Annotated in this window: 52 protein-coding genes (2 of these 52 cut by a window edge); 6 read left to right on the forward strand and 46 right to left on the reverse strand. The window is 40.9% G+C overall.

Annotated elements, in window-relative coordinates:
* The 13 genes from fliW to degS all read right to left on the reverse strand — a co-directional run.
* Positions 1–209: the start of a flagellar assembly protein FliW gene (gene fliW / locus C6Y02_RS02130; RefSeq protein WP_034660142.1), read on the reverse strand. The gene continues 226 nt to the left of window position 1, outside the view; only the first 209 of its 435 coding nucleotides appear in the window; it begins with the start codon at positions 207–209; its stop codon lies beyond the left edge, outside the window.
* Positions 210–237: 28 nt separating this feature from the next.
* Positions 238–816, reverse strand: coding sequence for a DUF6470 family protein (locus tag C6Y02_RS02135; RefSeq protein WP_034660143.1), 579 nt, complete (start codon positions 814–816; stop codon positions 238–240).
* Between the two features lie 48 nt (positions 817–864).
* A complete protein-coding gene (gene flgL, locus C6Y02_RS02140) occupies positions 865–1776 on the reverse strand; it encodes a flagellar hook-associated protein FlgL (RefSeq protein ID WP_066031682.1) in 912 nt (303 codons plus the stop codon).
* A 9-nt stretch (positions 1777–1785) separates the two neighbouring features.
* A complete protein-coding gene (gene flgK, locus C6Y02_RS02145) occupies positions 1786–3306 on the reverse strand; it encodes a flagellar hook-associated protein FlgK (RefSeq protein ID WP_060597394.1) in 1521 nt (506 codons plus the stop codon).
* 15 nt (positions 3307–3321) lie between these two features.
* Positions 3322–3804 (reverse strand): flagellar protein FlgN, encoded by a 483-nt coding sequence (locus C6Y02_RS02150; protein ID WP_034660146.1) that lies wholly within the window; start codon positions 3802–3804, stop codon positions 3322–3324.
* An 18-nt stretch (positions 3805–3822) separates the two neighbouring features.
* A complete protein-coding gene (gene flgM, locus C6Y02_RS02155; RefSeq protein ID WP_003213252.1) occupies positions 3823–4086 on the reverse strand; it encodes a flagellar biosynthesis anti-sigma factor FlgM in 264 nt (87 codons plus the stop codon).
* A 79-nt stretch (positions 4087–4165) separates the two neighbouring features.
* Positions 4166–4585, reverse strand: a complete 420-nt coding sequence (locus C6Y02_RS02160) for a TIGR03826 family flagellar region protein (RefSeq protein WP_060597396.1) — start codon at positions 4583–4585, stop codon at positions 4166–4168.
* 56 nt (positions 4586–4641) lie between these two features.
* Positions 4642–5328, reverse strand: a complete 687-nt coding sequence (locus tag C6Y02_RS19240) for a ComFC family protein (protein ID WP_189288297.1) — start codon at positions 5326–5328, stop codon at positions 4642–4644.
* Positions 5325–5618, reverse strand: coding sequence for a late competence protein ComFB (gene comFB, locus C6Y02_RS02170; RefSeq protein ID WP_060597398.1), 294 nt, complete (start codon positions 5616–5618; stop codon positions 5325–5327). Before comFB ends, C6Y02_RS19240 begins: the two co-directional genes overlap by 4 nt.
* A 66-nt stretch (positions 5619–5684) precedes the next feature.
* Positions 5685–7064 (reverse strand): ATP-dependent helicase ComFA, encoded by a 1380-nt coding sequence (locus C6Y02_RS02175; protein ID WP_142393300.1) that lies wholly within the window; start codon positions 7062–7064, stop codon positions 5685–5687.
* Positions 7065–7184: 120 nt separating this feature from the next.
* The gene (locus tag C6Y02_RS02180; RefSeq protein WP_034660152.1) at positions 7185–8027 is read right to left on the reverse strand and encodes a DegV family protein; all 843 of its coding nucleotides are present in this window, start codon (positions 8025–8027) and stop codon (positions 7185–7187) included.
* 217 nt (positions 8028–8244) lie between these two features.
* The gene (gene degU / locus C6Y02_RS02185) at positions 8245–8934 is read right to left on the reverse strand and encodes a two-component system response regulator DegU (RefSeq protein WP_008348273.1); all 690 of its coding nucleotides are present in this window, start codon (positions 8932–8934) and stop codon (positions 8245–8247) included.
* Between the two features lie 64 nt (positions 8935–8998).
* Positions 8999–10174 (reverse strand): two-component sensor histidine kinase DegS, encoded by a 1176-nt coding sequence (degS, locus tag C6Y02_RS02190; protein WP_003213166.1) that lies wholly within the window; start codon positions 10172–10174, stop codon positions 8999–9001.
* Positions 10175–10395: 221 nt separating this feature from the next.
* Here degS and C6Y02_RS02195 point away from each other — a divergent pair, with 221 nt between their 5' ends.
* Positions 10396–11064, forward strand: a complete 669-nt coding sequence (locus tag C6Y02_RS02195; protein ID WP_012011434.1) for a YigZ family protein — start codon at positions 10396–10398, stop codon at positions 11062–11064.
* Complete coding sequence (locus tag C6Y02_RS02200; protein ID WP_060597401.1) at positions 11049–12140, forward strand: LCP family protein; 1092 nt, start codon at positions 11049–11051, stop codon at positions 12138–12140. Before C6Y02_RS02195 ends, C6Y02_RS02200 begins: the two co-directional genes overlap by 16 nt.
* 35 nt (positions 12141–12175) lie before the next feature.
* On the opposite strand, the gene C6Y02_RS02205 is transcribed toward C6Y02_RS02200, so the two are convergent.
* From C6Y02_RS02205 to C6Y02_RS02270, 14 genes are all read right to left on the reverse strand, one after another.
* Entirely contained in the window at positions 12176–13243 is a 1068-nt protein-coding gene (locus C6Y02_RS02205; protein ID WP_034660156.1) for a glycosyltransferase family 4 protein, read from the reverse strand.
* 134 nt (positions 13244–13377) lie between these two features.
* Positions 13378–14574, reverse strand: coding sequence for a teichuronic acid biosynthesis protein TuaH (gene tuaH / locus C6Y02_RS02210; RefSeq protein ID WP_066031804.1), 1197 nt, complete (start codon positions 14572–14574; stop codon positions 13378–13380).
* 19 nt (positions 14575–14593) lie between these two features.
* Positions 14594–15349 (reverse strand): teichuronic acid biosynthesis protein TuaG, encoded by a 756-nt coding sequence (gene tuaG / locus C6Y02_RS02215; RefSeq protein WP_106030564.1) that lies wholly within the window; start codon positions 15347–15349, stop codon positions 14594–14596.
* 24 nt (positions 15350–15373) lie between these two features.
* The gene (gene tuaF / locus C6Y02_RS02220; RefSeq protein ID WP_106030565.1) at positions 15374–16051 is read right to left on the reverse strand and encodes a teichuronic acid biosynthesis protein TuaF; all 678 of its coding nucleotides are present in this window, start codon (positions 16049–16051) and stop codon (positions 15374–15376) included.
* Positions 16052–16109: 58 nt separating this feature from the next.
* Complete coding sequence (gene tuaE / locus C6Y02_RS02225; protein ID WP_106030566.1) at positions 16110–17567, reverse strand: teichuronic acid biosynthesis protein TuaE; 1458 nt, start codon at positions 17565–17567, stop codon at positions 16110–16112.
* Between the two features lie 39 nt (positions 17568–17606).
* Positions 17607–18536, reverse strand: a complete 930-nt coding sequence (locus C6Y02_RS02230) for an NAD-dependent epimerase/dehydratase family protein (protein ID WP_106030567.1) — start codon at positions 18534–18536, stop codon at positions 17607–17609.
* A 14-nt stretch (positions 18537–18550) separates the two neighbouring features.
* A complete protein-coding gene (tuaD, locus tag C6Y02_RS02235) occupies positions 18551–19888 on the reverse strand; it encodes a UDP-glucose 6-dehydrogenase TuaD (RefSeq protein WP_060597407.1) in 1338 nt (445 codons plus the stop codon).
* 79 nt (positions 19889–19967) lie between these two features.
* A complete protein-coding gene (gene tuaC, locus C6Y02_RS02240; RefSeq protein ID WP_034660165.1) occupies positions 19968–21152 on the reverse strand; it encodes a teichuronic acid biosynthesis protein TuaC in 1185 nt (394 codons plus the stop codon).
* A complete protein-coding gene (gene tuaB, locus C6Y02_RS02245) occupies positions 21149–22600 on the reverse strand; it encodes a teichuronic acid biosynthesis protein TuaB (protein ID WP_106030568.1) in 1452 nt (483 codons plus the stop codon). The genes tuaC and tuaB overlap by 4 nt, the downstream gene beginning before the upstream one ends.
* An 18-nt stretch (positions 22601–22618) precedes the next feature.
* Positions 22619–23278 carry a sugar transferase gene (locus tag C6Y02_RS02250; RefSeq protein ID WP_066031673.1) on the reverse strand — a complete coding sequence of 220 codons (660 nt, stop codon included), beginning with the start codon at positions 23276–23278 and terminating at the stop codon, positions 22619–22621.
* 198 nt (positions 23279–23476) lie between these two features.
* On the reverse strand, positions 23477–24049 hold the full coding sequence (locus tag C6Y02_RS02255) for a prolipoprotein diacylglyceryl transferase (RefSeq protein WP_066031672.1): 573 nt from the start codon (positions 24047–24049) through the stop codon (positions 23477–23479).
* Between the two features lie 233 nt (positions 24050–24282).
* Complete coding sequence (locus C6Y02_RS02260; protein ID WP_106030731.1) at positions 24283–25773, reverse strand: N-acetylmuramoyl-L-alanine amidase; 1491 nt, start codon at positions 25771–25773, stop codon at positions 24283–24285.
* Positions 25774–25796: 23 nt separating this feature from the next.
* Positions 25797–27905 carry a SpoIID/LytB domain-containing protein gene (locus tag C6Y02_RS02265; RefSeq protein ID WP_106030569.1) on the reverse strand — a complete coding sequence of 703 codons (2109 nt, stop codon included), beginning with the start codon at positions 27903–27905 and terminating at the stop codon, positions 25797–25799.
* A gap of 24 nt (positions 27906–27929) precedes the next feature.
* Positions 27930–28253: a hypothetical protein gene (locus C6Y02_RS02270; protein WP_024423640.1), complete on the reverse strand. Its 324-nt coding sequence runs from the start codon at positions 28251–28253 to the stop codon at positions 27930–27932.
* 182 nt (positions 28254–28435) lie between these two features.
* Here C6Y02_RS02270 and tagU point away from each other — a divergent pair, with 182 nt between their 5' ends.
* A complete protein-coding gene (gene tagU / locus C6Y02_RS02275) occupies positions 28436–29356 on the forward strand; it encodes a polyisoprenyl-teichoic acid--peptidoglycan teichoic acid transferase TagU (protein ID WP_034660171.1) in 921 nt (306 codons plus the stop codon).
* Between the two features lie 222 nt (positions 29357–29578).
* Here the strand turns inward: tagU and wecB are convergent, their stop codons facing one another.
* The gene (gene wecB / locus C6Y02_RS02280; protein WP_106030570.1) at positions 29579–30718 is read right to left on the reverse strand and encodes a non-hydrolyzing UDP-N-acetylglucosamine 2-epimerase; all 1140 of its coding nucleotides are present in this window, start codon (positions 30716–30718) and stop codon (positions 29579–29581) included.
* Between the two features lie 269 nt (positions 30719–30987).
* Between wecB and galU the strand changes: the two genes are divergently transcribed.
* Positions 30988–31869 carry a UTP--glucose-1-phosphate uridylyltransferase GalU gene (gene galU, locus C6Y02_RS02285; RefSeq protein ID WP_034660174.1) on the forward strand — a complete coding sequence of 294 codons (882 nt, stop codon included), beginning with the start codon at positions 30988–30990 and terminating at the stop codon, positions 31867–31869.
* A gap of 26 nt (positions 31870–31895) precedes the next feature.
* Here the strand turns inward: galU and tagH are convergent, their stop codons facing one another.
* The 6 genes from tagH to tagD all read right to left on the reverse strand — a co-directional run bounded on the left by tagH (position 31896) and on the right by tagD (position 41332).
* Positions 31896–33500 (reverse strand): teichoic acids export ABC transporter ATP-binding subunit TagH, encoded by a 1605-nt coding sequence (gene tagH / locus C6Y02_RS02290; RefSeq protein ID WP_106030571.1) that lies wholly within the window; start codon positions 33498–33500, stop codon positions 31896–31898.
* Between the two features lie 19 nt (positions 33501–33519).
* Positions 33520–34347 carry an ABC transporter permease gene (locus tag C6Y02_RS02295; RefSeq protein WP_060597419.1) on the reverse strand — a complete coding sequence of 276 codons (828 nt, stop codon included), beginning with the start codon at positions 34345–34347 and terminating at the stop codon, positions 33520–33522.
* A 172-nt stretch (positions 34348–34519) separates the two neighbouring features.
* Positions 34520–36886, reverse strand: a complete 2367-nt coding sequence (locus C6Y02_RS02300; RefSeq protein ID WP_106030572.1) for a CDP-glycerol glycerophosphotransferase family protein — start codon at positions 36884–36886, stop codon at positions 34520–34522.
* Positions 36887–37068: 182 nt separating this feature from the next.
* Positions 37069–39330 (reverse strand): CDP-glycerol glycerophosphotransferase family protein, encoded by a 2262-nt coding sequence (locus tag C6Y02_RS02305; protein ID WP_106030573.1) that lies wholly within the window; start codon positions 39328–39330, stop codon positions 37069–37071.
* Between the two features lie 48 nt (positions 39331–39378).
* On the reverse strand, positions 39379–40845 hold the full coding sequence (locus tag C6Y02_RS02310) for an alpha-glucosyltransferase N-terminal domain-containing protein (protein WP_106030574.1): 1467 nt from the start codon (positions 40843–40845) through the stop codon (positions 39379–39381).
* Positions 40846–40942: 97 nt separating this feature from the next.
* Positions 40943–41332 (reverse strand): glycerol-3-phosphate cytidylyltransferase, encoded by a 390-nt coding sequence (tagD, locus tag C6Y02_RS02315; protein ID WP_008343212.1) that lies wholly within the window; start codon positions 41330–41332, stop codon positions 40943–40945.
* A 371-nt stretch (positions 41333–41703) separates the two neighbouring features.
* Here tagD and C6Y02_RS02320 point away from each other — a divergent pair, with 371 nt between their 5' ends.
* Positions 41704–42474, forward strand: a complete 771-nt coding sequence (locus C6Y02_RS02320; RefSeq protein WP_044140062.1) for a WecB/TagA/CpsF family glycosyltransferase — start codon at positions 41704–41706, stop codon at positions 42472–42474.
* An 11-nt stretch (positions 42475–42485) separates the two neighbouring features.
* Positions 42486–43673 (forward strand): CDP-glycerol glycerophosphotransferase family protein, encoded by a 1188-nt coding sequence (locus tag C6Y02_RS02325; RefSeq protein ID WP_106030575.1) that lies wholly within the window; start codon positions 42486–42488, stop codon positions 43671–43673.
* Positions 43674–43690: 17 nt separating this feature from the next.
* On the opposite strand, the gene C6Y02_RS02330 is transcribed toward C6Y02_RS02325, so the two are convergent.
* The 12 genes from C6Y02_RS02330 to C6Y02_RS02385 all read right to left on the reverse strand — a co-directional run.
* Positions 43691–46321: a glucosaminidase domain-containing protein gene (locus tag C6Y02_RS02330; RefSeq protein ID WP_106030576.1), complete on the reverse strand. Its 2631-nt coding sequence runs from the start codon at positions 46319–46321 to the stop codon at positions 43691–43693.
* Between the two features lie 125 nt (positions 46322–46446).
* Positions 46447–47397, reverse strand: coding sequence for a mannose-6-phosphate isomerase, class I (gene manA, locus C6Y02_RS02335; protein ID WP_066031653.1), 951 nt, complete (start codon positions 47395–47397; stop codon positions 46447–46449).
* Between the two features lie 146 nt (positions 47398–47543).
* Complete coding sequence (locus C6Y02_RS02340) at positions 47544–48365, reverse strand: carbohydrate ABC transporter permease (RefSeq protein WP_050944374.1); 822 nt, start codon at positions 48363–48365, stop codon at positions 47544–47546.
* Positions 48362–49333 (reverse strand): carbohydrate ABC transporter permease, encoded by a 972-nt coding sequence (locus tag C6Y02_RS02345; protein WP_189293834.1) that lies wholly within the window; start codon positions 49331–49333, stop codon positions 48362–48364. Before C6Y02_RS02345 ends, C6Y02_RS02340 begins: the two co-directional genes overlap by 4 nt.
* 55 nt (positions 49334–49388) lie before the next feature.
* Positions 49389–50654, reverse strand: a complete 1266-nt coding sequence (locus tag C6Y02_RS02350; RefSeq protein WP_106030577.1) for an ABC transporter substrate-binding protein — start codon at positions 50652–50654, stop codon at positions 49389–49391.
* Between the two features lie 101 nt (positions 50655–50755).
* Positions 50756–52174 (reverse strand): response regulator, encoded by a 1419-nt coding sequence (locus C6Y02_RS02355; protein ID WP_106030578.1) that lies wholly within the window; start codon positions 52172–52174, stop codon positions 50756–50758.
* On the reverse strand, positions 52168–53610 hold the full coding sequence (locus tag C6Y02_RS02360) for a sensor histidine kinase (protein WP_106030579.1): 1443 nt from the start codon (positions 53608–53610) through the stop codon (positions 52168–52170). Before C6Y02_RS02360 ends, C6Y02_RS02355 begins: the two co-directional genes overlap by 7 nt.
* Positions 53607–54608 (reverse strand): sugar-binding protein, encoded by a 1002-nt coding sequence (locus tag C6Y02_RS02365; RefSeq protein ID WP_106030580.1) that lies wholly within the window; start codon positions 54606–54608, stop codon positions 53607–53609. The genes C6Y02_RS02360 and C6Y02_RS02365 overlap by 4 nt, the downstream gene beginning before the upstream one ends.
* A gap of 67 nt (positions 54609–54675) precedes the next feature.
* Positions 54676–55131, reverse strand: coding sequence for a GNAT family N-acetyltransferase (locus C6Y02_RS02370; protein WP_106030581.1), 456 nt, complete (start codon positions 55129–55131; stop codon positions 54676–54678).
* 118 nt (positions 55132–55249) lie between these two features.
* On the reverse strand, positions 55250–55849 hold the full coding sequence (locus tag C6Y02_RS02375; protein ID WP_034660192.1) for a bifunctional 4-hydroxy-2-oxoglutarate aldolase/2-dehydro-3-deoxy-phosphogluconate aldolase: 600 nt from the start codon (positions 55847–55849) through the stop codon (positions 55250–55252).
* The gene (locus C6Y02_RS02380; RefSeq protein WP_106030582.1) at positions 55821–56840 is read right to left on the reverse strand and encodes a sugar kinase; all 1020 of its coding nucleotides are present in this window, start codon (positions 56838–56840) and stop codon (positions 55821–55823) included. Before C6Y02_RS02380 ends, C6Y02_RS02375 begins: the two co-directional genes overlap by 29 nt.
* A gap of 86 nt (positions 56841–56926) precedes the next feature.
* Positions 56927–57671 carry the 3' portion of a LacI family DNA-binding transcriptional regulator gene (locus tag C6Y02_RS02385; protein ID WP_106030583.1) on the reverse strand. 266 nt of this gene lie beyond the right edge of the window, so only the last 745 of its 1011 coding nucleotides appear in the window; its start codon lies beyond the right edge, outside the window; its stop codon occupies positions 56927–56929.

Genomic DNA, 57671 nt, shown 5'->3' on the forward strand with positions numbered 1-57671 from the left:
TATTGATTGAAGAATAAAAACGGACTGCTGACAATAAAGCCTAACTCTGCGTTTTTCAATGATTGAAGAACTAAAAATGGAGACTCTTCTGATAAAGGTAAAATGACAAACTGTTGTTGATCTAGAAATCCTGGTATTCCATTAGAGAAGTTGATGATTTGCTCCTCTTTGATTGTCATTTCACCATGGTATTTTGTTTGAATGATCATAATTCACGACCTTTTTCATTTTTCTTAACTATACCTTATCACCATTTTGGCCCGTTTCGTCAACTTCTATTTTTAAATCTGGGTATTGTAACATATCAATATTGACCTTACCTGGCTGGTAGTTAACGATTGGTTTATGAGGCGTTGCCTCTATAATAGCTTTTTGAGGCTCCACATCAATTTGAAGCTCAGATGGCTGATAGTGAATTTTGACACTAAAGAATGAAGGGATCACACCAATGGTGAATTGTTTGGCTGGAGGGGTGCCATTGATTTTGGCAAACTCGGCAATTGCATTCCCACCATTCTCGATCTTGATGAGTTCACTGCCTTCTTCCGCTCTTCGGCCCATTCCCTCTCCAACAGCACGTTTCCCCTCAGCTGCCCATTCCTCAGATCGTCTAAAAATCGACTTGATATCCATATCGGCAAATGCTTCGGTTTGATCTATTGTTAATTTTGACGGTGTCCTTGTCATATTCATGACGGCTCTGGGCTGCTGAATCTCAAGGTCTGCTCTTGGCTGCTCTACTTCTTGCCGAGAAGGAGTTGTCGACATTTGCAGCTTTGCATAGGTTTGTTGCATTAACAATCTAGGGATTTGCATATAGGTACACCTCCATGATGCAAAAAAGCACCCAACGGATGCTTTTTATTATCTTAAGAAATCGACAAGGGATGGCTGAATAACTTTAGCCGTCGTTGCTAAAGCAGCTCTATTCACAACCTCTTGTTGAAGAAGATCAATAATTGCTTTTTCACTTTCTACATCTTCATTATCTGATTTGGCATTTTTCAGTACTTCGAATTGTGAAGTCAAGCGGCTGCCTACTAAGTCAACACGATTTGAACGGGCTCCTAGGTCCGAGCGCTCAGCACTCATCACTTCTTTAAACTGATCGATACTTCCTAACGCATCATCAGAATTTGCGAACGTTCCATTTTTCAATGAGTTTTCTAAATCCGTCAGCATTTCAATGACATTTTGACCGCTGGCAGACTGTCCACCAAACGCTGAAATTGGATTTGAGTTCACATTTAAAGTGATACCATCAGAAATGTTCGACTTAACGGCATTTGCATCTGTATAGTTTTCAAAGTTAAACGTAAACGTACCATCTGCGTTCTCGACAACTGGTTTGACATTTGTATTCGTTCCATTAAATACGAATTTACCTAACATCTGAGTGTTCATTGCGTCAATGATTTGTTTCTTCATCTGGCCAATTTCCACTCCGATAGCTGCTAAATCTTCTGGCTGCTTTGTTCCGTTAGCCGCATCAAGCACTTTATCTCGTACATTTGACATAATATCAATGATTTCAGTGACACTTGTTTCAGATGTATCAATCCAGTTTTGTGCTTCATTTAAGTTTTTTTGATATTGTTCATTTCGAAACATTGCTGTGCTATATTGAAGGCTTTTTACTGCTGCAACGGGATCATCAGACGTTTTTGTGAAACGTCTCCCTGTTTGTGCTTGCTCATTTATTTTAGAAAGTTTTTCATAACTTTTACTAATATTACGAAGTGAGTTTTGAGAAATCATACCTTGTGTGACTCGCATCAGCTATACCTACCTTCCTACGACACCCATGCCGTTTATTACTTTATCCAATATTTCATCTTGTAATGTCACAACTCTCGCAGCTGCATTATATGCATGCTGAAATTGGATCATATTCGTCATTTCTTCATCAATGGAAACAGCACTCGTCGACATTCTACGTTCATTGGCTGAATTGACAAGAGCGGCTGAACTGCTTTCTAGCGTCATGTTCTTTTTCCCTTGAATCCCCATCTCAGCAATGACATTTTGGTAGTAATCCTGGATCGTCGTTGTATTGCCGCCGATTGGTAACTTTAAGTCTTGTATATTTGCTAATTTTGTAGCATTCGAACCGTCACCTTTTGTTTGATTGAGAGATGCTGCAATATTATCTGTTGATGCTAAAATGACATCACTCACTTTGATACGAGCTGCTAAGCCTTTATTCAATTCATTGTTATTCTCAATATCAAAGAAGTCTTGTCCACTTGTGCCATTTAACGTGTACCCCTGCTTATGCACATCGTTAAATGTATCCATAAATACTTGTGCTACTTCATCCAGCTCTGCAAGCATATCCGGATACATGCCTTTTTCAGCACCATTTGACATGTAACCATAAGCCTCAACAAGTGCTTTTACTTTACCATTCACTTGAAGCTGATCTGCTGCAATGGTTGTTGTTCCGAATTGAAGTGAGTTAACAAGTCCCGTTGTGTTATCGTAGGAGATTTGCAGTTCAGATTTTTCGCTCGTAATGCCATTCAAAATCGTTCCAGCAGATTGTCCATTTGCACCGATAATGTCGATGTTGACAGTTCCTTCAGCAATTTTGAGTGCATTACCGCCAGATGGATTGTAGCTCACTTTAATATCAACAAGTGAGGATAATTGATCTACCAAAGCATCACGCGTATCATAAAGATCATTTGGAAGATATCCGTTTGGCTCAACTGCTGCAATCTGTTTATTCACTTCATCTATTTGAGATAAAATAGTGTTCACATTTTTAGCTGTTGAATCGAGTTCTGTTTTTAAATTCTTTTGTATCGTTGTTAAAGAAGAATTAAGTAAACGGAATTGATCTACTAAAGCCTGTGCACTTGTTTTAACAACTGTACGCGCAGAAGCTGTATCGGCATTTTTTGTTTCGGATAGGACCTGTAGTGATTTCCAAAGGTTATCAAAAGCTCTGTTTAAGCCTTCATCCGTCAAATCATTCATAACCCCCTCCATTTGCGAAAGGGCATCAGATTTTGTTGAGTAGTAAGACAAGTTATTGTTATGATCTCTGAATTGCAGATCTAAAAAGCTGTCTCGAATTCTTTCCACGGTTCCAACTTGAACACCTGTCCCCATTTGGCCATAAGTCTTGCCGTCATAAACAGAAATGACTGGATAAGGATTATCTGCTTTAAAGGTAACTCTTTGTCTTGAGTAGCCATCCGTATTTGCATTGGACACGTTGTTTGATGTGACATAAAGCCCTGCACGCTGGGCTGTGATTCCTCTTTTTGCCGTTTCTAGACCCATGAATGTAGAACCCATTGGTATCCTCCTTGTTTACGCCTTTGAATCAAACAAAGCCCTCTGCTGTTTAGGCTTTGAACTCTCAAGACCATTTTGTCCGTAATTCATATTTTCTTTATTAGGGTTAACGAGATCGAATGTCAGTGAAATAAATTGAAGCGACTGCTGAATGAGCTGTTTGTTCAGTTCATTTACATCTTTCAGTTCCACCATGATGTCATTTAATTTGTCATATAACGAAATGAGCTCTTCTTGATCCGAACCTTCAGCCTTTTCGATACACGCGGTGATGGTTGGCGGTTCATCACTTTGTAAAAATTGAACTGTGGCTTCAATTCGTTTTTCTTCTAATTGAGAAATGGCTTGAATATATTTTTGCTCTAAATTCAGAACCTCTGAAAGAGCATCAATCTCATTGCTTTTCAGCATTTCTGTTTTATCCTTCGACAGCTTCAAAAGCTGTTCATGCAATCCATAGAGACGATGCAGCTCTTCAATGATTATTTTAACTGACATTCACGCTACTCCCTTTTGTTATTGTTGTTTATAAAAATTCAGCATTTTATCAGCAATGCCTTTTGTATCTACTTGATATGTTCCGGCTTCAATGCTTTTTTTAATTTGGTCTATTTTATCTTGGCGTTCTTTCATGATATTCGGCACCTTTTGCATTTCGATTGCCTTTTTAGAAATTTCGACTTTATCAGTTGATTTTGCTTGATTTGATTGCAACGTTTGTTTCTCATATGTTTTCTTGTAAGGATTTACTGGTTGTGTTCCATATCGATTAATTTTCACGGGATTCCTCTCGCTTTCCGTTACAGTCTGTCTTGATTCTATCCATTTTATCGACCAAACTGCAACTTAGTTTAGGGAATCAATCGTTTTTAGGATTAATGGCATAATAGGTGTCTTTTTTCCTAGATTCAATCTCCCTTTTACGCTCTTCTTCTTGATTCATTTGACTCATTTGCGAATGAATATCCTGTTCACATTGGCTGCACAGCTTGTTTTTTCTGATCGGTTGGCCACATCTTTCACAAGGATAGTTGATATTCGGAAATTGACTAATTTGAAGTCTTTTCAAACGGATAAATTTCAAGATTAATTCTTCAGCAACTTCTGTTGCATCTACTATTTCAGCAATGGTTGATTGTCTATTACTTTGCTTTCGCAAGAATTTATAAACGATATCAAAAGAACGTTCTTCTTCTTCGAAGCATTTGTTACAAACCGTTTGGATGGTGGTTTTTAAAAATAGCTGATTACATTGTGGACAGTTTGCCAATTGATTCATAACCAAAACCCCTTACGTTATTTTCTCTTCTTATTATCGGTTAATTATCCTGAATTTTAACTACGGATCAACGTAAAAGAGGAAACACTTTTGGCACCTGCTTCTTTTAAAATTCTTGCCGCATCATAAATGGTGGCCCCCGTTGTATAGATGTCGTCAATTAAGATAACATCCCTTTGAACGATCGCATCTGTCTGCTTGATTTGAAACATTCTTTTTTGATCTAAACGTTCATTTTTCTTTTTCTTAGACTGCTTGCTTTGATGTATTTTCACAAGCGGCTGCAGGATCGGCTGACCAATCAAGGAAGCAAGTATGACTGACTGATTAAACCCTCTTTCCTTTAGCCTTTCTTTACTTAAAGGAATCGGGATCAGCACAGGTTCTTTAATTGAAAAGGAGCGCTTAAATACTGCTTGGACATCTTGTTTAAAAAGCTCAGCTAAAGCTGTATCACCTCGAAATTTAAAGCGGGAAAGGACATCTTTCATCAAATCGTTGTAAGCATAAACAGACCTATTTTTCACAAGTACTGTAGTAGAATCAGGGCGTTCTTTCCACCTGGAACAGTCTTGACATAATTGATCATTCGACTGTGCTCTCCCACAAGCTGGACAAATCGGGCGTTGAATTTTTTCTAGGTGATGCTTACATGCTATACATAGATGATCATCATTTAATAGAAGTAATGATTTCCATGTAAAAGCAGCGACAAAATGCCCCTCACAAATTAGGCAGATCAATTGTTATCCTTATTTATCGGCAGACGATTTTCGCATCTTGGAAATGTGGTGACCTTTGAAGCAGCTTCTGTCAGAATGACCAGCATGGCCGTATTCTTCTGTTTATCCACCATCTCGGATTTACTGTAAGATATTTTATCGATATCTGTTATATACTGAGGCTTCACTTGATTTAGTGAAATCGCTAATACATCTTCTATACACTTTTCACAGTGACAAATCATGTTTAATTGGTTGAGATATTGATAGAGGATTTCCTTGAGTAGTATTTCTTTTGCATTGAGTAGCATATTTGTCTCTCCTGCCATTTGTGTATTGTGAATATAAATGTACCATGAAATTTAGTTGGGCCCACATTATTTTTCAGAAAACTCTTTTGCAGCTGTATCATTCATTTTTACGATATGCTTCTTTGCTTGTTTCATACTTCTCGTTAAACCAAAATGAAAAAAGATAACATCTCCTTTAAAAAAATCGGGATGTCTACCTGCTCTACCAGAAATCTGAACAAGTGCACTCTCTGTAAAGATAGTAGATTCCGCACCTAGTACCCCCACTTGAACATTTGGAATGGTAACGCCTCTTTCTAGAATGGTGGTTGTAACTAGTACATCGTATTTATAATCTCTGAAGTGCTGGACCTTTTGTTTCCTGTCTGGATCATCAGCAGACACCCCCTCCACATTTAAGCGGTGTTCTCTAAGGACCTTCGTTATCTTCTTCATGGTCGAAATAGAAGGAACAAAAAGTAAAATCCTTCTCTTCTTTGTGATATGTTTCTGCATCCAATTCATTACTTTAGGTGGGAGCTGGTTCTTTTTTAATTTCTTCTTCCAATGTCCAATCCATTGAAAGGACGGGACAGGTAACGGTTGTTGGTGAAAGCGCAGAGGAATTTTTATGGCTTCTAGTTGTCCACGAGATACATCTCTTTTCATTTTCTTAGAGGGCGTCGCACTTAAATAAACCCTAACCCCTTTCTTTCTCATTGCCTTTAAAACAGCAAATTGGAGACGTTCATCGATTGAATAAGGAAAGGCGTCGACTTCATCTATAATAAGCACATCAAATGCAAGTTTGTATCTCATCAACTGATGAGTTGTGGCGATCACTAGCGGTGCTATTTGGAACCTTTGAGGACTTCCTCCATAAAGAACAGCTATTTTCATTCCTTGAAATGCTTTTTTAAGCCGCGGCTCTAGTTCAAGGACAACATCTGTTCTAGGTGTCGCAATGCAGACGCTCATTCCTTGATGTAAGGCATATTCAATTCCGTGAAAAAGCACCTCTGTTTTCCCTGCCCCGCAAACTGCCCAAATGAGTAGATCAAATTTGTTTTTTATCGCTTCGATCAATTTTTCTGACGCCCTTTTTTGTCCTTTAGACAGGTTTCCCTGCCATGTTAATTCCGTATGACATGTTTCTTCCATTTGTGGACCCGTCCATTCATAAAGAAAGCCACATTCCGTTGTTTTCCCCATCATGATGCATGATCTACAGTACACACAATCTTTTTGACACATGTCACACGGAGTGTGGGCAAAGTACCGCTTTTTTGATACACCACATCTACAGCAAGTAAGACCATTTGCTTTCCTCTCAATAGCAGGTGTTCGGATGACTAACCCTTTCTCCACCAGCCAATCCAAATCGGACTGTGAGCATCTTGTTTCAGCGGTAAGCAGGTGGCGTGACTGCAGTTGCTGCCTTAGTTCCATTGCTTTGTCCATGTTCAATTTCACCAAACACCTTTCAACTGATGTTTGCCTATTATGCGCAAAGACATGACCTTTCGTCCAACAGCTAAAATAGAAAAACAAAACCCCTTTTCTATTAGAAAAGAGGTTTTTTAAGATTTATCTAATCACCCAGCCAAGAGCTATAGAGCCTTCGCCTAGATGAGTGCCAATCACGGCACCAAAGTAGCTTTTATAAAATTCAACATGAGGATACTTTTCTGATAAGTGCGCAATTAAGTCGTCTGCTTCTTCTTCTCTATTACCATGTATCAGTGTTGCTCTCATCGGGACACCACGTGATGCATCTTCGTCAAATAATTCAAAAATACGTGAAATGGCTTTTTTCCGTGTACGAATCTTCTCAAAAGGGACAATTAGCTTGTTGTCAAAATGCAGTATAGGCTTTACCTTTAAGAGGCTCCCAATAAAAGCCTGAGCACCATTTAATCTGCCGCCTCTTTGTAAATGAGTTAAATCGTCTACCATAAAATAAGCTCTCTGATTCTCTTTCAGATAATTGAGATGGGCTAACACTTCTTCTAGAGAAGCACCACCTTGGATTTTTTCAGCAGCTTCTATCGCATAAAAACCTTGCGCCATACAGCTAGTTTCTGTATCAAACGGATAAATATCAATCCCGTCAACTAGGTCATTTGCTGAGGCTGCACTATTATATGTTCCACTAATTCCGCTTGAAAGGTGAATACTAATCACGGCATCGTATGTTTCACTTAGTTTTTCATATAATTCTATTAACTCACCGAAAGCAGGCTGAGAGGTGGTTGGAAGGTCTTTATGCTTTTTGACTTCTTCATAATATGTCTTCCAATCCATTTCTATTTCTTCACGGTATGATTCGTTGCCAAAAATGACATTAAGAGGGATCATATGAATATGATGTTTATCACGCAGTTCTTGTGGTATATAAGCAGTACTGTCTGTTACAACGGCTATTTTCATTCTTAAATACCTTCCTTATCCGTTAAGTTGCTCTTTTTTATTTTCAAAGAATGATCATTGTTATTCATTAGATTTATAATAGTAATCAAAAAAGCCTGCCTAATCAATAGGCAAGCCCGTTATATCCGAAAAAGACTCCTTATCTACCTATCATTTCTCTCCAATTAACATGTGAGAGAACCAAAAACAGGCGAAAAAGGAGTACTTGTCCGGAACATTATCTCATTTCTACCCAGCCGTTTTTAATTGCTACAACAACAGCTTGTGTACGGTCGTTTACATTCATTTTTTGTAAAATGTTACTCACGTGGTTTTTGACTGTTTTCTCACTAATAAAGAGCGACTCACCAATTCCTCTATTGCTCTTTCCGTCAGCTAACATTTGAAGAACTTCGCACTCACGTCTCGTTAAGATATGAAGTGGTCTGCGAATTTCAGGATATACCTCGTGCTGCGGATGTGCTGAAACGCCACTAGTCGCTAGGCGTCGGAATTCATTTACTAAGTTATGAGTAACTTTCGGATGTAAATAAGATCCTCCGTCAGCTACGACTTTCACTGCTTCAATGAGCGTGTCTGCATCCATTTCTTTTAACAGGTAGCCTCTTGCCCCTGTTTTCAATGCATGTGTCACATAGTTTTCATCGTCATGAATAGATAGAATAATGACTTTTGATTCGGGATAAAGCTCAACTAGCTGCTTTGTAGCCTCTACACCATTTACATTCGGCATATTAATGTCCATAATGACAACATCCGGATGATAGTGTTCTACGATACGTGCAGCTTCGTCACCGTCGTCTCCTTCTGCAACTACTTCAAAAGTAGGTTCAAAATCTAAAATCCGTTTGACACCTTCACGGAATAATTGGTGATCATCAATAATTACAATATTTACTTTAGTCACAAGCTACGCCTCCCCATGTTTATTGTTCTACACCTGAACTTTATGGTCAATATGTCTTTTGTCTCTATTTTACAATTTTATTTTGCAATGTTAATGGCACGCGAATCATGATGAATGTCCCTAGACCTATTTTTGAGTCTATGGTCATTTTACCTTCCAGTAAGTCTACGCGTTCTTTCATGCCAAGTAAACCGAAGGATTTGTTTTTGTTTGTTTTCACATCTTTCATATCAAAGCCTTTTCCATCGTCTTTGATAATTAACGTGACAAAGTCTTTCGTCACTTCTACTTTTACAGAGATTTCTTCAGCTTCGGAATGCTTTAGTGAATTTGTGACAGCTTCTTGGGCTAGTCTAAACAGTGCCACTTCAAATTGAGAAGCAATTCTTTCGCTTTCTGTATCCCCTAGGCATTGGAACGTAATCTTGGTTTTTCCATCATACTCTTCGATTGTGTTTAAATATTTTCTTAGCGTCGGAATGAGACCCAAATCATCTAAAGCCATTGGTCTTAAATCATAAATGATTCTTCTCACTTCGTACAGAGCATTTCGCACATTCTGTCTGAGACTTCTAATTTCTTTAAAGCCTTCTTCTGTCCCACGGTCTCTGAAAATCCGTTCAATTAATTCGGAACGCATCATCACGTTTGCCAGCATCTGGGCCGGACCGTCATGAATTTCCCGGGACACCCTTTTGCGTTCTTCTTCTTGGGCTTCAATAATTCTTAGTCCAAAATCTTGTTTTGCCTGAGCATCTTCAAGTAACACGCCAACTTGGCGTAAGTCCTGATTGAGATAGTTGAGAACAACTGTGATCTGACTCACAAGCGTTTCAGAGCGTTCAATGACGTCTTGCAGGCTTAACAATCGTCTTTCCAGATCGTCTCTTCTTTCTCTCAGCTGCTTTTCGCGCTGCTGGATCATGGTGAGTTCCACTTGTAGATTATGTGCTTTTTCGTAGGCCTCCCGTATTTCTTCTTCGCTAAATTTGTTGAAGTTTCTGCTGACCTCAGATAAGCGATTTCTAGCATGTCTCGTATGGACTTCGAGTTTATCCCCAAAATCAATTACTTCGTTTACTTGCTGCTTGATTTGCTTCAGCTCTTCTACTAGGCTTTCATATTGTTGACGGGACTGTTCGCCTATCCTAAATACTTCGTCCTTGCTGCCATCAACTGTACTTAGCATTTTCATGATGATTGAATCCAATAATTTCGGATCCATTTTAGGTGTTGTCATGGCTTTTCCCTCCCGTAACAGTGATGTCATCTTTTTTTATTATAAATGTCATTGATCTGCATTTTATGTCGAATTATAATGAAAGAATGCGTATAAATCATGAAGTTTTTATGACGACCCTTTTTCCGCCCCTATCATCATAACAAAATACGCTGTAAAATTCTAAAATCAATGCAAATTTTCTCTAGTCTTACAATTTGCTTGTCAGGAGGGTAAGTCTTTTGCTGAATCGCTATCTTACAGTAAAAAGTCGTGGCGAGCATGAGATCGTCATTGAAAAATCACGTTTTATTTGTCATATACAGCGTGCTGTCTCAGAAGAAGAAGCACAAGCATTTATACAATCCATTAAAAAACAACATTGGAATGCCACACATAATTGTTCTGCCTATCTCATTGGAGAACATGACCTGATTCAAAAAGCGAATGATGATGGTGAACCAAGCGGTACAGCAGGTGTGCCAATGCTTGAAGTGTTAAAAAAACGGAAGCTGAAAGATACAGTCGTAGTGGTCACTCGTTATTTCGGCGGTATTAAGCTAGGCGCCGGTGGATTGATTCGTGCCTACGGAAAATCTGTATCAGAAGCCATCAACCATGTTGGTATGGTAGAACGCTGTTTAATGCGTACGATGCACACAACAATAGATTATACATGGCTTGGAAAGGTAGAGAATGAGCTTAGAGCCTCATCTTTTCAGCTAAAAGAAATTCATTATGCAGAAGATGTTATTTTTGAGACGTATGTAGAAGAAACACAAACAGAGCAGTTCATTGAATGGATGACTGAGCTGACAAATGGAAAGAGTGTTACAAAAGAAGGCGAACTGATTTATTTAGAAAAGGACATTGGTCCGATAAAGGAGACAGATGAATGGCACAACGAGTAAGAGTGCGTGTACGAAAGAAAAAGAGTAAGAAGAAGAAAATTTTCAAACGTATCCTGGTCTTATTTTTACTTCTTATCATCTGCATGGGCGGATTTGCAGTATATAAAATAGTCAATACACTTCAGGCTGCTGACAAAACATATGATGAGCTAGACCGAGGAGAGAAATCGAAGCTTCGTGATGCGGTCATTGATATTAAGAAGAAACCTTTCTCTGTACTATTTGTCGGAATTGAGGATTATGCCACAGATGGTGATCATGGCCGTTCAGATTCACTCATTGTCGCAACGATTAACCCTCAAGACAAAACGATGAAAATGGTTAGTATCCCTCGTGACACACGCGTACAGCTTGCAAGTGACACGACAGGAAATAAAGAAAAGATCAATGCAGCATTTGCTAAAGGTGGAAAAGACGAGACAATTGAAACTGTCGAACAATTCTTGCATATTCCGATTGATAAATATGCAACCGTTGATTTTGACGGATTCAAGGATGTCATTGATGAAGTCGGCGGAATTGATATCGATGTTCCATTTGACTTCAATGAAAAAAGTGATGTGAAAAAATCGAAAAAGATTTACTTCAAAAAAGGCAATATGCATTTAAACGGGGAAGAAGCACTTGCTTACGCGCGGATGAGAAAACAAGATCCACGCGGTGATTTCGGACGTAATGATCGTCAGAAACAAATTTTACGCGCAATGATTGATCAAATGTCGAAGGCAAATAACATTGCGAACGTCGATAATATCGCTAAAGAAGTAAGTGATCACATTACAACCAACTTCCGTATCACAGAAGGTCTTGCGCTTCAGCAAATCTACAGCGGATTTAAAGGAAACGACACAGAAACACTTTCTATTAAAGGAACAGACCTTTATTTAGGACCAAATCGAACGTATTACTTTGAGCCAGATCAAACCAATCTAGCTAACGTACAAAATGAATTACGGACGCATTTAAAGCTTCCTGCTGAATCCTCGAGTGAAACAGATTCACAAACCAATCCACCCTCTGGTGAAACAGGGTCAAGTGATACAACTAATCCTTCGACCAGCACACCAGGACAATAATAAAAACAGCCCAGTTCCTAGGAACGGGCTGTTTTTTATTGTCTTTTCACCATTCGTTTATAGAATTTCGTAAATGGTTTGAACTCTTCGTTGACCAAACCCGTGACTTCCGCAATCACTTGCATAAACATTACCAGTAAAAAGATAATGATGAGCGATAACCAAATGGTGGCGCTTGTCAGCAAAATCGCACTTAAGCTAAAGACTAAGCCAATCATGTAAATCACGATAACCGCCATGCGATGGGACAAGCCAAAGGCCATTAGTCTATGATGAATATGGGATTTGTCCGGCGCTGAAATCGGCTGTTTGTTTAATATGCGTCTAATGATTGCAAAGGTCGTATCAAATATAGGAACACCTAGAATGATCACAGGGACAACGACGCTAAACAAAGTGACACTTTTGTATAATCCTAAAAGTGACAGCACCGAGATCATATACCCTAAAAATAGCGAACCAGTATCCCCCATAAAAATCTTCGCTGGATGAAAGTTGTAAAAGAGAAAGCCGATCGTACTGCCAATGACGACAAGAGATAAAGAAAGAATCAGAATCTTATCAGCAGAGAATGCCATCACTGCAATCGTTGATAAACCGATGACAGAAATACCGGCAGCTAGTCCATCAAGACCGTCAATTAAATTAATGGCATTTGTGATGCCGACAATCCATAGCACGGTGAGGGGATATGCCATCCAGCCTAACTCAATTCGATCTGTTAAAAAAGGAACAGAGAAAAAATCCATTTTTAAGCCTGTGCTCACAATCAAACAAGCAACAAGAACTTGTACGAGAAATTTAAATTTTGCACTTAAATTATATTTATCATCAAATATACCTAAAATGACGATGAGTACGGCACCAACTGAAATTGCTGTAATTTTATTATGTAGAAACAGCCCGCCTGCTAATGCTCCAGCCGCTACCCCAATAAAAATTGCCAAACCACCCATTCGAGGCATTACTTTATCATGAACTTTTCGTTTATTCGGCTGGTCCACTGCACCAATCTTAATTGCAAACTTTTTGACGATTGGTGTCACAATTAAAACTGTAGCCAGAGAGACAAAAAACGCTAATAAGGCGCGTTCGTAATCCATAGGTCAGTCTCCTTCTAAATTGAAATCTGTATTTTGTATATTGGCCGCTCTTTCCATTATACAATTGAATAGAGGATGATCACAAGCTCCCCCGGTGAAGAAGAAACAAATAAAAACGCACAATCCCGAATGAATTATGCGTTTTCTTTAATATTCGTTAGTTCCACCATGTTTGTGAACAGCGCGTGCCAATCTTTTTTCATTGCACGGCTTTGTCTTAGATGTCTATAGGTCGTGTCGTCTTTTTTGCTGATCACTTTCAGGCAGGCTTCTACGAAGAGCGCAGGATCATCGCCCTCTAAATATTCATACACATCCTTCTCTTTTAGCCTTTCCGTTGACGGGAGATTTAAACCGACAACCGGTATTCCAGCTGCTAAAAATTCATAAAGCTTGAGAGGGAACACCGCTTGATTGTAAGGGGATTGTTTGTATGGCATCATGCCTACATCAATCAGCTTCATATAAGCAGGTACTTCTTCTGGTGCAACAGCTCCTGTCCAAATCACATTTGGCAGTTTGAGTGCATGCTGAAAAGATGGATCTCCATTCGTTCCATCCGGACCGACAAATAAAAATGTCCAATCAGGCCGCATGCGAGCAGCTTCAGCCATCATGTCAAAATCGAGCTTTGGCTTGATTCCTCCGATAAAACCAAGCACGGTTCCTTCTCTTCCTTCCAGCACATCTTCTTTACACGGAAGATTGCTTTTCGCAAATACATCGTACTCGACGCCATTTTCCACAGTAAACACATCTTTCGGTTCTCCCATAAGACGTTTTTTGATTTGATCGTGTAAATATTGAGAAGAGCATGTAATGCTGTGTGCGTATTTAATGATTCGATTTTCTGCTTTGACAATGACACGCTGCCTCATATAAGAAAGAATGTTGTGTTTGCCGCTTATCGGCTCTCCCCACAGGTCACTACAATCATAGACAATGTGTTTCCATTCAAATAAGGAAGATAAGAGCGGAAAGCCCGGAAACGTATACCATAAACAAACAGCAATCCCCTTCTTTTCCTCCATCCGCAAATGCTCAAGAAGAGGGGACAATTTATGAATATAGAACATGTCTTGATATCGGCCAAAGCGAAATAATTTACTCTTGAGCACATCAGGAATGGCCAATTGCTTCATTCGATCTGTTATGGGCTGAAAGGGAGCTGTATGACGAGATGATGACGGGCATACCCAGATGACCTCTTTCGTTTCCGGATCAGATGCTAAAAATTCGGCCAACCGATGCCGTCTGTACCTCAGTCCGTCCTGTCCCCATTCTCCCGTCGCTACGACAACATGTATGATCGAGTCTGCTTTCACCTTTATCACCTTTTTTCCCTTCTGTTTATAAGCGCTTCTTCACAGCATTTGTCGCATAGTGCATAAAACACCAGGACGCTTTGACAAAATGAAGCTGCTCAATTTCTCTGTAGACAAACCACGTTTTTTTCGCTGCTTTCCACTTGTTGCTAGAGATGGAGTTTCCAACGATGCGATATTCACTGAGCGGTTCGCTCATACCATAGGCTGTAAATCCTCTTTTTAATATAGACAGCCATGTAGCTAAATCCTGCCTTGTGCGAATGTTCGGCATTTCCACATGTCCTACCTTTTGAAGATCAAGCATGACCGTTAAACAGCCGATAATGGTATTTTTCAAGGCTTCATTATAATCTAATCTCGCTGGCGCAATGACGGTTTTTTCTAACGGTTCTCCATTTTCTGCAATGATGTCATATGCCGTAAATGTAAAGGCATAATCATTTGTCAGCATGAAGTCTACCTGTTTTTCAAGCTTCGTCTCTTTCCACTTATCATCGCTATCTAAAAAAGCAATAAAGCGCCCTTTTGCCTGGTTGATGGCTGCGTTTCTAGCAATGGCAGCTCCCCCATTTTCCTCTAAATAAATGACGTTGATTCTGTCGTCCGCTTGACTTAAATCCCCTAATAGCTTTCTCGTTCCATCTGTAGAACAATCATCTGCAATGATCAGCTCCCAATTGGAATAGGTTTGGGCAAGGACGGAATGAACTGTATCCGTTAAATAACGTTCCGCATTATACGCCGGTGTAATGATGGATACTAACGGTTGATTGTTCACCTAAGACTCATCTCCAGTTCATCATTAAGATTCTTTGAACACTTCGGGTAAGACCACAAACATGAGCGAGATGCTAAAGCCAATGACAAGCCCAAGCAGTGCACGTTTTTTGGCTGACATGCCTTTATTGCCCTCATCAAGTACTTGTGCAGGATCGACAATCTTTGCCTGCTTCATTCCAAGCTTTGTCGACTCCAATTCATATAAGAATCGTTCTTTATCGACTTTGGAATCATTGCTGACAGATTCGTCTTCAAGAGCAGCTAATCTACTTTCAATCACCTGCTGCCTTTTTGTAAATAATGCTTTGTCTTGCTTAAGAAATGTATCCGACACCTGCTTCACGACAGCCAAAGCGCGATCCTTATCGGCATCTGTGAAAGACAGCTGTAATTGTGTATCTGATTGATTGGTAAGGATGAGACGGGTTTTCACATCCTGCCTTTCTTCTTCTTTGACATCACTGAGTGATTCGTTTAGAAAAGCATCGCTTTTTAATAGAGATGTCACTTCCGCCATATTGTTATACACCCCATCATCATATTTACCAAGAGTGAGGGTAACAGCAGCTGTGTAACTGGACTGCTGCGTAGTTCCTTTAGCAAAAAAGAAACCAAAGGCGCCTAATATGACAGGCAGCAGGATGAGCCATACGATGTACTTTTTGATTCGCTTCCCTATTCTAGATATGAAACCAGACATGTTCATTCTCCCAACATTGACGTATTTGCTCTTTCACTAGTGTAGCCATACAAACGGTTTACCACAGCTTGAGTCGTTGTTTATTTTTCAACATATTCACCGCTGCGATCACCAGTCCTAAAAATACCCAGTGGAAATATAAATTCGAGACGGAGCTAGGACTGATACTTGAAACGAGAAAGCTCAGCATGGCTGCAAACAACCCTTCAATGATCATTTTTGCCGATCTTGTTTCAGCCCATTGGTATTGTTTGTACAGTGTGAACATGAGATAGGCGTATACTGAGATATAGCCCAGCATGAATGCAAACCCAAAGTTCGTCATCAATTCCAGCAGCCAATTGTGCACTTCTACGACCTGGTCTGTATCAAAGATCGAAAAGTGAGCTAAGTAGTAAGACACATTCCCCGCTCCAACCCCGAATCCGTATGAATTCGTAAAGAAGTGCCAAGCATTTTTGATCAAATTCGCTCTCGCGATGTTAGACGGGAGTGGTTCACTAAAAGAATGTGCGACCTGAGAAGCGAGAAACAAGTCATAAAAGACCGAATAAATCTTGGCTGAAAAGACAGCGATACAGATAACAACAAGTCCGCCTGCTGCAATGATTGACCACTTTTTGAGGAATCGCGGCAGCAGCAGCCACACATAGACCGCCACTCCTGCAAATATGCCAAGCAGACTGGCTCGGGATTCGGTTAACAATATGAGATACAGTGCGGCGATTGCCCCTAATAATCCAAACGCTTTGATATAACCGTTTTTCATTTGACGCATGCACGCTAGATATAAAAAGAAACTAATCGATAAAAACGTCGCAAAGTCATTTTGATTAAAAAAGACAGATGTAGGATAGTGCTGTTTATACGCTGGTCCTAGATACAATGAGGTATTCGGTAAATGGTTCAATGTAAAATGATTATAGAACCCAATCCCCATCACAAACACAGTCATGACCAGCCAAATGCTATAAAAGGTCACCACTTGATCCATTCGCTGAATGAACATGACGACAAGAAAGACAAACCCCATCCCCATTGCAAGCAGGGACATATATTTCAGGCCGTCTGTGACCGAATGAGCCCAAAGCAGTGAGATGAGCCCGTAAAGAAACCATGCAGTGAAAAAACCAAGAATTCCTTTGACACGAATCTGCTGCCACTGCGATATGTACGTCCCCTTATCTCTCATCCGCCATATGAATAAAGCAAAGACGGCGATAAGCATAATACGGTAGAGAAAAAGACTAAAGAATCCGGCACTAATAGAAAAGAAAGCGTTGTTGAGAAAAGTCAATGCAATCAAAAGATAGATGGCTGACATGAAGATTTGCTCACCATTCATGTATAGCTTCATCAACACGAGAGCAGCCGACAGGATCAAAAGTATAACCGGAACAGCCACCATCTTCTTTAACCCGACGGGCTGGGCGGTTGCCATTTGTACAAGCCCGATCCCTGCTGCAAACAAAATACATCCAATCATGATTTGCCATGCTGTTTGTTTCACACTCATACCCATTTTCCTCCTAAGCAACCCATCCGATTTGAGGGATTAAGCCTTGATTTCCTGTTCATAGTAGGAAATGGTACGAGCCAAACCTTCCTGTAAACTCACAACAGGCTCCCATGCTAAGACTTGTTTCGTTTCCTCATTTGCCAATGTACTATGCACAATATCTCCTGCACGCTGCGGCTTGTAAATTGGTTCAAGATGCGACCTCGTCACCCGCTTCATCGTTTGAAACAGCTCATTCACAGTGATCGAATCACCACATGAAATATTTAAACAAACGTTTGATTGAGCTGTTAAAGCCGCAACATTCGCTGCTGCTAGATCACCTACATAAATGAAATCTCTTGTTTGTTCCCCGTCTCCGAAAATGAAAGGAGCCTCATCTTTTGCAAACTTATCAGAGAAAATAGAGACAACTCCGCCTTCGCCAAGTGCGTCTTGTCGCGGACCATAAACATTGCTGTACCGAAGAATACAATAGTCCACATCATACAGTGATTTTGCCATTTCTAAGTATCGCTCTACTGTGAGTTTCGCTAAACCATAAGGCGAACCAGGCTTCAGACGGTGAGCGGTGTCCACTGGCAGATACACTGGATCTCCATAGACAGCTGCTGATGAGGCAAATACCATTTTCTCCACTCCTGCTTCAGCCGCTGCTTTCATGACGTGCAGGGACCCTTTTATATTGACCTCTTCGTCATAAACGAAATTCTGAACGGAAACGGCTACACTCACCTGTGCTGCAAGGTGAATGATATAATCCGGTCTCATTTGTTTGATCAAATCAACCGTTTCTGATTTTGTGACATCTGCCTCAATGCATTGAACGGAAAGATGGGCAATATTTTCCCGAGATCCAGTTGAAAGGTTATCAAGAACGATGGGCTCGTAGCCTTTTTCTAGTAAAGCCTCTACCGTGTGTGATCCAATAAATCCGCTTCCCCCAGTAACCAATACTTTCTTCATCCAAGCTCCCCCTGTTATTGTGCCTTTGATACCAATTCTGCTTCCCATACGCCTGGGCGGCCGATAGACTGGTAAATAAATCCTCTCTCTTTCATTTCTGCTGGATCAAACAAATTCCTTCCATCAATTACAATCGGTGAACGAAGCAGCAGCTTGATTTGATCTTTATCCATCTTCTGTACGTCATCCCATTCTGTTAGGATGAGGCAAGCATCCGTATCTTTTACTGTTTCATACAGGTCATTGCTGAAGACAGCCTGCGGGCCAAGCTCTCGCTCTGCTTCTACATAAGCAATCGGATCATAAGCCTTCACAAAAGCACCCAGCTCTCTCAGCATGGGGATAATGTCTAATGCAGGCGCAGAACGCATATCATTCGTATTCGGTTTGAATGCGAGACCTAAGACAGAGATGGTTTTTCCTCTAATATCACCGAATACACTCATCAGTTTGCTGACAAGGTGAGCTCTTTGGTGATTGTTCGTTTCAATCACGGACTCGATCAGCTTGAACCGGTAGCCGGCTGTTTCGGCAATTTTGAGAAGAGCCATCGTGTCTTTCGGGAAACAAGAACCCCCAAATCCAATGCCCGCTTTTAAAAATTTATGCCCGATGCGACTGTCTAATCCAACTCCTTCGCTGACTTTTTCAACATCAGCGCCCACCCGCTCGCAAATATTTGCAATGTCATTGATGAATGAGATTTTTGTGGCAAGCATGGCATTTGCAGCATACTTAATCATTTCAGCACTTTCTAAGTTGGTCTCCACAACCTCTGTTTGAAACGGATCATGCAATCTTTTGATGATGGTTGACGCATGGGTGCTTGTCGAGCCTATTACTGCCCGCTCCATATTCATCGTGTCTTGGATTGCAGAGCCTTCCCTGAGGAACTCTGGATTGGATACGACATCAAAAGGATATTTACTGCGGGATGCTTTTTCAACAATGGCTTGAACGAGCCGGCCTGTTCCAACGGGCACTGTGCTTTTATTGACGATGATTTTATAGCCATTTAGATGTTCACCAATTGTTTGAGCGACGGCTTTCACGAACGTTAAATCTGCTTCCCCCTGTGCTGTCATCGGTGTCCCTACAGCAATATAGATAATCTCTGATTCCCTGATAGCGGCAGGAATATTGGTTGTAAAAAACAGTCTTCCTTCCTCCGTGTTCTTTTCAATCAATTCCTTTAAACCCGGTTCATAAATGGGAACGACACCACTTTTTAAGCTGTTGATTTTTGATTCATCGATGTCACAGCAGATGACACGATTTCCGATATCAGCAAAACAAGTACCCGATACTAATCCGACATACCCTGTTCCAATCACAGCAATTTTCTTCAACATTTTTCATCCTCTCAGTAAAAGCATATTGTCCGTTCCAAGCTGTTTATCTATCTATCATTCTTTGCACATTTCATCTTGTTTAAACGATGGATATTGATTGATTAAGCACCTTTTCATATTGCTGTATGAGATGCTTCGCATTATTTGCTGATGAATATTCTGTATGAACGATTTGATGAAGATCGTTCTTCACTTGCTCATTCCATCTGTTTTCATAAAGATAGGCGTGAATGGCCTCTTTTAACTGATTCGTCGAACGCGGATCAACGAGCAGGTGTTGATAGCTAGAAAATAAAGATGGGAGACCACCGACTCGTGTCGCAATGACAGGTACTTTTAAAGCAAGCGCCTCTAGGACGACGGTAGGCATTCCTTCACTATAGGAAGGAAGTGCAAACAGATCAGCTGCCATTAAGTAGTCTTTCACCTGCTCATTCGGCACCTGTCCTGGGAGTACAATGGATGCTCCAGCCCGTTCTTCCACCCCCTTTGCAAGGGGGCCTTTTCCAACAAAGACTGCTTTCACACCATCCATGCCGCTGACAGCATCAGCTAATTCAAGTAAGCCCTTCTCTTTGACTAATCGCCCGACGAAGACAACGAGCTTGTCGTGAAGTGGTAAGCCTAACTTTTTCCTGATGCCTTGTTGATCTTCTTCCGTTTTAGAAAATGACTGAAGCGGAATACCGAGCGGGAGACATTGCGCTTCCACCTTTGTCATGTCATTTGTCTTTTTAGCAAGCTCCTCGCTCACCGTCAGAACAGCAGATGCCTGTTTCACCGCCGTTTCAAAGGCTGCATGTGCCCCTTTGCTATAGCCTGGATACACGTTCACATCACTGCCATGTAAGGTCAAAAGATAAGGAATTTGCGTTTCTTTCTGAATCACAGCCGCCGCTCCGCCAGACGGCATCGCAAAGTGCGCATGGATAAAATCTGGTGACAGCTGATAACGCTGCATGGCGCCTAGAACAGAAGCCGCTATTCGTTTACTCGGCTGTGCCCATTTCAGCTGTCCAGGGATCGCTGTATAGGGCGGCCTGTATACTGTCACTCCGTTTCTTACTTCCTGTTCGGGCATATCTTTTTTCTGCCGATAGGCCGCCTTCAGCATCCGCAAAACCGGTAAATTTACTGGATTGGGACAAATGACAGTCACTTGTATTCCTTGTTTGAGCAGCTCCTGCACTTGCGTTTCATGGAATACGCCTTCACTTGGATGTTTTTCACTAGGATATACACTTGTCAGCCATAGCACCTTCATGACGAACGACCTCTTCTCAATAATTTACCTGCCACCTGCGGATACATTTTGATGAACAGCAAGCCATACAATGCAGCACTGACACAAATCGTCAATCCTAATTGAAGTAAAATATCCGCTGACGTCAGCTTCATGCCTTGATGCAAGAAAACCGCACAGGCGGCCATCAACAGCGTCATGACAGCAGGCTTTCCAAGTGATTTTAAATACACCTTCATATCAAGCTGAATGACATACGCCATGAGCCACCTGCCGACAATAAAGTTGAGCAGACTGACACCTGAGTAAACCCAAGCTACTGTGAGCAGACTGCCTGTGCTGACACCTGCATATAAGGCGCATCCATACACGATGAGCATCCCCGTATCCCAATAAAAGGCTAAGTCCGCTCTCCCTTTGGCAAGAAGTATTGAACCGTTTGGATTCATCAGCACACGCAGAAGGCCGACAATGCACAAAATGTTAAGAACCGGAACGGCTACGAGCCATTTCTCTCCAAACACTACTTCTATAAAGCTATCTGATACGGCAGCAAGACCGATTAATAATGGAAAACTAATCAATGCGAGCATATTCGTCATACTGAGGAAGCCCTCTCGCAGCATGGAGTGATCACGCTGACTTTTTGCGAAAACAGGGAAAGCCACTCTCGTCACGATTGGGTTAATCTTCAGCACCGGGATCGTTACAATTTGATACGCCAAGCTGTAAATACCTAATGCTTCTGCTCCAAGAAAACGGCCAATTAAAATCATGTCTATGTTCGATCCTGCTCGATTGACCAGTCTGGATGCGAGCTGAAATGCTCCAAATGAGAAAAATTCTTTCACTTCCCCTAATGCAAAAACAGGTGCTGGGCGCCACTTCTTCCAATAAGCTGCGGCATACATTAGCCCTTTTCCTGATTGCAGCAGCACTTGAGAAATGACATAGGCAATAATCGGATTGATGAAGAAGGCCAAAGCGAGTAAAACAAACAGCGATATCATGGTTGCAATGGCTTCAATGGTACTTAATGTTTTAAAGGCTAAGTCCTTTTGCATCATGTATTGGTATTGCTGGCCAATTGGTGCAATCAGAAACATGATGGATAATAGTTTGAGCAAACCCTCCAGCTCTGGCCGGTTATAAAAGGCGGCAATCATTGGGCTTACTAGAATGAGTAAACAGAATAAGACAATTCCAGTGAGCAAATTGATCCAATATAATGTAGATAATTGACGTTCTGTTGTTTGTTCCTTTTGGATGATCGCTGCCCCAATCCCTAGATCAAGTAAAATCTGCGTAAATATTGTGACAGTTGTGATCATGCCAACGAGTCCAAACTCCTTCAGTGACATCACGTTCCCTAAAAAAGCGAACTGTGCGATTTGGATAATCGTAATGATGAATGCGGACAAGCTTGTCCATTTTGCCCCGCCTAGCATGCGTTTTTTCATACTTGCCATTTCTCTTCCCTACTTTACTTATCTGGCTCCGTCACCCGTCATGATGACTTTTAACGTTTTTACCATAATCTTCGTGTCGAGAGAAAATGTCAAGTTTTGAATATACTGTAAGTCGTGCGTTAATTTTTCGCTCGGACTCATTTCATATCCGCCATTTACTTGAGCAAGACCTGTCAATCCCGGCTTGACCGCTAATCTTTTCGTAAAACCTGGAATCGTCCGATTAAATTCTGCGGTAAACATCGGTCTTTCCGGCCGCGGACCTACGATACTCATTTCTCCTTTTAACACGTTGATAAATTGCGGAAGTTCATCGATTCTTGTTTTACGAATGAAGGCTCCCACTTTGGTGATACGCGGGTCATTTTTTTGTGCCCATTTCGCTCCTCCGCTTTCAGCGTCGGTTCTCATCGATCTGAGCTTCCATAATTTAAAGTAAACACCGTCTTTCCCGACCCTCTCCTGCATATAAAAGGCTGATCCCGGTGTTTCCAGCTTAATCAAGAGAGCAAACAGCAAAATGATTGGCGTACTCAACATCAATCCGATGAACGAGAACATTAAATCTATGAAACGTTTTGCAAATAAATAACGAACCATATGTTCTGTTAAGGCAAAAGAGTGGTTTCGTCTCACTTCATATTCTCTATAAAGATTCATCGCTTTCTCTGCACTCACTGACCTGCACCTCACCATCTAAAGTAGTTGTTGTGTAAAGAGATGTTCTATGAAAGTCAGTTTATCAGAGCAACATTAAGCAAATGTAAATGCGCTGTTAAGTCTTGTAAAACTGTGTTAAGAATGTGCACTTATATCAAGTTATGCCCTTTTCAACGTAAAAAAGACCCGCAATTCTGCGGGTCTCCGGGTCTTTCTTTATTTTGCTTTGACGGATTCGATGGTTTTTAATCGAAGGGTTCCGTTTGCATCTTTTGTATAGGTTACTTTCACTTTTGATTCTTCTTTTAAGCTGTTCACTTGTTTAGAAAACGCATTTCCGAACTGAATAGCTACTTCTTTGCCATCAATGTTCACAGCAATGGTATGTCCATCAGCCAAACCGACATATGTGCCTTCTTTGGTGACTTCATTTTTCTTATTTGTTGTTGATTCTTTCTTTGTTTTAGAATCAGCTTTTGATTGATCCTTAGCAGGTTCTTCTTTTGTGATTTCTTTACTTGAGCTGTCTTTTGCCGCTTCATCAGATTGACCAGCTTGCTCTTCTTTTTGAGCAGCTGTTTCTTTGCTTTGATCATCTGCTTTTTCATTAGATGACTGATCTTCTGTTTTTTCCTCTGAAGCATTTTCTTTCTTTTGATCAGCCGCTTCGGTTGTTTCCTTTTTGCTGTCATCCTTATTGTTGTCGCTTGATTGATTTGTTGTGCCGCATGCTGTAAGTAATACACCTAGAAGCAATACTAGAAACGGCATTGTGATTAATTTTTTCAAGATCGTCACCTCTTCATGATTTGTCGATTTGCTGTCGCTTGAAGATTCATGCGTAAACCATTCACCTTCTATGTTTCAATTATAACAAAGATAACCAAAAATGAAATGTATTTTTAACTTGACACATTATTGATTACCCGATCACTTCATAGACTTTTGAAAAAAGGCTGCCGAGAGACGTTCTCGAGCAGCCTAAGAGGAGTATCTGAGGCACCCCTCATGTTTGTATTTTCTTATCTAAAGTAACCTGACACACCGCTTGAAATGCCTGACGCTAAACGATCTTTATACGTAGCAGATTTCAAGATGTTTGAATCAACTGGACTGGACACAAAACCAGTTTCTAAAAGAACACTCGGCATTTTAGAATATTTAATCACGTAGAATCCAGCTGTTTTCACACCACGGTCTCTTGTACCAAGTGCACTGACCATTTTAGGCTGAATGTTTTGCGCAAGCTTCAAGCTGTTTGCAGACGCATAGGTTTTGTCATAATACGTTTCTGTTCCGTTTGCACTGCTGTTATCATTTGAGTTGGCATGGACACTAATGAAGATATCTGCTTTCGCATTCGCACCTTTGCTCACTCGTGTTTGAAGACTGTCAAATGTGTCTGATGTTCTTGACATGGTAACAAGTGCACCAGCGTTGTTTAATTTCGTATTTAAACGTTTTGCTACATCTAAATTCAAGTTCTTTTCATATAAACCGTAGCCTACAGCTCCTGAATCATGTGCACCATGACCTGGATCAATGAATACTTTTTTTCCGACGACAGGATTTTTTAATTGATTCACAACAGTTGGTGTCACCGTATTTGTACTGCCTACGACAGTAAATTTGGTGATTTTTTTACTGCTAATTGTTGCTCTTGTTACTTTTGGTAATGTCTTTTCATTCGTTAGAAGCAATGCTTTGTTTTGCTTCGCTGCGATCCCTGCAGCAGAAGATGAAGTGGCATAGCCAAAACCTCTTCCTACATAGGTATTATACGTGCTCATATTATACTTTTTCACAATATTAGCGGCAACGTCATAACGAGTGGAGCCTTTGATTCGTGTTGGAGATTTCAATTGATTATAAGCTGCTTTTGTGACGTAATTTTCTCCACCGACGACAATGGTTTGTTTGACATTGCTTGCTTTTGCAACAGAAGCGATTTCAGAACGAAGTCCCTTTTTATCTGTGTAGAGAATTGGGAATCCTTTTTGTGCTGCTACCGGTGCAATTGCAATCCCATGAGCATAGAAGGAACCTTCAACGACAACGACGCCTGCTGGCTTTTTCATTTTTTTCGCGATATTTGCAGATAGCTCATATCGATTTTTTCCTGAAATACGTTGTGTAGAGATACCCATTTTCTTCACTTCGTTGACTACGTTGTTCGACACACTTGATGTACTGCCTAAAACGATAACTGTCTTTGTTTTTAAAGCCTTTAGGGCTTTTTTCGTGTCACCCGAAAGACTCTTACTGTTTGTATAAAGAACTGGTCCATTTTTTTGGTGTGCAAGTGGAATCCCTGCTGTTGCATCTGCATACGCAGTTTTCCCTACTAAAACGACTGTACTTGCAGTTCCCCATCCCTTTTTCGCTACGTTTGCTGCTACAGCATATCTGCTCCCGCCATCAATTCGTGAGACGGAATTATCTGCTGAAGCTGTCGGAACAATAACGAAAATGGCGATAAGGCTGAGGATGGCTGTTTTCATGCTTGAGCGCATCATCTATGTCCTCCTTTAACCCTTTAATAGTTTGTTAGTTTTGTACCTGGATAGTAGAACGAAAGTATGGAAGAATATGAGTTTCCAGATTCTGCTCTAGCTTTGGCTCCGTATTGGCTCATACCAATGCCGTGACCATATCCTTTTCCTGAAATCGTAAAGTCATTTGTATTGTTTTTGACAGACGCAAATGTGCTTTTCACCTTTGTTGCGCCCATGACGGATCTAAACTCGGTCATCTTCATACTTGCCGTTGTGCTTTTGTTTACTGCATACGTGCCTGTTTTATTTTTCAGATGATATGTCAGCTTGATCGATACCGTCTTCGCACGCTGGCCTTTTGTTTTTCCTGAGAATGTCAGGCTTGAGATGGATGCAATCTTCATATCAGATGCAGCTGTTTCTTTGTTTTTGAGTAGCCATGATTTGAGACCAGCAAGGTCCGCTGCATTTGTCTCTTTTGTCTTAGACCACTGAGATGCTGCTGTGCTAGCAGTCAATGTTGTGCCTAGTTGTTTTTTAGAGAGTTTTAGCGTCCATGCATTGACCGGATCTTTTGTATCCTTTTTGGCCACTAAGTACGGCAGTGCATTTGCCCACACTTCTTCACTTGCCTCTGTATAACCGCCATTACTAGAATAATAGGTTGCTGAAATGAGCTGATTGTTGTATTTCAGTACCTTCCCTTTTGTGGCATCGACAGCTTTTGTCGAATTCGTGTACCAGTTATATCCTCCATATACTTGGAAGGCAGTTGTATCAGGTACGACTTTTCCAATACTTTTCACTGAATACGTTCTAGCGGCAACTGCCTGTGCTTTTAGCGCTTCAACATGCCAGCTTGCAGGCATTTCATTTGGTACTACGCCTTTTAGATAGTCTTCAAATGGAATATTTTCGAGAGTCGGCCTGATATAACCTGATTCAATTGCAAAGTTGACGCTGCCTAAGTACGGCTTCCCTGCAATTTGAAGGACATTTTTCGTTGAATATTTCTCAGGAACAACTCTTACTGTGTTATACGTCTTTATGCCTTTTAATGAAATTTTTCCGTTAGAAATATTCAATTGGTAGTTTTGATTTTTTTTCAGATAGACTTGTTTAGCTAATGAGTTTTTCAAGCTATCTTTAATCGCACTTGTGCTACCAGCAAGGTGATAAGCATATGTACCCTTTTGTTTCAGCAGTGCTTTTAGTGACGCTGTGACAGAATCTGGTTTCACATACACAACGGTACTGTTAGACTTTGCAGCCAATTGAGACAGCGGCATAGCATAAATATAGCTAGAGGCTTTTGCCAAATAAACTTTATCTGCATTGATATTTAATTTCTTAATAATATTCACAGATAGTTCATAGCGATTGGCACCACTGATTCTTGTCACCTGTGACGTTTTTTTAATTTGATTCTCTACTTTTTGTCCCGTACTTTTCGTACTGCCGATGATGATGACTTTACTTGGCAGCTTGTAAGACGGAATGGAATCTTTTTTTGTTAACAGGATTGGATATCCCTTTCTCGATGCATAGGATGCAATCGCAATCCCATTCATAAATGAGTTTCCGCCGACAACGACAGCTTGCTTATAGTTACCCATTTCTTTAGCGATTTTTTGAGAGATTTCAAACTTGTCTTTTCCACTAATACGTCTGACTTTGCCATACTTTTTAATAGATTTCTCAGCAGCTGTGGAAATACTTTTCGTGTTACCGATGATCAGGATGTTATCCGGCTTCATTTTCTTCAGCTGGTTTTCAGTTGTTTTTGTCAGTCTTTCAATGTTTGTATACAAAATGGGTGCGCCTAGTTTGTAAGCTAACGGTGATACAGAAATGGCGTGATCAAATGCATCACGGCTCACAATGACAACAGTTGATGGATTCTTCCAGCCGGCAGACGCGATGCTATTAGCAACTTCGTATCGATTTTTGCCATCATATCTTTTCGTGACAGCCACATTCGATCCTGACAGCTTGTATTCTCCAGCTGTGGATAGATCCATCGTTTTTTTATTTCCGATATAATTAGACAATTTCACTGAAATTGTCGAGCTAGCCATGGCAGACTGAAAGGGTGCGACTAGTAGAGTCAGTGTCATGAGAACAATAAGTGTAACGCCTGTTTTCTTCAATTTTGTTCATCCCGCCCATCTTTTTTACTTCTGTTTTTCAATCTTTTGAATTTCCTTTTGACCACTGTCATTGATAAAGTAAGAGATTTCTACTGTGTCTCCTGGTTTGAATTCATTTAACACATCTTTAAAATTATCCGTAAATTCATAGCTTAAGGTCGTATTCACTTTTTTCACTTCGACTGTATGTGCATCAGCCATTCCAATAAATTCAGCTTTTTCTTCCAGCACCTGAGGAGTTGAACTGCTTGTCTTGTTTTCTCCCGAGGACTGCTCAGCCGTTCCACATGCTGTGAGCACGATACCAAGTAGTAGTATTAAGAACGGTAAAACGACGATTTTCTTCATTTTTTTCACCTCATGTCTTTGTATCGTCTTATAACTTAATATTTTAAGGTAAATTTAAGGTTTTTTGAAACCTTTTTTTTGTTACAACGTCTATATCTAGGTTCAGAGTAAAAAAATAACTTGTTTATCAAGATTCGTAAACCTATAATCATGGAAGAATCATAGAAAAGGTGAGGGACATTATGAGAGCTGAAAGAAAACGAAAGAAAAAAAAGGTTCTTTGGATTGTTTTATCGATTATTGGCTTATTCGTATTAGCAACTGGCGGATATGCATATCATCTTTGGAATACAGCAGCATCAACCGTGGCAGGCATTCAGGAGAATTTAAAGAAGTCAGATAAGCGTGACAAAGATGTCGATTTAAATAAGAAAGACCCGATTTCTATTTTAGTTATGGGTGTCGATGAAAGAAAGAATGACCGCGGTCGTGCGGATACATTAATATACATGACCGTTAACCCAAAAACCAAAACGACCGAGATGGTGAGTATCCCGCGTGATACGTATACAAAAATTGTCGGAAAAGGCACAATGGATAAAATCAACCACTCCTATGCATTCGGCGGCACACAAATGGCAGCAGATACAGTAGAGGAATTGCTTGATGTACCTGTTGATTACTTTGTGAAAGTCAATATGGAAAGCTTTAAGGATATTGTCGATACACTTGGCGGCATTACAGTTAACAGCACATTTGCTTTCAGCTATGACGGCCATTCATTTGGTACAGGAGAAATTAATCTAAATGGTGATCAGGCCCTTGCCTACACAAGAATGAGAAAGCAAGATCCAAAGGGTGACTTTGGACGTCAGCAAAGGCAGCGCCAAGTCATTGAAGGCATCATTGCAAAAGGGGCAAACATTTCATCTATTACGAAGTTCGGCGATATGTTCAAAGTCGTGGAAAACAATATGAAGACCAACATGTCCTTTGATGATATGTGGACGATGATGAATGACTACCGTGACGCAAGACAGCGTGTGGAGCAGCACGAGCTGAAAGGAACAGGAGCACGCATCAATAACATCTATTATTATCAGCTTGATGATAATAGTTTGGCTAAAGTGAAGAAGGAATTGAAGGAAAGTTTGGAGCAGTAAAAAAGAAGACTACATGACTGTAGTCTCAGGCTGTCGAGAAAATCTCGACAGTTTTTTTGAAGGTTTAAACACACCGTATATTGAATGAACTCCAAGTGAAAAACACCATATATCGTTTATCGAACAGTTCAAAAGACAAAAATGAGGGTTTTGTGGACATCTTGTCTTAAAAACCCTCACTTTCTCTTCAAGCTGAGACTACATGACTGTAGTCTTCTTTTTTTATGATGTAAATGGGGCAGGTTTTTCTTCACTTAATCCAAATCGATGGAGGAGCTCTTCGACAATTCGTCTCGAGGCTTGTCCGTCACCATAAGGGTTAGACGCCTTCGACATATTGTCATACTCTTCCTGATCTACTAGCAGCTCTTTTGCCATTTTGTAAATGGTCTCTTCATCTGTACCTGCAAGCTTAAGCGTGCCGGCTTTCACGCCTTCTGGACGTTCTGTTGTATCACGCAGCACTAATACTGGCTTCCCTAGAGAAGGCGCCTCCTCTTGTACACCGCCAGAATCCGTTAAGATAAAGTGCGAAGTGGCAGCAAAGTTATGGAAATCAACGACTTCAAGCGGTTCAATTAAGTGTACCCGATCGAGACCGCTAAATTCTGTCTGAGCTGCATCACGTACAGCAGGGTTTAAGTGAACAGGATAAACGACCTGAACATCTTCAAACTCTTCTACAACACGTCTAATGGCTCTAAACATGTTTTTCATCGGCTGTCCGAGATTCTCTCTGCGATGGGCCGTTAACAAGATCATTTTATCCGTGCCTATTTTCTCTAAAATAGGGTGCTGATAGTGCTCAGTAACCGTTGTTTGCAGGGCGTCAATCGCTGTATTCCCTGTCACACAAATGGTCTCTTCTTTTTTATTTTCAATTAAAAGATTCTGCTTCGCTTCGTCTGTAGGTGCAAAATGAATATCGGCAATAGTGCCTGTCATTTGACGGTTCAATTCCTCTGGGAAAGGCGAATATTTATTGTGTGTTCTCAATCCAGCTTCGACGTGACCGACTGAAATTTGGTGATAAAATGCTGCCAAGCTTCCTGCAAAGGTTGTTGTAGTATCCCCATGGACAAGGACAATATCAGGTTTTTCTTCTTGGAATAATTGATCTAGCTTTAACAGTGCATTTGATGTGATTTCAGATAATGTCTGGCGCTGCTTCATGATGTTTAAATCATGATCTGGCGTAATCGAAAAAGCCTCAAGAACTTGATCAAGCATTTCTCTATGCTGGGCTGTTACAGTGACAATTGAATTTATCTGTGGATGTTTATTTAATTCAAGGACAAGTGGTGCCATTTTGATCGCTTCAGGTCTAGTACCGAAAATAGTCATTACATTTAGTTTTTTCACTTGTTTAATCCTCTTTCCTAGTATAGTACTTTCAATTATACACAATTTGGAGGATAAATTTAATGATATAAAAAAAGAAATTTACATTGAATTAACGTTAAATTTCTCTTTCCTTTACATTTAACATATAAAATATGAATTATCTAAAATTCATTTTAGTGAAATCATTTGTCTTTCCTATGATTTGTAAGTTACACTTTAAACAGACGACCAAGAACAAACATTGAATGATTAAATCGGTTATCTATGTAAGGAAGGTGCAAAGTTCATTGAAAAAAGTACGTAAAGCCATTATCCCAGCTGCAGGTCTTGGGACACGTTTCCTCCCTGCAACAAAAGCTATGCCTAAAGAAATGCTGCCAATCGTTGATAAACCAACCATTCAATATATTATTGAAGAAGCTGTTGAATCAGGAATTGAAGACATTATTATCGTCACTGGAAAAGGGAAAAGAGCCATTGAAGATCATTTTGATTTTGCACCAGAGCTAGAGCGCAACCTGGAGGAAAAAGGAAAGAGCGAGCTTTTAGAAAAGGTGAGAAAATCCTCTAACATTGCTGACATTCATTACATACGTCAAAAGGAACCTAAAGGACTTGGACACGCCGTTTGGTGCGCACGCAACTTTATCGGTGATGAACCTTTCGCCGTTTTATTAGGTGATGATATTGTTCAAGCCGAAACACCCGGACTTCGCCAGCTGATGGATGAATACGAAAAGACTCTTTCATCTGTGATCGGTGTTCAGCAGGTGGCAGACAGCGATACACATCGCTACGGGATCATTGATCCTCTTACACAAGAAGGACGCCGCTACCAAGTGAAAAACTTTGTTGAAAAGCCGCCGCAGGGAACAGCACCATCCAATTTAGCCATCTTAGGACGCTACATTTTCACGCCAGAGATCTTTATGTACCTTGATCAGCAAGAAATTGGTGCAGGCGGAGAAATTCAACTGACAGATGCCATCCAAAAGCTGAATGACATTCAGCGCGTATTCGCCTATGATTTCGAAGGAAAACGATACGATGTCGGTGAAAAGCAAGGCTTCATCGAGACGACTCTAGAGTTCGCTCTTCAAGATGAGGATCTAAAAAAGAAACTCATTCCATTTATGAAACAGCTTCTCGAAAAAGAAGAAGTGAATTAAAAAAAGCTGCCGGGATCGGCAGCTTTTTATTTGATCACTGAAATCGTCAGTGTATGCTGTTCATTATCAATGACAAACAAGTTGTTTTCGCCCTTCACTGCGAATTTCGTTTGTTTCTCATTCATCCAAACGTTCTGTTCTGTCAGCCCAAGTGTTGAAGGAGAGATTGACATGATCTCACGGAATACCATCGTATTCGCTTGACCATTTTGAATGACATAGTCGGCTTTCTCTGTGGTCAATCGTTCAATCATTCCGCCTTGATTACTTTTGATCGAGCTCAGCGTTTGCATTCTTTGCTTAAGCACAGATTCTTCTTTTCCAAGGAAAGAAAGTAAATACTCATACGAGCCTGCAGATGCGGGCGATACATAGGAATTGAACTGACCTGGTCCAATGGATAATGACTTTAATTCTTCTGCATGTTGAAGCCCATCAGCTTTGACAAAATACGTCTCTGATGCTGTTTTGATTTGAACGGTTTGTTTATTTTCAGCGACAGCTTGTACTTCTTGCCCAAATGGCAAAGTGACATCTGCCTTCTTTTTCATGGCTTGATCTTTGTACACCGTGAGTGGATCTGCCGTGACAATTGCCTGTCGATCCACCTTTTTCATATCAGGCGCCCCTTTCGATAGCGGGTTCTTTGACTGAGGCGATTCTGTCTTATCTGATGGGATGGCGCCAAACGTCGCCAGTGTACGAAGCGGGCGATCCGAAAACATCGATAAGGCAAGTAAAATAGTTAAAACAGCTATTATCGTCACTTGAAAGGCTGGTCCAAAAAATGAACGTCGTTTTCCGTTCTCATCATATCGAGACACCTTTTCTGTCTTTTTTTGTACGCCTTTACGCCCTTCTTTGTGTTTCAATTGATATTCTTTTTTTTCTTTTTTGGAAAGCTTGTTAAACCATTCAACAAACTCCTTATACTCTTTCACGACCTTCTTCGTATCATCAAACATACGAAGCTCACCATAATGCATCCAAGCCACTCGGTCACAGATTTTTTGAATTTGGCTAATGGAATGGCTGACAAAAAAGATCGTCTTCCCTTGTTCTTTGAATTCTGTGATTCGATCCACGCATTTTTGATAGAAGGTTTGGTCACCAACAGACAATGCTTCATCAATAATCAAGATATCTGGATCGATATGCGCTGAAATGGCGAAGCCAAGACGTGATTTCATTCCGCTTGAGTAGCTCTTCACAGGCTGATCAATAAAGTCACCGATATCCGCAAACTCTACGATTTTTTCATACAGCTCGTCTATCTCTTTATTCGTCAGCCCCATCATTAAGCACTTGAGGCGAATGTTGTCTTTCCCGCTTAATTGGTTGTTCAGCCCTGCCGCAATGGCAATTAACGAAGGCTGGCCATCCATATCAATTTCACCACTTGTTGGTGGAATGATTTTCGCAAGAAGGTTCGACATCGTTGATTTTCCAGATCCATTGATCCCTACAAAACCAATCGTCTCGCCTTCATATACATCAAATGACACATCACGAACAGCAAAGAAACCTTTTTCATTTTTATTAGGAAAAAACAGCCCTTTAATCTTATCTGACTGCTTTTTATATAGGACGTATTGCTTGGATACGTTTCGAAACGAAACCTTTAGTTTCATCGTATAATCTCCTTACTTTTTAAAGAAAATCGACAAATTTATCCCTAAATTTCATATGAAGCAATGAACCGACTGTTAAAAGAAGAAGCGTGATCAGCCAAAAATAAAGCGTATATTTCACATCATGGAAGAACCATTCTCCCTTTAACAAGCTATTTCTAAAACCATCAATAATGTAGAAAAGAGGATTCAATCTTAATATATCCCCGATCCATGCTTTGTCTCCAGTGAGCTTCTCTGAGATATTCCAAAAAATTGGCAGCAAAAAGAAAAGTAAACGTGTCACGGATTGTAAAAGAAATTGATAGTCTCTCACGAGTACGCTAATCGTGGAATTAAACAAACTAAACGAAAACATAAACGCGATCATACAAATAAGATAGTATATATATTGCAGCCAGTGCGCATCAGGATATATGCCATAGGAAATCAGCACAATCAGATAGACACCCATCATGACAAAGTAGCTGAACAAGTTGGACATAATCACCACAGACGGCAGCGCACTAATAGGGAAATTCATTTTCGATACCATATTAATGCGTTTAAATACACTGTTTGATCCATCAAGTATCGTCGGACTAATGAAGAACCAAGGGATTAATCCGGCAAGCATCCAAATGATAAATGGAACTTCCATCCCTCCAATGACAATTGGCTGTCCTCCGCGAATTCCCAGACCAAAAACAAACCAGTAAGCCAGCATTTGAATCAATGGATTTAAAAACTGCCATAAAACACCTAAATAATTCATCTGATATTTTGATTTTGTTTCATAAACAGCAAGTCGCATAATCAGCGGAAATGAGCTAATTTGCTCCTTTAATATCGTCAACATTGCGTTCATTCTAATCTTCCTTAGATATAAGTTTTTGGGATTACTTTTTTAAAAAGCACCGCTCATAATTGTAACAGATAACGATGCACATTTCACCTTATAACAAAAGTCATGCACGTCAAACTAGAAGACAAAAAACCCCTGAATCCTTTCAATCGTTGATTCAGGGGGTCCTAACATATTAGATAATTTGATGTTCTTTTAAGAAATCCGTAATTCTTTTCGTATTCTGATTATCGTTAAAGCTGTTGATTTTCAGATATTTTTCTTTATATTCATCTTCCACAACATACTGACGATCGATCGCATGTTTAACAATCCGAATCAGCTCTTGTGTATTATATGCTATCGGTCCTGGTGCATTTTCATCGTTTACAGGAGGAATCGCCTTATACTGTCTAATCAAGTAATCTTTTTCTTCCCAATAAAAAATAGGATAGGCACCTCTATATTGTGCATCATAAATAGCAGAAGAATAATCAGTGATAAACACTTTTGACACTTTTAGCGCTTCCGATGGGTTATCAGAAATAAGATGTTTATACTGAGGCAGGTTTTGATAAACGTACTGCGAAAATTTGTTATGCGGTACAATTAACAGACGATCAAGAAGACCTGCTTCTTCAAAGCTTTTGATGATTTTGATCAGAACTTTATAGTAAGATGTTTCTTCAATTCTATTCGTATAAATAAGACCCTCTTCCCAATATCGGTAAGTTGGCATAAAGGCGATCTTATCTGCACCGTCTACTAATTTGGCATGATCAAAGGTTGCTAGCCCTGTCAAAATCAAATCCTCACGATCATAGTTCATTTTATAAAATTCACCGGCCTCTAATTCAGAGCTGATGACCGATTTATAAATATTGTATTGATTCTTGTCTTTATGGAATCCAAAGGCCATTGGATTATCAACCGGTTTAGCAAACATAATTCCATGCTGTAAAAAGACGAGTGGAACACTCATGATTCTCTCTCTGAGATGATCAATATATAATCTATCATTCAGAACATGGTTAGATAATTCACTTGATATAAAATAACTGGCATTAAAGATACTTAAATAATGTCTGAGACTATATTTCGGTATGATACCCTTTCCATATTTCGCTTTCAATGCTGGATATGCGCTTGATTTCTTATTAAGAATAAAGTAATTTTTTGAGCCTGTTTGACAATTGTCTTGTACGTAGTCATACACTCTAATAGCTGATTCATCTGCTTTATCACTCTTTTTCTCAAAAAACAAATTCACACCATAATTTTTGTCTTTATAGAATGATGATAGGATACTCGCTATTTTTATTTTCACTTTACTAAATAAAGAATATTCCTGTGAATAAGGAATAATGGTCGATGTCACATTCCCAAATAGATTTGTTCTTAGTACTTGAAGCTTGTCCCCATTCTTTTTCGTGATATATGTTTTGACCTTTTTATCCTTTTTTTTCAACCTTAAACTATGGATAATTCGGTGATCATTTCCTACGAACAAGTTATTGTGGATTCTGCTGTCTAAATCAAGATCATTTAACGAAATTTTAAAGAAACCGTATCTTTTCAAGAATTTAATCTTCCTAAATGGTCTTATAAATTTCGCCAGCTGGTGCTCAGAATTTCTAATGTAAAGATATTCATATTTTTGATCTGAATTATACGCATAATGCGTCAATCTTCCATAAACATAAAAACTATTAAACAAACTAAAGATGCGTAATCTCGACGTATGTTTTGTAACGAGATATGGGTTTCCTCTTACTAAGTAAACGCCATTCGTTCTGACATAGATGTAATATCTTTGTTTATTAATCACCAAGATATTGAGAATATTGTCATCTTTGAACTGCTCCAAGGTATCTTTACCAAAAACTTTAAGCGGCTGATATCTAGGAACGAGTCTAAAGTTGACGATTTTCTTTTGATCCGTCACTTTATTTAAAATTTTGATTTGATTACGATTATTCACAGTCACTTCAATATCTTTATGTTCCTGCATCACATCAAACAAAATTTTCCTTACATTTAGTTCCTTATTCTGACAATCATAGGTAATAACAAAGTGGAAAGCACTGTATTTAATAAAGGAGATATCCACAAATCGTCTACCTACCTTTTTAATGGGCAAATCTATTTTATAATTCCGATTGATCTCATCTACATTCAGCAGCCCTGAAAATAATAACAGTTCCTCTTCGCCGCTGTATAAGCCATAGCGATCTAACCCTAACTGCTTGACATAGATATCATCAAATTGATTATTAATTTCAATGGGAAGTACTTGATCTGGCTGGATCATGTCTGAGCTTTCTTTGACAATATATAAGTTATGATCCTTAGCATAGAGATAGATCATTTCATTAGAATTGTCTATTGTGGATTCAAAAATCATCTGATCCTTTACATTAATTTCGCAAATCCACTTTGATTCATTTACATTTAGCTCTTTAAATTCATAAGTGCACAATTTCTCTATGTTATCAATATATAAAACTAACTTGTGTTCATCTAAATTAAGAATTTCTAAAAAATTATGATAAAGTTTGTACATTGAAGCACCTCTATATTATTTTCAGCAAATTTACATTACCGGATAATCTTATCTAAATTTAGCATGTTTAATGTTAAATTTCTATGTTTTTTTATTTTTACCATAACTTTTAAATATGTGTACAATGGTATGAAAAACACAAAAAAGTACCGTTCAAAAGGCGAAGAACGGTACTTTTTAAACTATTTTTCAGAAAACACTACTTCCACCACACGCTTCGAAGACTCCCCGCTCTCTAGATAGCAGAATTTTTCATAAAACGGTGCGAATGAAGCCGGTAGTGTAAAGGTTGGCTGTTCTGTTTCTCTTACCCAGTCAATGACGCTGGCTGTCTCTTTTACAAGAGGTCCAGGTGCTTCTTGTTCAAAGTCGAAGTAGAAGCCTCTCAGCTTGTCACGATATGTTTCGATGTCTGGTACATAGAACAGCATCGGACGTTTAAGGTTTGCATAATCAAAGAACACAGATGAGTAGTCAGTGATGAGCAGATCAGATATCATATACAGGTCTCTAATGTCTTCGTAATGAGAGAAGTCATAGGCAAAGCCTTCATATGGTCCTAAATCAAAGTTTTCAGCGACTAGATAGTGCATACGCAAAATGATGATATATTCGTCTCCGATAGCTGCTCTTAGCTCATGCAGATCAAGGTCTAAATCAAATTTGTACTGCCCTTTTTTATAAAATTGATCGTCTCTCCATGTCGGTGCGTATAAGATCAATTTTTTATCAAGCGGCAGGTTCATTTTTTGTTTGAGTGCTCTCATCGTTTCTTCATTGTTTTGATTATGAAGGAAGTCATTTCTCGGATATCCTGACTCAATCATGGTCTTTTGAAATTGGAATGCACGTGTAAAGATTTCAGTCGAGTAAGCATTTGGAGAAATGAGATAGTCCCAATTCGATGCTTCTTTCGTGAAATTCTTTTTGTATTTCTTCGTGTTTGTTCCAGGCATATGCACCTCGTCCATATCCATCGCAAGTCGTTTTAACGGCGTACCGTGCCATGTCTGCAAGTATGTTGTATGCTCTGGTTTTGGAATCCATAGCGGCAAACGGCTGTTGACGACCCAATACTCGGCTCTTGCCATCGCAAAAATCCATTTCAATGATAGACGGTTGATATAGTAGATGTCCTTTTCCTTGAACGGTGCTTCATGCCCTTTTTTCACACTCCAGATCAACGTATATTCAGGATGATTTTCTTTCATATACTCATAGATCCCACGCGGATTACAGCTGAATTGTTTTCCATTAAAGCTTTCAAAAACAACCGTTTTCTTTTTCACAGACAGCTTACTCGCCATCTTAAAGGTCGTTTGGAAGGTCCTTGTCACAAGGCGGTTACGGACTTTTTTTATTTTACCGATTTTCTTTTTGAACTTCTTCCACTTGCTTTTGACGTAGTACTTCGCTCGTGTTTTCATTGTATAATCATTAATTCGAATGCCAAGCGTTTGTCTCTTTTTCTTTCGATACACCTCATATCGAATCGGTACATCGTTTCGTTTATGAATTTGAACAAGTCCTTTGAGTTTGTTCGAGCGATCTCCAAGCACTAAAGAAGCGGTCGTTAAAGTCTCCTCTACTCCATCTACATCACAAATAAATTCAAGATAGAAGCGATATACAAGGCGGTTGTTTAACGAATATGTCAATTCCTTTAAAGGAACTTCTGCTAGAAATTGATAAAGCTGTGGTACTTGTTGATCATCACGGTATTTGACCACTTCTTCTTTTATTTGGGTCATATTTACCGGAAAACGATGTTCAATTGGTTCTTCACCATTTCTCTTCAATAGAAGCTTTACTTCTTTGATCTCATAAGGATGCTCTGCACTGAGAACGCCTGCATACCCAGTTAAAGATAACGTACATTCTTTGTTGAGCTCGATATGATTGAATTTCACAACCTTTAGCTCACGCTTGATTTTAAACGATGCATTCCCTTTATCCGTACGATACGGGATGACATACAGCATCGCATCTTTATTTTCTAAAAAAGTCAGCTCTGGCTTGTCTATTTCCATTTTTAAACGGCGTTTATAGTATGGCGTCTTCTCTTCTACTTCGGCGTTATCCGTTTCTTTTAGTTCGTCTTCCTCTTCTTCTGTATCAGAATCATAGGCTGAGTCCTCAAGCTCGTCTTCATCCTCTTCTTTGTTTGCGCTTAGATAGTCTGTGACATACAGGTTATATGTCTGGCCCTGCTCTAATGCAAGCGGCAGCGATGATTCACTCAATACGAACTTGAATAGATTCTCTTCTTGATGAACAAGCGGAAGGAAAAGCTCTTGTTTTGATACCCTTTCCCTCATAAACAAATAAAATTCTCTATCTTTTAATGGCATGTCATCGTCGATGCGAATAAGCATTTCTAGTTTCTCATGATGATTTTTTAACCCTTCAACGACACTCTTCTTATGAATTCCCTCTTCAATCATTAATCGTTAATCTCCTCTGTTCAGAAATCTTACCGTTGTGTTGTCACGTTATTTCACTTTCCAAGAATAGTTTCCTTGTTTCGTTTGATACGACCACCCATCGATTGACGATGGTTTATTGGTGAGCAGCTCTCCCTCTACTTCTAGACGCTGCAAAACTTCTTGAAGTTCTTCTGTTTTAAAACGAATGTAAAAATCAACGTATTTTGTTTGGTTGGTTTCAATGTTTTTCTTTGTTTGAAAATGACCAATTGGAAAGCTGACTTGATGGTTTTCATCGATTGTTTGAGATATGATTTCAGCTCCATTGCCTCGATCATATCCTGCGAAATCGATTTGCACATGATCCGCATGGCTCATTTCGTTCTTCAACTCAAGCTGAAGATGAAGAACATGATGTTCAGAGCTTAGATCATGCAAAACCCATTTCGTACGGTCCACGATCCTTCTCAGTTCATCTTTTCGCTCACGATTTTCGAGCATATGATGAAGTGCTGTATTCCAAAGAGACATTTCATCAGAAGGCACAAGATAAAAATAGGTTTGTTCTCCCAATACCTTCTCAACATCTACCTTATGCTTAGTATCTCCAAAGAAGACGGCATCCACTTGCTGTTTTCTTATTTGTTTAAATAATTCTCCGTAATGAGAATAGAGTTGATGTGGATCTTCTTCATAATGTGCGTCATGTACAAATGCAGCGTAATACGTTGTTTCAGGCTGATCGATTTTAAACAGGTGGCGGTCCTGATCCCGGTCTTCTGTGATCATTAGTTTCAAACGGTCATTTTGTGTTTGAATACTGGATAACCATAGTTGCTTTATATCCGTTTTCTTTGTAAAAGTTTGAATTCCTGTTTTTTTATACCAATTAATATGCCGAACTGGATTCTTTTTTGCATCTCCTGAGTAGATGATCTCCATATAAATGCCGCCATCGTCATTGATTAGTTCCTCCAAGTATAGAGCACCTGTATGAGGAACAAAGCTTTGTACTCTGCATAAAACGCCCTGCCAATTGTATTCTTCCCTCTTCACTAATTGCTGCTCTTCATTATATTGATCAATATAACAAATAGGGGAAGAAGGCAGTTCATATCTCGTCACCTGTATCATTGATTCATCTGCTGGCATGACTGCTTCATTGATCGAATGAAATGATGTACCGATGATAAATTCCGAGTAACGTCTTTTACTTCCGCTTTCTGGTAGAATATAGTGTTCAAATACATTCAAGATGTCAACTTGGCGAAGAAAGGTCTCCTCCATGCTATGAATATGTTCTTTCACATTTGCATCATAATTCAAAGTTAAAATGGCATTACGTTTATGTTTGTCAGCCAATGGCTTTAATCTCGCTTTTAAAGACTTCGTTAAGCGCTCATCCTGTTTTGGTACATCACCCATGATAAAGTAGTAGTCCATATCAGGCATGTCAACTGATGTCATTGTTTCATGTTGTTGAGGTTGATCCAATGTGTGTTCAACTTTTTTTTTCATCCAATTTTGAAACAAAGGAAGCTCTCCTTAAAAATAATGATAACTTGCTCATTGTATTTTACATGAAAAAGTACTTCTCACCAAAAGATAAGAAGTACTTTTTTTCGATCTATTAAAGTCCAGCGATTTCTTCCTTAATTTGAGTTGTCGAGATGCCTTCTGTTCTCTTCAAGTACACGACTTCGCAATGCTCTTTTAAGAAATCGAATTTACCTTCCCAGTCATCTCCCATGACAAACACATCAATATCGTGCTCCTGCACGTCACGGACTTTTTGATCCCAGCTGTTTTCTGGAATGACTTCGTCTACATAACGAATCGTTTCAAGAATCAGCTTTCGATGCTCGTAGCTATGATAAGCCTTTTTTGATTTTTGTAAGTTAAACTCATCTGTCGAAATGGCCACCACTAAGTAATCTCCAAGCTGCTTTGCACGTTCGAGCAGCTTAATGTGCCCCCAGTGTAATAAATCAAATGTACCGTAAGTAATAACTTTCTTCATTGCAAACATGAACTCCTTTCTTCATTCCTTATTCAACTGCTTTCATGCAGTAATGTTTATCCGTAATCCTATTATCATCGTTCGTATTTTTTCGCTCTTCGGAACCTCATTATATCACAGCGCCCATCAAACGTTAAGCAGATGTAAAGACAAACTATTTCCAATTTATTGGGCAGAGAAGGGAAAGTCCGAAGAATCAATGTTTCTCGCAGCATCCTTCATATGAATTGATGAAAATGTCATGAAATTTAAAGGTTTGTAAAGTTATTGTTAATATTTCATGGAGCATCTGTGATAAAATGATGAGTAGACGAAGAATGAATTTACAATGAACGTTCATAGATAACAAGATGAAAAAGGAGGTCTAAACAATGCAAACAGAAGTGGTCTCTAACCTTTCTTATGTAAACGGCGACCTAGATGAATTTATCAGCTATATGAATCACCATCATATTTCTCAAAGAAGAGGCGCCATGATTGCGACTGTCAATCCAGAGATAGGCTATGCCGTCATGAAGGATCATGCGTACCATCAAGTCGTCTCATCTGCGGATTATGTTCTGCCGGATGGTGTAGGCGTCGTCTTGATGTCACGTTTGACACAAAGTCCGCTGAAGTCAAGAATTGCTGGCTTTGATGTCTTCATGTCTATGCTTGATCTAGCAAACAAGCAGTCTAAAAGTATCTTTTTATATGGGGCGAAAAAAGAAGTGCTTGAGGCTGTTAAACAGCGAATTGATACGGAATATCCAAATGTGGTCATCGCGGGCAGCTGTGACGGCTATCAAGCCGATAAACGTTTCGTAGCGAAGCAAATCGCCCGCTCGAAAGCAGATATGGTGTTCGTTGCTTTAGGTTATCCAAATCAGGAGAACTTTATTTATGAATACCGTCATTTATTCCCGCAGGCTGTTTGCATCGGTTTAGGCGGAAGCTTTGATGTATTTAGCGGAACGGTGAAGCGTGCACCACGATGGATGATTAAAACAAATACAGAATGGCTGTACAGACTTGTTGTGAATCCATGGAGATGGAAACGAATGCTGAACATTCCTAAATACGCTTTTGCCGTATTGAAAGAAAACAAAGGAAAAAAACGTTACTATCCTGAGCAAGTAAAGGATCAGACGAAGCAGCTGTGAGAGACTGACCAATGATGAATATACGCTCAATGATCATTTCATGCTATGCAGCTTTCGTTTCTTTAATTGGATGGCTGATGAGCGGCGTGAAACCGCGTGAAAACCAGGTGACGCTGCTTGTTTCATTTCAAGAGAATGCAGCTGCTCTCATTGATACTTATCAACAACAGGCGAACATGACGATGAAGCTTACAGTCCTCTATACGAAGCATGCTTCTGCGATAGAAAAGGACGGGTCTCATCTGTCATTTCGCTATTTTCATGAAAAAAATCCTCTCCATCTCATTCAATGTATTTATACGATGTTTAAAAGCAAGGTTGTCGTGACAGATAATTACTTTCTCATGACAAGTGTACTCAGAAAACGGCCTTCTACCACCTGTATTCAAGTATGGCATGCTAATGGGGCGTTGAAAAAATTCGGTCTTGAAGATGCATCAAATTCGGAACGAAGTCCACGTGATATCAAACGCTTTAAACGAGTCTATGCGTCTTTCGATTATATCGTTACAGGCTCAGATCACATGCGCGAGATTTTCAAGTCTTCGTTTGGGGTCAATGATGAACGTTTTTTACCAACAGGTGTACCGATGACGGATGTGTACTTTGACCAGTGCCTGCCTTCCTTGAAGCCGAATGATTTTCCTAAAGGGAAAAAGATCCTGCTTTATGCACCGACCTATCGAGACTTTGCAATGGACGATCTTGTCCTGCCTTTTTCAAAAGAGCAATTGCAAACAGAGCTAAATGGAGACTATATTCTGCTCGTCAAGCTTCATCCTGCGGTCAAACATTTAGCAAAGGCGGAAACAGACGGTGAATGGATATTTGATGTGTCCGATCAGCCGCTCTATCCATTGCTTTGTACTTGCGATGTACTCATGACAGATTATTCGTCGATTGTGTTTGAATATGCGCTGCTTGAAAAGCCTGTTTTGTTCTTCACTTATGACTTAGACACTTATCGAGCGAAACGCGGCTTAGTCGATCGGTATGAGGACATCATTCCTGGAAAGGCTTGCGTCACTCAAGACATGCTCTTGAAGGAGCTGCTTCATCTAAACGAATCAGATCACAGAGAACGAATCAAAACCTTCGCTGAGGAATGGAACCAATATTCAAAGGGCGAGTCTAGTCAGCAGCTTCTATCATTTATTGAACAGCAGCTCTTACACAAAAAACGTCCGGCTTCTCATTAGGAAGCACGGACGTTTTTTTATTTGTTATAAACCGGGATGTCGTAATAGAGCGTATAGTTATCAAGTAAGTTATACAAGCTATACATACGAGTGACTTGCTTATAAGCCCAGCCAATATCTGTTGCATATTGATGAGTCGCTGCACTAGACCAGCGCATTTTATAAATCGTATCTTGCTTGTATGTGGCGTGATTGATATAGCTGTTGCCAATGAATTTTGCCCCGCCAATAATCGCTGCCTCTGGCGTGAACCATTGTTGTTCATACGCATACTTTGCACCGAGGTAATTCGGATTGCTGTCGTATGCGCCAATGCCATACATGTTATATACTTTCTTCCCATTAAACATCGTACCATTCGCTAAAATCGAACTTCCGTTACCCGTTTCAAGCAACGCATGAGAAATGAGATAAATTTCGTTGATATGATACGTTTTCGCTGCCGTAATAAAGGCTTGTCCTTTACCTGCAAGAATCCCTTTACCTGCTAGAATTTTGGAATTGACTTCTGCCGGATTGAGATTCGCAGCTTCAGAGAGTTTCAGAAATTGAAAATAAGATTGAGTGCCCTCAGCAATATTGGCTGGGTCTACATATTTTTGCACCTCTGCTGAACTTGCATTTCTCCAGCCCAAGCTGATCTTGATCCAGTTTCCTTCTTTCCCAAGCTGTCTTACTTTTGTTCCTTTGTTCAGCTGCGCCACGATGTTGCTTGCAGAGCTCGAATCAGGTGTAGAACGAACATTTAAGCCGTCTGTATTCACAGTTGACGTCGCCGGGTCTACATATGCTGCATAGACATAGGCTGCACCGTCTGTCTGTGGTGACACCTTCATTTGCTTGTTCACCATCTCATTGACAGTGAGGTTGTAGTTCGTTTGCATGACCATTGGGCCATTTTTGATTTTTACGGCTGTGGCTGTCCAGCCATATTGGCTTTTCACAAAAGCAATCGCCGCATTTACAGTTGGTAATCCTGTGAATTGCTGCGTAATGTTGATTTTGTAGGTTGGTTTCGTTGTTGTTTTATAAGCAGCTGGTTCATTCCGTTTTTTGAAAAATGCCAGGCCTTGGTCGCGCAATGCAGCTGTGGAAATGACACCGGTTTTAATCTGATATTGACCATAATCAGTTGTTCCTGTTTTTTGAGCAGCTGCTTTCATTTTTTGTTTCGTTAAATAGCTTAACGCTTGATTCAGTTTTGTCTGATTCACCGTCGGCTCTGTCGTGATCCGGTATTGCTTAACCGCTTCTGTCAGCGTTTTTGTACTGCTGGCAACGCCATTTTTCTTGATAATCTCTTGAGCCTGTTTGACTTTACTTTGCTCATATACAGGTGTTGTCTTGAGACTATACGTTTTGCTGACAGCTTGTCCCTTACCTGTTGTGATGCTGCTTGTCACCTTCTGCGTTTTTAAATATGCGGCACCTTTATTCATTTTCGCTTGGTCTGCTGATTGATTGACGACAAGTCGATACGTGCTGTCAGATACCTTACCCGTTTTTTTCGTTGTCGCAGATACCTTTTTCTTTTGGAAGAAAGCCGCTGCTTTTTTCGCTTGATCATCTCCTAATAGGTTTCCAGTCACTACTTGATATGGCTGTGTAGAAGAGATCTTTTTGGATGTGTAGCGCCATTTCTTTTTCTTGAAAAAGGCTACCGTTTTTCCGTATGCTGTATCGTTCAGTTGATTGAGTTTCACGATATAATTTTTTGTTTTTCCCACTCGCTGCACAGTCCCTGCAGCGCCGGTTTGTTTCTTGATCTGAGCCGCAGCTGAGGATGCTTGTTTGTTGTCTTTGAAATAGCCTGATTCCAAGCGATAAACATTTTTTAAAGCGCCTGTCTTTTGAATCTTCCCGCTGATCTTTGCTTCTCTTTGCAGCTGGGTAAGGAGCGTCTGTGCTTTTGACTGGCTGGCTTGTGCAGCTGATGTGACGATGTAATATGGCTTGCCTGCTGTCACCGTTTGAAGCACTGCTTTTAAACCAGACTCCTTTTGAAAGCCTTGCAGGATGGTATTCGCCTTACTTTGCCCAACGATACCGCCTGAAATCAGCTGATACACAGTGCCAGCTTTGTTTTCAGTTTGGTATGTACTGGTGACACCGGCCTGCTTTTGTAATTCGGTTTGAATATTTTTGACTTTCGTTTCAGAATCAATGGTTCCTGATATGACCTGATAAGAAGGTCTGCTTTGATTGATGACTTCATAGGTGCTATTGAGCCCTGATGTTTTCGTTAGCTCGAGCGAGAGCTTTTTTGCCTGAGCTTCATCATTGACTGGGTCAGATATGACCTTTTGTAAAGGCAGGCGGTCACCTACTGGAGACACCGTACCGCTCATGCCCGTCTCTTTTTTTAATGCAGCTGCACTTGCACTCGCTGCTGTTTGCGACTCATATCCTGAGGCAGTGAGCTGATAGGTCGACGTGTTTCCTGAGGTTTGATAAGTGGCTGTCCACTTTTTGTCCTTCTTCAATGTTTCCACTGCTTTTTTCACTTCTGATTCTGTTGTAAATACCTTTGAGGTGTTCATCGTATAAATGGATTGATCGACATAGGAGGCTGCTTGCGCTTCTTTGCCCGTCTGTACTGTCATACCAAAGGCAGCTGCGAGTAACATAATCTTGATGGTTTTTTTCACGTTCCCTGTCCCTCTCTTAACTTTGCATAATAGTCTACTAATCTCTTTATCGACAAAAACAAGTACTCTTTCAAGTCATTTATGCAATAGAAAAATAGAGGACCCCTTCGAAGTCCTCTTTTCCTTTATATATGCGACACAATCAGTTCACAAGTTCCTTCAATTGAGAAGCTCCCTGTTTCAGCCGGCAGGATAAAATGAGCTCCTTTAGGCAGTGGATATGTATGTCCATCATGCGTTAAAGACCCTTCTCCATGAATTACACTGCACAGCAAAAACGGATAATCTTGCGAAAGCTCTACTGTTTGATCAATTTCCCATTTATACACAGAGAAATACTCTGCTTCAACAAAAGTTCGAATGGTCAGCCCACGGCGTGTTTCAACTGATTCATCTGTATAACCGTCTACATGAGGAACCGTTGTGACATCAATGGCTTGCACAAAATGAAGTTCACGTTCATTGCCATCCTGATCTTTTCGTTCATAATCATATACCCGATAGGTTGTGTCTGAGCTTTGCTGCGTTTCAAGGACAAGCGTTCCTTCGCACAGCGCATGAATGGTTCCGCTTGGCACATAATAAAAATCACCAGGCTTAATCTTCACACGACGCAAAAGACCTTCCCAATCTCCACTGTTCATCATGGTCACAAGCTCAGTTCTTGTTCTTGCATTGTGCCCATAGATCATTTCTGCTCCTTCTTTGCAGTCAATGATATACCAGCACTCTGTTTTTCCAAGCTCGCCATTTTCATGTCTTTCCGCATAATCATCATCCGGATGAACTTGAACGGACAAGTCTTGGTTTGCATCTAAAATTTTGGTTAACAGCGGGAATCGATCGCCTTCTATTCCCCCGAACAATTCTCTGTGATTGTCCCATAGTTCGATCAGCGTTTTCCCTTTATATGGACCGTCTTGCACGACACTTGGTCCGTTTGGATGAGCAGAAATTGCCCAGCATTCTCCCGTTTGATCAGAAGGAATATCATAGCCAAATTGATCCCTTAAGGCTGTACCTCCCCATATTCTCTCCTTCAATTCAGGCAGTAAAAAAATTGGTGACTGCTTCATTCAGGATGACTCCTCCCTTTGCTACCCTTTGATAATCCTTGCCAAGCTTGATGAAAACTAGCAAGTCTCAACTTTTATTATGACGCTATCTAAAGAGAAGTCAATCCTTTCAGTACACCAAATGAAAACGATAACACAAAAATATTTCATCCTTTGACAGAGCCTGCGAGAAGCCCTTTGACAAAGTATTTTCCGAGCAGAATATAGACCAAAAGTGTCGGCAGTGCGGCCAATATCGCCCCTGCCATTTGGACGTTCCATTGCACAATTTGACTGCCTGATAGATTTTGCAAGGCGACCATCACCGGCTGATGCTCCGCAGTGGTCATCGTGACTGCAAATAAGAACTCATTCCACACATTTGTGAACTGCCAAATGGCGACCACAACAAACCCTGTGATCGAAAGCGGAAGAATCATATGTCTGAAAATCCCGATAAACCCTGCGCCATCCATTTTTGCCGATTCAATCATTTCATCAGGGATGCTCACATAGAAGTTTCGGAACATGAGCGTTGTGATCGGGAGTCCATATACGACATGGACAAGCACCAGACCTGGAATCGAATTATACAATCCGACTTCACGCAAAAATTGAATGAGTGGTATGAGGATACTTTGATATGGAATAAACATCCCAAACAGCATCAGCGTAAAGACCACTTCTGACCCTTTGAAACGCCATTTTGATAGGACATAGCCATTCATCGCTCCTAGTACAGCTGACAATAAGGTAGCCGGAATGACAAGATAAAGTGAATTCATTAAATTGGGCGCTAGCTTTTCAAATGCGATTTGATAGCTTGAAAAATCGAGTGTTGATGGCAGCGCCCACATTTTCTCAAGGGTCACTTCACCTAATGGCTTCAAGCTTGTGACGAGCATGACATAGACTGGCATCAGAAAAAAAAGACTGCACAAAATCAATAAAGCATAAAGGACTGGACGGACAAACCATCTAGCTGTCATGATGACGCCCCCTTCCGGCTCGACAGGAGATACGGCACGATAAAGACCGCAACAGAGATCAGCATAACAATCGCAATGGCGGCACCGCCTGCATAATGGTTTCCTCTAAAGGTCATTTCAAACATGTAAACGCCAGGAACATCTGTGACAAAGTTTGCACCCGGTCCTGTCATCGAGTAAATCAAATCGAAAATCTTTAACGAAATATGAGCCATGATGATAATGACACTTGCAGTAATCGGTTTTAATAGAGGAAAAATAATCTTCCGGTAAATCTGCCATTCAGTTGCGCCATCCATTCTAGCAGCCTCTCTTACTTCCTCTGGAATTCCTCTCAAACCCGCCAAATACATCGCTAGAGAGAAGCCAGTCATCTGCCAAACCGCTGCAATCACGACTGCAATCATTGCCGCAGGGACACCAAACTCAATTTTCCCCCAGACAAATCCGGCTAAAATGTTCGTATCCGTGTACCACTTAGGCTGAATACCAAGCGTTTTTAAAAACAGATTCACCCCAGTTGACGGGTTTAAAATCCATTGCCAGACGACCCCTGTCACAACGAAGGAAAGGGCCATCGGAAAGAAAAATAAATTCCGAAATAGAGATTCACCCTTGATCTTCTGATCTAGTAAAATCGCAAGTGCGAGTCCAGAGGCAATGACGGCTCCAATAAAAAATAGAGTAAAAAAGACCGTATTTCGAAGATCTGACTGAAAGCGGAAATCTTGAAACAGCATGATATAATTTTGAAGACCTGCAAAAGAGAAATTTGGAACAAGCGAGGTCCAGTTTGATAATGACACATACCCTGTCCAGCCAATAAAGCCGTAAACAAAGATGAATAATAAAACAGCCGACGGGGCTAAAAATAGCAGCGCAAGCAGCTGATCCCCATTCCATTTTTTCCGAACACGTTTGACTTTAGGTGTTGCTGCTTTTGTGATCGGCGATGTGTCCATGCGCATGAAGCTACACTCCTTTTCAAAAAAGAGGCGGTGCTTAGCCGCCGCCTCCTCGTCTTTATTTCATTGCATCTTTTAAAGATGAAACAAACTGGCTGCTGTCTTTTTGCGTGACGAAGATATTCACGGCTTGATTCGCTTTTGTCACAAACCCTTCTTCAGCAGCTGAACCATGTGCGAGAGACGGCGCCAGCTTTGATTCTTTAAATGCCTTCATCGCCGATTTTCCGTATTCATCATATTTTGAGACATCTGCATCTACACGTGCCGGTATCGACCCCTTCAGCGGATTAAATGCATCCTGTCCTTCCACAGATCCTAAAACAGATAAAAATTTCTTCACGTTTTCTGGCTGTTTCACGCCCTTTGGAAGTCCAAATGTATCGGTGATCACCATAAAGCTTCCCTCTGTTCCAGGAGTCGCCGCGTATCCAAAGTCTTGTTTCACCTTCAGATCGAGATCATTCACAAAGTACCCCTTTGCCCAGTCGCCCATGACATTCATTGCTGCTTCCCCTTTTGCCACGAGCTGCGAGGCATCCTGCCAGTTACGGGAGCTGTGATCATCATTGACGTATTCGAGCATACGCCCAAAGATGTCTGCCGCTTCCTTCACTTTTGCGTCATCCATTTTCATGTCGCCAGCCCAAAGTTTTTGATATCCGTCAGCGCCTAAAACGCCGAGCAGCACACTCTCAAACAAATGCGTCGCTGCCCAAGGCTCTTTATCACCAAGTGCAAGCGGTGTAATGCCTTTTTTCTTTAAGGCATCTGCTGTTTTGAAAAATTCATCAAAGGTCGTTGGCGGCTCTAAGCCTGCATCATCAAATACCTTCTTGTTATACCAAAGCACATTGCCTCGGTGAATATTCACTGGTACTGAATAGATTTTCCCATCTTTGCTGACAAGGTCGATGAGTGATTCCGGAAATTTGTCCTTCCAGCCTTCTTTTTCATATAGATCATCCAGCGGCTCCATTTTGCCTGCTGCGACCCAGCTCTCATTCAGCTCCGCTCCGCCATGTACTTGGAACGTAGCTGGCGGGTCATTCCCTTGCATCCGGCTAGTCAGAACAGCCTTTGCATTTGTACCAGCACCACCTGCGACGGCTGCATTTTCAATTGGGATGTCTTTATTTTTCTCTTCAAACAATTGAATGAGTGCTTTCAGTCCGTCCTCCTCACCTGCTCCAGTCCACCAAGAGAAAATGTCTAGTTTCTCTGCTCCGCCCTCTTTTTTTGCATCTGAGTTGGTCGATGAACTACAGGCAGTGACGATAAGCATACAGAGCGCTAACAGCGTAAAACCTAATTTGAACTTCATGATTGATCCCCCATCCCTATTTTGTAAGCGTTATCAAAATAAGTATAATGGCAGATCCTCGCTTTTTTTCAGCAAACTTCTTCACTTTTTTATGAAATTCTTCACTTTTTTACGGTTTGTTTTCGATATTCCTTCGGTGAACAGCCGACCATCTTCTTAATCACACGGCTGACATAATTGGGGTCTGTATATCCTGCCTGATAGGTAATTTCTTTTAAACTAAGCGAGCTGTCTTTGAGAAGCTTTTTGATTTTATCCAGCCGGCAGGTTGTCACATACTCTTTAAATGTCAGCCCTGTCTCGTCTTTAAAGCGCTTTGTGAAATAGGTTGGACTTAAATCAACATAGGCGGCAGTCTGCTCAAGCGTGATCTGTTCACAAAAATGCGTTTTGATGTAGCGTTTTGCCCGCTCAATGTCATTCACGGTCTGGGTTCTCGCTTCGTACACGTCAAATAAGTGTTCACAGCACTCACGGCATTCAGCTGCGGTGCTGATCGTTAATATTGGCCAGTCTGTTCGGAGCCGTGATTTAAATAAAATCAGCAGCTCTTTTAGTTGTGAAATGGTCGCTCCCTCCAGTTCAAAGGCATCGAATAAAGCCAGCGCATCCTCTCTTCTCCCTTCTTCCAGTGCCTGCATCATATCGTCTGCAAGCTCCGGCAGATGGATCATTGGATAAGTCTGCTCTTCTGTATGGTAAAAACCATAACGAACAACGCCGGGACTCTTTTTTCGCTGATAATAGGAAAGCTTCGCCTCTGCTGCACTTTTCTGAAGATAAAGCGGGTTTGAGACCGGGTGTCCCATGCCAACGACAGGTGAAGGCTGATCGTTTGTTGTGGCAGTTCGAATCGCATGCAGGACATCTGCCTTTAACTGACCAGGCGCTTGGTGACGATAAATGAGACATGTAAACAGCTCACCACTCACCTGAATCGGTACCGTATGAAAAAGGGGAGATGTCTGTAAATCAATCAACAGCTGATCCCCGATTGTCCGCTGAACAGCGATGACAAGACCTGCTTCATATTCGTGAAACATTTGTTGAAACTCCATGGAGGTATAGGACTGACCATTTATGACATGAGCTTCGAGCCACTTTGACTGCTGACCGGCCGCCACCGCCTGCCGCTGAGACGCCTCCTGCTGAATCTCTGCCGCAACCGTTCGAATGGCGGCGATGGTTTCATCTTTGTCAGCCGGTTTAACGAGATATTGCTTCACCCCTTCCTGCATCGCTTGCTTGGCATAATCGAACGTATCGTACGCTGTCAGCATAATGAATTTTGTATGAGGACTGCTCGCTTTGATCTGCTTGATCGCTGTCAATCCGTCCATTCCAGGCATCTGAATATCCATGAGCACAAGATGAACGGGCTCAGTTCGCACGAATTCAACCGCCTTCTTTCCATTTTCAGCTTCTCCTGATATATGACACTCTGGAAGCCAATCGGTCATGAATTTCCGCATCGCTAGTCGTTCTATTTTTTCATCATCCACAATCAGCACGTTCAGCATACCGATCCCTCCTTCATCGGAATAGCCAATTGAATGGTGGTGCCTTCGTTTGGCTTTGAGTCAATTTGCAAGGCATCTTTTACCCCGTAAAACAAATGCAGCCTTGACATCACATTTCGAAGACCGATCCCTGTCGAGTGCCCTTTACTCAAGGTGTTTGCATCTTCCTCTTCTTTTTCTGATAGCAACCTCCTTTTCTCTTGTTCATTGATCCCCATCCCATTGTCCCGAATCCGAATCATCACATAGCCGCCTTCTTGATAGATCGAGAGTTCGACAAGCCCGTCTTCCTCCTTTGGTTCAACGCCATGAATAAAGGCATTTTCGACAAGCGGCTGTAAGGTGAGACTTGGGATATGTACAGATAAACATGATTCATCTATGGTCGTTTTGCATGTAATACGATCGGCAAATCTTGTTTCTTGTATATGAAAATATTCTTTGACCACTTTTACTTCTTGCTCCAACGTAACAGATGCACTGAGAGCTGACAGCGAATACCGCATCAACGTGGAAACGGATTGGATCAACCTCGATGTGGCATCCGCTGACTCTAAGTAAGCCATGCGTGAGACGATGTTTAATGTATTAAATAAAAAATGTGGATTCATTTGGTTTTGCAGCGTTTTCAGCTTCATGTCTTTGATTTTTTGATCTAAGGCTGCCTTTTGTTTCATCTCTTCAATCATCATTTTCATCTCTTGACGCATTCGCTGAAAGGCCTCATTTAATACAGAAATTTCATCCTTTGAGGTGACATGCAAGTGCGCTCCATCAAAATTCCCTTCTGATACTTCCTTTACGCTTCGAGACAGATGGACGATCGGCCTTGATATCCCTCCAGCAATCATATACGCCATCCATAATGCGACCCCAATGGATAGCGTAAACAAACATAAGGTAAAGAGTGCATAGGTTTGGTGTCTTTTTTGCAGAGATTGATAGAGTACTTGATACTCAGACAATTCATCATCAAGCAGAGTCATCGTTTGCTCTTGTATGTAGGAGGAGACGGTTCTCACCTCCTTTACACTTGCTGCATATTCTTTGATTTTCCCTTCTTTTACATGTGTCATGGTCGCATCACTTTCATTGATGAGCGTCCGCATCATATATTGGTATTTTTCAATAGAAGGAATCGCCGCATGAAGCCCGGCATCCTTTCGCAATGCCTGATTATAGGATTTCATTTTCTGTTTTGAGGCCAGATATTCTTTGGCAAACTGCCGATCCTTTTCAATCGCATACGCATTGACCTTTTCATACATCGTTTTTGCCTCTGTCGATATATCATTGAGCAGGAGAAAGGAACGAAAGCTTCTGCTATATTCTGATGTGATATTCGAGCTGCTCCAATAGACGAAAAAAGCGGCCACGTTGCCAAGGAGCACAAGGATTAAAAATGCCAATAACAGCTTACTTCGAATCCTTCTCATGGCTGCACACCCTGCTTTCTGTCTGTTTGCTGCAGAGGCAGATCCTCGCGCCGAATCACACTCGTTCCTGTGTACTGGAGTGGTTCTTCTTTTTCACCTTTCTGCAAACGCACAAGCGATTCCACTGCTTGATAGCCCATTTCATAAGGATGCTGAACAACCACTGCATCAATCTTTCCATCATCGAGCGCCTGAATCGTATCTGGCAATGTGTCAAATGCGAGCACATAAAAATCTGTGGACGATCGATATTGTGCTGTTGCTTGAATGATGCCTGCACCATCTAATGCACTCGTGCCGTAAAATGCGGTGAGCTTCGCATGATCGTTTAATAGTTTATACGCGGCACCGGAGGCCCCTGACTTCGTAATGGCTGATTCTTCTATTCCAGCAATATGAATACGTTTTTCAGCGGCGACGGCATCTCGAAATCCTTTGACACGCTGCTTTTGATGAACGGCATCAAGCCTGCCTGTGACAATTCCTACATACTGTTCGTCTTTTGTATCTGCGATGAGTGCCTGTCCTGCGATAAAGCCTGAATAATAATTGTCCGTGCCTACATACACTTGACGCTTGCTCCCCTCTGCATCCGTATCGACGGTGACAACATCAATGCCTTTTTCTCTCGCCTTCTGAAAAAGCGGTTTGTATTTTTTCGCATCAAGTCCCTGCGTCATAATGCCATCGACATGCCCTGCGATCGCCATATCAATGGTTTTCAGATGATCGTCTATATCTGCTTGCTTCGGACCCAAATATTCTAGATACACGTGATGAACGGCTGCCGCATCAGCAGCTCCCCTTTGTACCAGCTGCCAATATTCATTATCAAGTTCCTCCGGTACAAGGACAAAGTGATATTGATAGGTTGATGACGCTTTTTCGGAAGCGCTTTCAATTTTAAATAAATCTTGACCTAATAATGTTAAAAAAATGACAGATACGACACAAAAAGTGAGAAAGGCGCCTATCCCGATCCACTTTAATCTTTTCACCACATCCTCCCCCTTTCAAATATTGCGCATAAAAAAAGAGCTGCTTATAAGCATACTCTCTCGACCTCTATAATTCCTTTGTCATAAATAAACTGTTTGGATCTTCTTGATATGAATCGAAAGGCGGACAAATATAAAAACCAACACTCTCATATAGTTTTCTTGCTGGCTCAAAGAAAGACATCGCACCTGTCTCTAAGCTGACACGTGAATAGCCGCGCCTTTTCGCCTCTTGGAGAAGATGGTTCAGCATATACCTTGCTACACCTTTTCGCATATGGAGAGCTGCGGTCCTCATTGATTTGATTTCGCCGTGATCACTTGACAGCTCCTTTAACGCTCCGCAGCCAAGAAGCTCCTCTCCTTCCCGCACACTCCACACTGTGACATCTTGATTTTTCAAATCAGCTAACGGAAGGGCATGAATGCTTTCTGGCGGGGAATGCTCTTTCATTTCTTCTATATGAGCGGTAATCAGCTGCTCTATTTGTCCATCCGTGAGTGTATCTTGTTGAATGTACATGTCTATCACTCCTTCACGATCATTGTACGTGAAGAGTCAGCATTCACCTGCTGTTATGTCAGATAAACGAACAAACAACCGGCATCCATCCGCCAGTTGTTCGTTTGATATCAACTATTTATGAAGAAAGTACCGCTTGTAACTCTTCTGCTGTACTGCTTTCAAGCTGACTTCCGACTCCTACTGCCACTGCACCTGCTTTCAGCCATTTTGGCACATCGGCTGGATGAATACCGCCCGTTGGAATAAATTCAATCTCTGGAAACGGACCTTGTAAGTTTTTCATATAGGATAAACCGAAGGAACCGCTTGGAAAAAGCTTGAGCAAGCAGTAGCCATCTGCTTTTGCCTGCATGATTTCACTTGGGGTGAGGACACCTGGTACATAGAGTGTGTCGTGAAATGAGAGATGCTCTCCGATCACAGGGAGATATCCTGGACTGACAATAAATTGTGAGCCTGCGTCAATGGCTGATTGTGCCTGCTCAAGGGTTGTGATTGTGCCTGCTCCTACAATCAGATCTTGCTCATGCTGAAAGGACGCGATGATGTGTTCAGCATTAGGCGTGGTATACGTCACTTCAATGGCTCGAACGCCTTTTTTCTTTAAACGCTCAATGGTCTCAATGCCTTCTGCTTCACTCCCCGCTCTCACCACTGCGATCAGCTTACAAGCCGCGAGCTGCTCTTTAACGCTCAAACTTGCTGACTTGCCCATATCCTTCATCTCCCTTCTTATATTCCCGTCGTCTATGATATCGTTTGGCTTCTTTCATAAAAGCCTGAAGCTCTTCCCGAGTAGGCAGTCCGTCTTTATCGCCAGGAGACATCACCGCAAGAGCCCCTACAGCATTGCCTCTTGTCACAGATTTTTCATATGATAAACCGTCCAATAAGCCGCTGATGACCCCCACGGCAAATCCATCACCGGCACCGACTGTATCAACGACATCTGGCACATAAAATCCGCTCACAATCCCCTGACTGGCTGCACTTTTATAAAAGGCACCTTCTGCACCGAGCTTCATGACCACAAGCTTGACGCCTTTTTGCAAATAAACATCGGCAATCTCTTCCGGCTCGTGACAGCCTGTGAGCCTTTGCCCTTCTGCAAGCCCCGGAAAAAACCAATCCACTTGAAAAGCCATCTGATTCACTGTATGGATCATATCTTCCTCCTCTTCCCATATCTGCAGACGAAGATTTGGATCAAATGAAATGGTTTTGCCTGCTTCTTTCATCTTTTGAAGAGCATGAAAAGAGAACGCTCTCATTTCATTGGATAATGCAGGCGGAATACCTGTCATATGGAGGTGTCCTGCCTGTTTGAAATAGCTGGTGGGAAAGTCGCTTGGACTCATTGTGCTCGCAGCAGAGCCTTTACGATAATACGTGACGTCAGGGTCTCCATCCATCACTTTTGATTTAAGTAAAATCCCTGTTTGAGCCCCATCATTTGAACGGATCACTGCACTTGTATCGACCCCTTCTTTTTGAAGCTCTTCTAAAATAAATGTGCCAAGTGAATCTGCTCCGACTTTGCTCACCCATCCCACATCAAAACCTAGCCTCGCCAAACCGACTGCCACGTTACTTTCGGCGCCAGCAAGCGCCTTTTGGAATGTATGCACTTGATGAAGCTCTCCGGCTTCTTTTGCAAAAAACATCGCCATTGATTCCCCAAATGTGACCGCATCCAATGCTTTCACTCATTTCTCCCCTTTCTTGGTACCGGTTTCAAATTAGTTAAAAAAGAGAGAGTATGCACGTATGTATACTCTTCTCTGTCTGTTGTTTATAAAGATTTTCTTACGATGATTTCTCCGTCAAGCTGAATGGTTTGGGGGGCACTTTCATCCCCTTCAAGCCGAGTCTTGATTTTTTGCATGGCGGCTTTCCCCATTTCATGAGATGGCTGGGCAACCGTTGTGATTCCAGGCCCAATCAGCTTATACCATTCTGTATCATCAAAGCCTGCGATGCCTATCTCCTCTGGAATCTTTATCCCAAGCTCTACAAGCTCACTAATCAGTTTCAGCATGAGTAATCCATTGGCTGCTAAAATCGCTTTTTTCTGTTGGTTTGATTGTACAAAACGGACAAGCTCTTCTCGCAATTGTTCCTTTTGCTTCAAATCAATTTCTGCAGTGAGCGGCTTCTTATGTTTACTCATAGCTGTCTGCTCATATGCTTCTTTTCGTTCTTCACGAGGACTGATCCCATCGACCGGCTCAGTAAAGAAAGCGATGTGCTCATAGCCTTTCTCATACATTTGTTGAAGCAACCGGATCGTGATATCACGGTTATTCGTTGTCACTGTGTCGACTTTTAGTTCTGGCAATTTCCGGTCAACAAGGACAATTGGTACACCGTTTTTCTTAAAATCCTGCAGAATGTCATTGTTCTGGCCTGTCGTATTGATGATGAGCCCTTCAATATAATGCGCATTCAGCTTGAGGAGCATTTCCCGTTCTTTTTCTGGTCGGTTATCTGTGTTGCATACCATGATACTGTATCCATATTCATCACAAATTTCTTCG

It is taken from the genome of Bacillus sp. NMCC4, from assembly GCF_002998555.1.
GTDB lineage: Bacteria > Bacillota > Bacilli > Bacillales > Bacillaceae > Bacillus.

Coding starts and splice junctions, on each gene's coding strand:
- tuaE (WP_106030566.1), bottom strand. CDS start 17,567: ATGAGTGTGAAACAAACAGCATGGCAAATCATGATTGGATGTATTTTG.
- tuaF (WP_106030565.1), bottom strand. CDS start 16,051: ATGTCTGGTTTCATATCTAGAATAGGGAAGCGAATCAAAAAGTACATC.
- tuaB (WP_106030568.1), bottom strand. CDS start 22,600: ATGGCAAGTATGAAAAAACGCATGCTAGGCGGGGCAAAATGGACAAGC.
- C6Y02_RS02160 (WP_060597396.1), bottom strand. CDS start 4,585: ATGAATCAATTGGCAAACTGTCCACAATGTAATCAGCTATTTTTAAAA.
- C6Y02_RS02135 (WP_034660143.1), bottom strand. CDS start 816: ATGCAAATCCCTAGATTGTTAATGCAACAAACCTATGCAAAGCTGCAA.
- C6Y02_RS02270 (WP_024423640.1), bottom strand. CDS start 28,253: ATGAAGAAAATCGTCGTTTTACCGTTCTTAATACTACTACTTGGTATC.
- tagU (WP_034660171.1), top strand. CDS start 28,436: ATGAGAGCTGAAAGAAAACGAAAGAAAAAAAAGGTTCTTTGGATTGTT.
- C6Y02_RS02375 (WP_034660192.1), bottom strand. CDS start 55,849: ATGGGCAAGTCAGCAAGTTTGAGCGTTAAAGAGCAGCTCGCGGCTTGT.
- C6Y02_RS02320 (WP_044140062.1), top strand. CDS start 41,704: ATGCAAACAGAAGTGGTCTCTAACCTTTCTTATGTAAACGGCGACCTA.
- C6Y02_RS02340 (WP_050944374.1), bottom strand. CDS start 48,365: ATGACAGCTAGATGGTTTGTCCGTCCAGTCCTTTATGCTTTATTGATT.
- C6Y02_RS02295 (WP_060597419.1), bottom strand. CDS start 34,347: ATGAACGCAATGTTGACGATATTAAAGGAGCAAATTAGCTCATTTCCG.
- C6Y02_RS02345 (WP_189293834.1), bottom strand. CDS start 49,333: ATGCGCATGGACACATCGCCGATCACAAAAGCAGCAACACCTAAAGTC.
- C6Y02_RS02350 (WP_106030577.1), bottom strand. CDS start 50,654: ATGAAGTTCAAATTAGGTTTTACGCTGTTAGCGCTCTGTATGCTTATC.
- C6Y02_RS02300 (WP_106030572.1), bottom strand. CDS start 36,886: ATGTACAAACTTTATCATAATTTTTTAGAAATTCTTAATTTAGATGAA.
- flgK (WP_060597394.1), bottom strand. CDS start 3,306: ATGGGTTCTACATTCATGGGTCTAGAAACGGCAAAAAGAGGAATCACA.
- tuaC (WP_034660165.1), bottom strand. CDS start 21,152: ATGAAGGTGCTATGGCTGACAAGTGTATATCCTAGTGAAAAACATCCA.
- manA (WP_066031653.1), bottom strand. CDS start 47,397: ATGAAGCAGTCACCAATTTTTTTACTGCCTGAATTGAAGGAGAGAATA.
- tagD (WP_008343212.1), bottom strand. CDS start 41,332: ATGAAGAAAGTTATTACTTACGGTACATTTGATTTATTACACTGGGGG.
- C6Y02_RS02200 (WP_060597401.1), top strand. CDS start 11,049: ATGGCACAACGAGTAAGAGTGCGTGTACGAAAGAAAAAGAGTAAGAAG.
- C6Y02_RS02355 (WP_106030578.1), bottom strand. CDS start 52,174: ATGCTGAACGTGCTGATTGTGGATGATGAAAAAATAGAACGACTAGCG.
- C6Y02_RS02260 (WP_106030731.1), bottom strand. CDS start 25,773: ATGCGCTCAAGCATGAAAACAGCCATCCTCAGCCTTATCGCCATTTTC.
- tuaD (WP_060597407.1), bottom strand. CDS start 19,888: ATGTTGAAGAAAATTGCTGTGATTGGAACAGGGTATGTCGGATTAGTA.
- C6Y02_RS02325 (WP_106030575.1), top strand. CDS start 42,486: ATGATGAATATACGCTCAATGATCATTTCATGCTATGCAGCTTTCGTT.
- C6Y02_RS02360 (WP_106030579.1), bottom strand. CDS start 53,610: ATGAGAAGGATTCGAAGTAAGCTGTTATTGGCATTTTTAATCCTTGTG.
- C6Y02_RS02370 (WP_106030581.1), bottom strand. CDS start 55,131: ATGTACATTCAACAAGATACACTCACGGATGGACAAATAGAGCAGCTG.
- C6Y02_RS02180 (WP_034660152.1), bottom strand. CDS start 8,027: ATGAAAATAGCCGTTGTAACAGACAGTACTGCTTATATACCACAAGAA.
- comFB (WP_060597398.1), bottom strand. CDS start 5,618: ATGCTACTCAATGCAAAAGAAATACTACTCAAGGAAATCCTCTATCAA.
- flgL (WP_066031682.1), bottom strand. CDS start 1,776: ATGCGAGTCACACAAGGTATGATTTCTCAAAACTCACTTCGTAATATT.
- C6Y02_RS02205 (WP_034660156.1), bottom strand. CDS start 13,243: ATGGATTACGAACGCGCCTTATTAGCGTTTTTTGTCTCTCTGGCTACA.
- C6Y02_RS02230 (WP_106030567.1), bottom strand. CDS start 18,536: ATGAAGAAAGTATTGGTTACTGGGGGAAGCGGATTTATTGGATCACAC.
- tagH (WP_106030571.1), bottom strand. CDS start 33,500: ATGAAACTAAAGGTTTCGTTTCGAAACGTATCCAAGCAATACGTCCTA.
- degS (WP_003213166.1), bottom strand. CDS start 10,174: ATGACAACACCTAAAATGGATCCGAAATTATTGGATTCAATCATCATG.
- C6Y02_RS02305 (WP_106030573.1), bottom strand. CDS start 39,330: ATGATTGAAGAGGGAATTCATAAGAAGAGTGTCGTTGAAGGGTTAAAA.
- C6Y02_RS02150 (WP_034660146.1), bottom strand. CDS start 3,804: ATGTCAGTTAAAATAATCATTGAAGAGCTGCATCGTCTCTATGGATTG.